Here is a 50,545-nt window from a genome sequence, read left to right as displayed (position 1 = left end):
GATGCAAAGACGCCCATCCTCGCACTCAAGGAATGGCAACAAAGACGGCCGGAATTATTCGTTAAGCGGGTTTATGAACAGGCGGGACTTGACACCTACCGACACAAGGATTTTCAATATTCGCGCCGCGTCTGTCACGGCCTCAGCGATTTGCCGGGCAGAGGTTCTGCTATTGCTCGCCGATCTGGCGTGGAGCGTTGCCGATACAACACGGCGGCAGGCCCGCTGGCGCATCGCGCTGTGGTTCTGCCTGTCCATACCGTATTCCCTTAACAAACATAATGGCCGCTCGGGTTGGCGAAATCCGCGCAATAGACGGGCAGTGGAACGGTCGGTTCAAGTGCGCAAGGAGCAGGGGCTAGATAACTTCCTGATGCAGCGGTGTCCGGTTCGCCACATAGTTTGTTGAGAATTGCTGAGAAGACCGGCAGAGGACAATCCGTGGTGGCCGAACTCGACTACAAGGTCCAAAACTGCGAGGAGTGAACAACGTGACAAGTGTTATCTATTCTGTCACGATGCCTAAGAAAAACATTTTTGCGCTACAGGTATTGTCCTACCATCGCCGGGTTGATGTCATATCGACATCGCGAGCCTGACGCATCGCGGCCGGGTTACAGCACATTCTGTTCAGAAATCCCATTATTTTCTTATGGCAAGATATACTTTTCCCATTGCAGAAGCGAGGGAAGAAAAAAATGGGACTGTTCGGAAAACGGCTGAATTTGGATTCACTCAAGAACGCAGCCTCCGCTGCAAAAGACAAGCTGGAGAGTGCCAAGGACACATTGCAGGACTCGGCCAGCGGATGGAATGCCAAGGCCGGTGAAGCCGGTAGCAAGATCGCTCAAATGGCCGCTGAGGTCACCAGCAATGCCGCCGATGCTGTGCGTGAATTCGACTACGAGGGCGCCAGGCAGCATGCCCACTCGGCAGCGTCCGGGCTGAGGGAGAGCGCCGGTGAAATGGTCGGGAAAGCAGCGGATACAGTGCGCAATTTCGATCTCGATGAATCTAGGGAAGCTGCTGTCAGTTTCGCAAAGGAATCGGCAAACAAATTTCATCATTACATTCGCAGTACCTTCGAGGTGGACAAGTCCACTTTCGAGATGGTCAACGACATCCGTAACAAGCTTCCCGTCCCTGCGCAGTCTATGGAAGATATCTACGAGCAATGCCGCAACGAAGCGGTGCGTCGGGCGATAGCGGCGTTCGTGCTGGGGAACATCTTGGACGATAAAAGCCAGGCCAAGTATGACAAGCTTACCGACAGCTACGATACCTTCCGTACATCGCGCCAGGATCTGGTCGGTGACAAGCATGAAAACTATGGCGCCCTGAAACCTAACAGAAATACGCCGGATGGCACCGTTTTCGAAAACGGCTACAACCCAGACGCGCCGCTGGTCTATGAAAAATCCCGCGGTACCAAAGTTTCCGTCGACCATGTCACTTCGAAGAATGAGATCTTCCAGAGCATGCTGTTGAAAGCAGGCCTCACCGATAAGGAACTAGGCGACGTGATGAACGATCCGCGCAACCTGGTGTATGCGAACCGCAATCTGAATAGCCAGAAAAGCAATCTGGACGTCTACGACTGGCTCGATAAATTTGGCAAACCCCATCCTACCGATCCGAACAAGGTGATCGTCACCATCAAAGGATCCGGCGAAGAGCATGTGGTGGATAAACGGGCCATTGATCAGGCCTATGCCGACAGCAAGCAAGCGTATCGCGATGGCCAGATCGAAGCGGTGAAGGGAATTGCGGGCTCAATGGCCGTCACCGGCGCCACCATGGCGGCGCAACAAGTGGTGGGCCTGATCGTGGTGGAGACCATTGATGTCTTCATGGACGAGCTCAAAAAGGTGAAGCTGGTTTCCAGCGCCGGGATGATCGATGAATTCAGGGACAGCAAGGACCGGATTGCAGCCCGCTTGAGCGAGCGCTTCGAGGAGCGCCAGATCTGGGCCAAGGCGAAGGCGCTGGGCATGGAGGCGGGGGTTTCGGGCGCCCTGAGCGTGATTCCGCAGATACTGATCTCTCTGATCCTGAAGATGCCGGCGTTTATCTATTCCATCATCCGCGAAAGCACGCTCAGCATTGTGCGCTGTGTCCGTGTATTGGCCAGTGACGAACCTGACAAGCTCGCCGCTTTGCAAGTGATCATGCTTGGAACCGCATCGGCGGTCGCAGGGGTCTATGTGCAGCGCGTGATCAGTCAAGGAATCGCGTCAGTGCCCCTGCTCAATAAATTCAATCCGCAAGTCTCCGCAATTCTTTCGGGCATGTTCATCACGGCCATCCCTTTGGCTGCCATCTATACCTTTGAGCAAAACAAACATCTTCTGGTTCTCAAACTAAAGGGTGCGCAAAGAGAGGAGATGCCACAGGCTGTATAGCACAAATTTTCCTCTTATTAATTTTAGCGTGTTTTAAAATGGCATTGAAAAGTCGACGAAATCCTTAAAAAGTCGTTCCAGAGCATTTTTCACTCTGTACTCCCAGGAGGGATCAGGCGGCGCATAGGTCGTGCGCATTATGAAACAATTAACAAACTGTAATAATTTAAATCGAAAGAGTGAAATGGAAGTTTGGATCAAGTCGCTTGAAGTAGCGATGCAGGTAAAGCAAAAGGGGATCGAGCTGGAGGTTCGGAGTAAGGATGGCACGACCCAGCTGGGAGATTGCTACGCCACAATGACCGGTTTGGTTTGGTGCAACGGCAAGAAAAAGAAAGAGAATGGAGTGAAGGTGAAGTGGGAAGATTTTATTGCAGTGTGTGCGTCTGAAGAAGCACTCAAAGCTGCTGTGAAGGCGGCGAAGGCGGTCACGCCCTGAATGGCGTAACACTCCATTCGCAATTCGCTTGAATCGTCATGCCGCACGGAGTTGCGCACGGATCCGGAAATGGACCGGACACGCTGACGTTTAGTCGCAGATGCAAAAACGCCAACCTGCATGGGTTGGCGTTCTAAGAAATTCTTGGTGGCCCGGGGCGGAATCGAACCACCGACACAAGGATTTTCAATCCTCTGCTCTACCAACTGAGCTACCAGGCCAAGAGGCCGCAATTATAGCAGCGTTTGCGGCGGATAAACAATCCCGCGCCGCCTCACCCTTTGGGCGAGATCCGCTGCGCGTGGTCGCGTTCCAGCGCCAGGCGCGACTCGCGCCGGCCCTTGGCTTCCTCGAAGCGGCGCAGTTCATCCGGCGTCGACGGTTCCAGCGGCGGGATCGGCGCCGGCTTCTTGTCGTCGCCCACCGCCACCATCGTGAAGAAACAGCTGTTCACATGGCGCACCACCTTGCTGCGGATGTCCTCGGCGATCACCTTGATCCCGATTTCCATCGAGCTGCGGCCGGTGTAGTTCACGGCGGCCAGGAAGGTCACCAGCTCGCCCACGTGGATCGGCTGGCGAAAGGTCACCTGGTCGACGCTCATCGTGACCACGTAGCGGCCGGCGTAACGGCTGGCGCAGGCATAGGCGACCTGGTCGAGCAGTTTCAGGATGGTGCCGCCGTGCACGTTGCCGGAAAAGTTGGCCGTGTCGGGCGTCATCAGCACCGTCATGCTGAGCTGGTGGGAGGGCAGGTTCATGGTCGTGTCATTACAAAAGAAAATCAGTGCTGGATGTTGCCTTAGAAACTGCCGCACGGCAAGTTCTGCCGTTGGCGGGGACTGTTTTCGAGCCGGTCAAAGCAGACATATCGACATACCAATAAAATCATAGTCATTGAAAAACGAATCGTATAGGCTCGGCGAATGAACAGCGAATTTTTCCATCAAGGCGGATCGGTGCAGTGGCACCTCGGACCCGTCATCGAGGCACTGCGCACTTCGCGCGAATCCACCCACAATATCCGGCACCAGGGCAGGGTACGTGAACTGCCGTCACGCGAAGTCGTGCGCCAGATCGTGGACGGCATTTCCGCGGCGCTGTTCCCGACCCATTACGGCCGCCCCGACCTGAACGACGAAAGCATCGACTACTTCGTCGCCGACACGCTCAACGTGGCGCTTGACCGCCTGGCCGAGCAGGTGCGGCGCGCGCTGCGCTTTTCGCCCGCGCATTCGCCTGATTCGTCCTTCGAGCACGACCAGACCGAGGACGCCGTGCTGGCCGAGCGCGCCCGCGCCATCACGCGCGAGTTCGCCGCCAGCCTGCCCGCCATCCGCGCGCTGCTGGTGTCCGACGTGCAGGCCGCGCTGGCCGGCGACCCGGCCGCGACCTCGGTGGCCGAGATCATGCTGTGCTATCCGGGCACCATCGCCATCCTCTACCACCGCATCGCGCATTGCCTCACCCGCCTCGGCGTGCCGTTCCTGGCGCGGGTGACGGCCGACATCGGTCATTCGCTGACCGGCATCGACATCCACCCCGGCGCGCAGATCGGCGGCAGCTTCTTCATCGACCACGGCACCGGCGTCGTCATCGGCGAAACCGCCGTCCTCGGCGAGCGCGTGCGCCTGTACCAGGCCGTCACGCTCGGCGCCAAGCGCTTCCCGGTCGACGACAGCGGCGCCCTGGTCAAGGGCACGCCGCGCCACCCGATCGTCGAGGACGACGTCGTCATCTATGCCGGCGCCACCATCCTGGGCCGCATCACGATCGGCGCCGGTTCGACCATCGGCGGCAACGTCTGGCTGACCCAGAGCGTCCCGCCGGGCAGCAATGTGTCGCAGGCGCAGATGCGCAATACCTGAGTCAGCCGATAGCGGCGCGGAAGCGGGCCACCACGCCCCAGGAAGGCGGCCCGACGGGCGGCCCGGCGCGCCCGTCATCGCGCTTTGCTATGATGGCGCGATGACTATCCTGCTGGTTCCCGGCTACATGCTCGACGAGACGCTGTGGGACGGCATGCGCGACCGGTTGGCCCCCTTCGGCCCGCTGGCGCATGCCGACCTGCGTCACGATTCCACCATCGAGGACCTGGCGCGCCGTGCATTGGCCGAGGCGCCGCCGTCCTTCATCCTGATCGGCTTTTCGATGGGCGGCTACGTCGCGCGCGAGATGGTGCGCCAGGCGCCCGGGCGCGTGCGCGCGCTGGTGCTGATCGCCACCTCGACCCGGCCCGATGCCGACGCCGTCCGTCAGGGCAAGCGCACGGTGGCGCGGGCGGCGCCGTCGGTCTCGTTCGCGGGGCTCAGCCGCACCGCGATCGCCAGCTCGCTGCATCCGCGCGAAGCGGATAACGAGGCGCTGGTCGAGCGCGTGCGCATGATGGGCGTGCGCCTGGGCGGCGCGGCGTTTCGCAACCAGTCGATGGTCGAGCGGCCGGGCGACCTGCACCTGCTGGGCGAGATCCGCTGTCCGACGCTGGTGGTGGCGGCCGGGCACGACCGCCTGCGCAGCCTGGAAGAAGCGCGCGAGCTGCATGCGGGCATCGCGGGGGCGCAGTTCGCGCTGGTCGAGGATAGCGGCCACATGATCCCGCTCGAGGCGCCGCAGGCATTGTGCGACGTGATCGTGCCGTGGCTGGCGCAACTGCCGGACAGCTGAATCAGGCCGGCGTGAACCTTGAACACCAGCCATCGAGGCCGCGGATCGCCTCTTCCTTGAGCTTGGCCTCGATCTCGATATATGGCGCGGCGAGGTAGGACGAGGGCATCGTCGCGATCAGGTCGGAATGCTGGCGGTCGTTGAAGCCCTCGCGGCCGTTCGAGATATGCACCAGCTGGTGGGCCGGGTCGGGCCAGGTGGCGCGCGCCCTGGCCACCATCTCGGCCACGCTCGGATGCTCGTAGCTGTCCAGCTTTTCGTGGACGATGTGGTGGTGGGCGTCGAACACCATCGGCACGCCGGCGCGCACGCACACGGCGTGGATCTCGTCGGCGCTGTAGGCGTATTCGTCGTTCTCCAGGCCGATGCGGCGGCGGATCGCGTCCGGCAGTTCTGCAATGCGCGCGACCAGATTGTCTTCGCGGTCGGCCTTGCCGCCGTGGATTTCCAGCAGCGCCCAGGGCGAACACGGCTGGTCCAGCAAATCCATGATGTCGGCGTGCATCTGCAAGATCTTGATGCTATTGGCGACCACGTCTTCCGAGTCCGAACTGAGCACCACGAACTGGTCGGGGTGCATCACCAGGCGGATGCCGCGCTCGCGCGCGCGCCGGCCCGAGCGGCCCAGGGTTTCCTTGAACTGTTGCAGGATGTGCAGCCCGAACGGCGTATCGGCAAACGGGAAGATCGACGAGGGCATGCGGTAGAGGGCGATGCCTTCGCGCTCGCAGTAGCGCAGCGCATTGTCCAGGGTCTGGATATTGTCGCGGTAGATATCTTCCAGCAAGCGGCGCTGGCCCTCTTCAGAATGTTCGAGCAGGCGCTTGCGCGTGAGCGCGCGGTAGCGCACGTCCTTGGAAACGGTGATGCAGACGAGGCCGAGTCGTGGTTGCGGGGCTGGCTGGGTCATGTGTTCCGGGCCGGCGCGGCGGGACGCGCACGGGAGGTTGATGTTGAGGGAAGTCTATCCGAAGCAGCTGTCGGGAGAGGTTCAGCGCGGGACGCAATCCGGGTCGAAGGCGGGGCAGGCACGGCGGCGGCCCCTTGACGGCCCTCGTTCGGGCTCAGCGCGGCGTGCCGAACACCTGGGTCCAGTAGATGATGCCGGCCTGCCGCTGCGGCGTGACGCCATAGGCGGCGCCCATCTCGGTGAAATCGCGGTTCATGATGTTGGCGCAATGTCCGGGGCTGTCGAGCCAGCCTTCGACGACTTCGCGCGGCGAACGCTGGCCGAAGGCGATGTTTTCGCCCACCCGGCGCCAGCTGTAGCCGGCGCGCAGGACGCGGTCGGCAGCCTGGCTGCCATCCCTGGCGCGGTGGCTGAAATAGCGGCGCGCGGCCATGTCGCGGCTATGGGCCAGTGCGGCATCGCCCAGCGCGCCGTTCCAGCTCAGGGGCGGCGCCGCCGGGAACGCTTGCTCGCCGCAGGAGCGGGCGCTGGCGCGCGCGGCATTGACTTCATCCAGGATCGCGCGGCCGGCTTCGCGCCAGTCGGGATAGGTGGCCGAGGGCAGCGGTGGCGCCGGAAGCGCCAGCACGACGGTCCAGGTCGCGCCCTCGCGGTAGCTGCCCACCGCCGAGAAACGGTCGCTCAGCAATACCTTGCAGTATTTTTGCGCCAGCACCGTCATGGCGGCCTGGGCGTCCTCGGGGCCGGTGACGTAGACCGCCTGCGCCTGCGCGGCGGCATAACCGGCGCGTTCGAGCGCGGATTCGATGAAGGTGCCGGCGCCGATGCGCACCTGGGCCAGGGCGGGGTGCGGATCGAGCGCGGCGGCCGGCGCGGCGGGACGGCCGTCGCAGGCGCCGGGATCGGCGCGGTAGGCATTGACCAGCGTCGCCAGCGGATCGTCGCTGCTGGCGGGCGCGGAGACGGGAGCAATGGAGGCGGCGGCCAGGGCGGCATGCGGCGCCAGCAGCGTAGCCACCGCGGCCGAGGTCGACAGGATAAGACGGAACGCGGGAGAGAAAATCGGACCGGGCATCGAACTCTTCAAGGACTGCAGGGCAGCCGGCGGGGCCGGCGCACGGTGTTGGCTGGGGATATTACCTATGCGGAAAGAATTACGGACGGCGAAACACCGACCGGATCTCGGCGCCGTGTGCGAATCCCGCTGAAATTGAAGATGGGGACGCCTGCCTGGATTTCCAGGCCTGCTGGGTCGTTCGTCGGCGCTGACGGCAAGGACCGGCGGGCGCCGCCGACGTCCGTTAGGCTGCCAGAACCTATCGCCCGGGCTGTTGCAACTGGGTTTGCGAAGTGCGCACCAGCCTGGACACATCCAGTCCCTGGGCCGCAAGGCGGGTGAGCAGGGCGTCGTAGTCGGCTGGGTCGACTTGTGGCGTGCGCGACAGGATCCACAGGTATTCGCGTTTGGGTTCGCTGACCGCGGACAACTGGTATTTCTCGTCGAGGTCGATGACCCAGTAATCCCCCCACACCATCGGGATGAAGGACAGGATCGCCGGCGCGAAACGCACCTTGAGCTTGGGCGAGGTGGCGCCGCCGAGCTGGCGCGCGACGCCATCGGCCACGTCAAACTTACCTTCGGCAGTGCGGCAGCGGTTGACGACTTGCACACGTCCATCCTTGCCCAGGTTGTAGCTTGCGGTGGTGTCTCCGACGCATTTTTTCTGGAAATCGTTGGGGAATTTCGCGATCTCGTACCAGACGCCCATGTAGCGCGGCACCACCAGCGATTCGATCGGCTGCAGCGGCCGTGCGCTGTCCGCTGCCAGCGCCGGAACGGCGCACAGGGTGGACAGGACCAGGGCGGCGCACGACGCGAAGAACGAAGGCTTGGCGTTCATCGAAACCTCTTGTCAATATTCGGGCTCCTAGCATAAATGACAATGGCATTGCTGTGTCGCATGACTTGCATGCGCGCCGCATGACGGCGGCCTGCCTGCACCATGGCGGATGCGGAAGATGCGACACAGATGAGGACGGCCGGGCGCGCAACGCCCGGCAAGGCCCGATCACGCCGCGTCAAGATGCGTCCAGGGTCTAGAGTGCAGACAGGGCCGGCCCGTCCGGCTTGCCAAGCCAGGTGGTCGCAAACTGCTTTTGCACGGCCGCCAGCGCGGCTTCGTCACCACGCTTGCGGTACACCTCCATCAAGCCGCGCAACGCCCAGCCATTGCTCGGGGTGCGCGCCAGCGAATCACGGAAGACTTTTTCGGCTGCGTCCGGCTGTCCGCTGCGCAGGAGCGCCACGCCGAGCGACTGGCGCACCGGGTAATACCAGTAGGGCGGCTCCATGTAGGGCAGTGCGTCCTGCACCGCGATCGCCTGGCGGTAGGCGTTGATCGCGCGCGGCAAGTCGCCCCGGGCGTCGGCGATCCGGGCCTGGGCCACCAGGCGGGCGGTCTGGACGATCTCGCGGCCGGGAATGTTCCATTCGTTCACCGGCTTGAAGTCGCCCTTTTTCTCGATCTTGTCGAGCGCGGCGACTTCACGCGCGGCCGCATCGAATTCGCCCTTGCGCGCATGGCCGACGGCGCGCGCGTAATGCCACATCGCCCGAACGAGCACGAACCGCGGGCCCGGGTCGGGCAGCGCGAGCAGGGTGTCCGCATCGCTGAACTGGACGTGCGCGAAGTAGGGCGCCGACTTGACCGGCTGCAGCGCGCCGATGGCTGTCAGGAGGTCGGGCGTGATCACCTTGTCGAGCTTGCCTGCGGCGTCGAGTGCGGTAGCGCCGTCGCCGCCCATCAGGGCCGACACCATCACGAAGTGGATATTGTGCGGGTAATAGGCGCCCCGGTAGACGGGATCGCTGGCCGCGTCGGCAAAGTAGCGTTCGTCGACGGCGACCGCCTGGACATTCGCGCGCAGTGCTTCGCGGTACATGCCCAGCCGGTAATAGATATGCGAGGGCATGTGCACGATGTGGCCGGCGCCGGGAATCTGGCTCGCCAGCACGCGCGCGGCGGGCAAGGCTTTTTCGGGCCGGGCCGAGGCTTCCATCGCATGGATGTAGTAGTGGGCGGCCCCGGCATGGGTCGGGTTGCGCGCCAGGACCTTCTCGAGCGCGGCGACCAGTTCGGCCGTGCGGTTCTTGGGCCGGGCGCCGCCGTTCGCCCAGTAGTCCCAGGGCGACAGGTCCATCAGCGATTCGGCGAACAGCACCTGGATGGTGTCGTGGGTCGGGAAGTCACGCGCCGCCTCGGCCATGGCGTCGGCGTAGGCCTTGTCGAGCGCGGCGCGGTCGGCGCCGGGATCGGCGCTGTAGCGGCGCGCCACGGCGCGGATCAGGGCCTGCTCGTCGGGCCGGGTGCGCGGCGCCAGGCGCTCGGCCTCGGCCGCGGCGGCCACCGCCGGCGCCACGGCCTCGGGGAACATGGGGGCGTTGATGTTCGGGCCCAGCACCAGCGCCTCGCCCCAGTAGCACATGGCGCAGTTCGGGTCGGCGTCCTGCGCGGCGCGGAAGGCGCGCGCCGCTTCGGCGTGGTTGAAGGCGAAGGTCAGGCGGATGCCCTGGTCGAAATAGGCCTGGGCGCGCTTGCTGGCGGTGGTGACCGGCACGTGCAGCGTGCCCAGGTTGTCGTACAGGGGCGGCGGCGCGGCCTGGCCCGGCTTGTCCGCGGCCTTGGCGTCCGGCCTGGCCGGCGCCTGCTGGCCCGGGGCGAAGGGACGGGTCTCGGTCTGGGCCTGCGCCCGCACCAGGTGGGCCAGCAGGGGCGGCGCGCCGGCGCGCGCCGGCGCGCAAGCGCCGCCGGCCGCGCCTGCGAACAGCGGGTCGAAACCGGTATTGGCCGTGCCGCGTCCCGACCAGAGCGACGGCATGGCGGCGAGCGCTACTGCGCCGATCACGACAAAGGCAAGGACGACGATTGCGGCAACGGCGGCGACGCCACGCGATGCAAGGCGCGATGAAAAGAGGCGCGGTTTTTTCATGACTCCCTCCCGGTGCGGCGCGGTGCCTGCAGTGTCAGTGTCATTGGAGTCACATCGGCGGACCGATTTCCCACTTCGGGATTGAGAAGGCACAAGGCACGGTGCCGAACCACGGGTGGCGTGGCCAGTCATATCGACAACATGCCTGCTCAAGGAGGACGATCATGACCCAGCCCGCCCACCCCGCGCCGTCGTCCCAGCCGGCGTCGGCCGCTCCCGGTCCCGATCTCGCGGCGATCAAGCAGCGCCAGCAGGCCACCTGGGCCAGCGGCGACTTCGCCGTCGTCGGCGTCACGCTGCAGATCGTCGGCGAACTGCTGGCCGAGGCCGTCGACGTGCGTGCCGGCGAGCGCGTGATCGACGTCGCGGCCGGCAATGGCAACGCCACGCTGGCCGCGGCGCGCCGCTTCGCCCGCGTCACCTCCACCGACTACGTGCCGGCGCTGCTCGAGAAGGGGCGGGCGCGCGCCGCCGCCGAGGGCCTGGCGGTCGACTTCCGCGAGGCGGACGCCGAGGCGCTGCCGTTCCCTGACGCCAGTTTTGACGTGGCATTGTCCACCTTCGGCGTGATGTTCGCGCCCGACCAGGCGCGCGCCGCCGCCGAGATACGGCGCGTGGTGCGACCAGGCGGACGCATCGGCATGGCGAACTGGACGCCCGAAGGCTTCATCGGCCAGCTGTTCAAGGTGGTCGGCAAGCACGTTTCGCCGCCGGTCGGGCTGGCGTCGCCGCTATTGTGGGGAAATGAAGACTATGTGCGCCAGCTGTTCGGCGCCGACGCGCGCCAGGTGCGCATCACACCCAGGATGTTCAACTTCCGTTACGCGTCGCCCACGCACTGGCTGCATGTGTTCCGCGATTACTACGGACCGCTGAACCGGGCGTTCGCCTCCCTGTCGCCGTCTGCCGCCGACGCGCTCGAACAAGACCTGCTGGCCCTGGTCGACCGTTTCAATACGGCCGGGCCGGATTCGGTGGTGGCGCCGGCCGAATACCTCGAGATCGTGCTGACCCGCGAGGCGGCAGGCTCGCTGCACTGAGAGCCCATCCCGGTAGGTGGAGTCGTCCCTGCCGCGCCTGGCGCGCGTGCCGGCGGCAGAAGGCTGAAGGCCCCTGCACAGGGGGCGCTCATACCTTGCGCACGAATTCCGTCTTGAGGCTCATGGCGCCGAAGCCATCGATCTTGCAGTCGATGTCGTGGTCGGCGTCAACCAGGCGGATGTTCTTGACCTTGGTGCCTTGCTTGATCACGCTGCCCGAACCCTTCGGCTTGAGATCCTTGATCACGGTGACGGTGTCGCCATCCTGGAGGACATTGCCTGACGCGTCTTTGTAGACACGCACGCTATCGGCGGCGGCCGCGGCCGCCTCGGCCGGCCACTCATGGGCGCATTCAGGGCACACATACTGGCCGCCGCCATCTTCATAGGTATAGGCGGATTGGCAGTGGGGGCAGGGAGGAAGGGTGTGCATGTGAACCTTGAAAATCATCGGCGGCGCTCGAGGGCCGCAATCGGGAAGCAGATGGGCAAACGCCGCTCGGCAGCGGCTGCGCGCCATCGGACGGGCGCCGCATGTCCGGATCGCATGCCAGCCGCACGCACGGCTGCAACGAACTCCGGCCCGGCGCCGATCCCCATCAGTTGCCGTGCATAATACATCAGTGCTTCCCCGGTCAGCCCGGCCACCCCCGACATCGCGTCATCCCGCGTGCCTGCTTTGCGTGGCGCCGGGCCTGTCATACAATCCATTCTCCCTTCGGAGCTCAACGAAATGGATGTATGGCGAAAGCAAGGCAGGACCGTGATGGACAACACGCGGCGCAAGGCCGTCTTCAGATGGCCGACATCGCCAGGCTGGCTGGCGTGTCGACCGCCACCGTGTCGCGCGCACTGAACCATAGCCCGCTGGTCAATGAAGAAACGCGTGGGCGCATCCTCGAGCTGGCCTCGTCGCTCAACTATTCGATCAACATCGGCGCCCAGAACCTGCGCCTCAAGCAGAACCGGACGATCAGCGTCCAGATTCCGGTCGATCGCGATACGCACCAGAACCTGACCGACCCCTTCCTGCTGACCATGCTGGGCAGCCTGGCCGATGCCCTGACGGAACGCGGTTTCGACATGCTGTTCTCGCGCGTTGGTACGGACGAGATCGGCAAGGCGGCGGCGCCTTACGATTCCGGGCGCGTGGTCGGCATCATCATGGTCGGCCAATGGGGGCGCCACCGGGAACTCAACGAGTTGGCGGCGCGCAAGGTGCCGCTCGCCGTATGGGGTGCGCAGTTGCCGCAGCAACTGTACTGCTGCATCGGCAGCGACAACGTCGGCGGGGGCAGGCTGGCCACCGCCCACCTGCTTGCGCAAGGCCGCAGGCGCATCGCCTTCTTCGGCGATCTCGCGCTGCCCGAGCCGGCGCAGCGTTACCGCGGCTATTGCGCAGCGCTGGAAAGCCATGGGATCCCGGTCGATCCGCGCTTGCAGGTGTCGGGTTCCTTCCTGCCGGGCGGCGGCAAGGAGGCGGTCGATGCGCTGGTGGCGCGCGGCGTCGATTACGATGCCGTCTTCGCGTGCAGCGACCTGCTGGCAATGACCGCCATCGACAGCCTGCGCGCGCATGGCCGGCGCGTTCCGGACGATGTGGCCGTCGTCGGCTACGACGACATCGACCAGTCGGCCTATTTCCACCCCCGCTTGACAACGATCCGCCAACCGATCGGCGCCGCCGGTCGCGCCCTGGTCGAAGCCTTGCTGGCCCAGATCGACGGCAGGCCGGCCGCGTCGATGGAGTTGCCGACCGAGCTGGTGGTGCGCGCCAGCGCTGGCGAAATCCCGAACTGAAGGGCATGCGGCGCCGCCCGCGCGCATGCCCGACTGAGTCGGTTGCAAACGATTACAGTTAATTGCAAGCACCCCTTCGACTTTCTCTCAACTCCCGTCTGCGAATCCCGGTATATGCCCTACGTTGGCAAGATGTCTCCAAACAGCCACATGCGGAATTTCGATTGCAATCGATTGTAATGCTTTAAAAAAGTGGTGATAATGAAGTCACAGGCGAGCGCTACGGCGTCAGACAAGCCGTAGCGCAGCATGCTGTGTAATAAATACAACGGAGGAGACTATGAAATTCCCATGCACCCGATTGGGGGCGGCGGTATCGCTCGCCCTGTTACAAATGAGCGGCGTCCATGCCCAGGAAACGCCGGCGCCGTCCCTGCAGACCGAGGACGGCCTGCAGCTGGAGCGCGTGGTGGTTACCGGCAGCGCCGTCGGCACCTCGAAAATGAAGTCCAGCGTATCGATCAGTACCCTCGATGCCGACACCATCACCCAGACCGTTCCGACCAGCGCCGCCGACGTGCTGCGTTCGGTGCCGGGCGTGCGCTCCGAATCCTCCGGCGGCGAGGGCAATGCCAACATGACGGTGCGCGGCGTGCCGATTTCGGCAGGCGGCGCGCGCTATGTCCAGATCCAGGAAGACGGCTTGCCGGTACTGCAGTCGGGCGACTTCAACTTCATCACCCCGGACGCCTACGTGCGTATCGACGGTTCGCTGTCGCACCTGGAAGTGGTGCGCGGCGGCTCGGCATCGACGCTGGCGACCAATGCCCCGGGCGGCATCATCAATTTCATCGGCAAGACCGGCGAGGAAGAGGGCGGCAGCATCAGCCTCACCTCGGGGCTCGACTACGATGCGAACCGCGTCGACGCCGACATCGGCGGCAGGCTGGGAGCCAGGACGCGTTTCTTCGTGGGCGGCCATTACCGCACCGGCGAAGGCGTGCGCAAGACGGGCGTGACGAGCGAACAGGGCGGCCAACTGCGCGCCAACCTGACCCATGAATTCGACGGAGGCTATGTGCGGGTCTCGTACAAGCACCTCGACGACCGCAGCCCGACGGCGCTGCCGGTACCGGTGCGCGTCACCAACGGCCGCATTTCCACGATCGAAGGCATCGACCCGCGCACCGTCACTTTCTACTCGCCCTACTGGGTGCCGGACGTCGCGCTCGACAGGAACAACAGCCTGGTCGCCCACGACGTCAACGATGGCATGCGCGTGCGCAGCGACGCCTTCGGTCTCGAAGCGGAGCTGGCGCTCGGCCAGGGCTGGACCCTAACCGAACGCCTGCGCAAGTCGCGCAACGAGGGCCGCTTCCTGGGCGTCTTCGCCGCCAACAATGGCACCGTCGGCAACTACACCTTCGCCACCGGCCCGCGCGCCGGGCAGCCCTACGCGGGCCGGGCCTTCTCCGCAGTCGTGTTCAACACCTCTATCGACGACGCCGGTTCGACCATGAGCGACACCAAGCTGGCCAAGGATTTTCAACTGTCCGGCGGCGCCCGCCTGAGCCTGACGGGCGGGCTGTATGCATCGGTCCAGGACCTGGGCCTGACCTGGAACTTCAACGAATACCTGATGCAGGCCAGCGGCGACAAGCCGGCACTGTTGCAAACCGGGAACGCGACGCCCGGACTGGTCGGCCCGGCGTTCGGAGGCTGCTGCTCGCGCGTGGTCGACATGGAATACCGCTACTTGTCGCCCTATGTGAACATCGGTGTCGAAAAGGGCCCGCTGAACGTCGACGCCAGCGTGCGCCACGACCGCCAGAGCGCCCGGGGCAGCGCCAACATCGCCACCGCGGCGCAGCGCTACGAACCGTCGACCGTGCAAGCGGTGGATTACGACCTGAGCCACAATTCGTACTCGCTGGGCGCGAACTACCGCGTGACGAAAGCGCTCGCCGTGTTCGCCCGCGCCAGCGAAGGCGTCGCCTTCAATGCCGACCGCATCCTGTTCGGCAACCCGCTCGACGGCAGCACGCCGGTCAGCATCAACACCGTGCGCCAGCTCGAGGGCGGCGTGAAATGGCGCAATGGCCCGCTGAGCACCTTCATTACGGCCTTCCACGCCAAGACGCGCGAGAGCAACTATGAAGTGACCACCCGGACCACCACCGCCAACAGCTACGAAGCGAAGGGCGTGGAAATCGAGACGGCCTGGCGCCGTGGCGCGTTCCAGCTCAACGGCGGCCTGACGCTGACCGACGCCGAGATCGTCGGCACGGCGCCGGGCGACGAAGCGGTCATCGGCAATACGCCGCGGCGCCAGGCGCGCGCGGTGTACCAGCTGGCCACGAGCTACGAGGTCGGGCCGGCGCTGTTCGGCGCCAGCCTGGTCGGCACCGGCAAGTCGTGGGCCGACGACCAGCAAACGATCCGGATGCCGGCCTACCGGACCGTCAGCGCCTTCGTCAACTATGCCGTCACCCAGCGCGTCATGCTGTCCGTGTCGGCCAATAACCTGTTCGACGAGATCGGCTATACCGAAGTCGAGGGCAGCGGCCATGCCGCGCGCTCGATCAGCGGGCGCTCGGTCAAGGCGACGGTCAAGTATTCCTTCTGATGTATTCCTTCTGATGGCCAGCCGGCGCCCGCATGGGCGCCGGCTTCTTATCCTGCTTCGACGATGACCGATTTTCCTTCGCCAGAACCGCTGCTGGCAGCGCTTCCGGCCGCACGCCGGGACGAAGTGGCGCGCCGCTACGCCGTCCTTGGCCCGCTCCTGTACCGGCGCCTGGCGAGCGTCTACGGGGACCTGGCCGACTTCGACCGCTGGTATGGCGGCCTGCTGGCCGCACTGGGCGCACTGCACGCGGCGCGGCCGGACGAGCTGCTGGCGCTGGATGCGCGCCGCGAGCAGGATCCCGGCTGGCTCACCCGCCAGGACATGCTGGGCTACAGCGCCTATACCGGCCATTTCGCCGGCAACCTGCGCGGTGTGGAGGAACGGATCGGCCACCTGAGCGCGCTCGGCGTGACCTACCTGCACCTGCTGCCGTTCCTGCGCGCGCGCGCCGGCGAGAACGACGGCGGCTTCGCCGTGGCCAGCTTCGACGAGATCGAGCCCGCGCTCGGCACCATGGATGACCTCGAGCACCTGTGCGCGCAACTGCGCCAGTCCGGCATCAGCCTGTGCGCCGACTTCGTGCTGAACCACGTCGCCGACGACCATCCCTGGGCCCGGGAAGCGGCCGCCGGCGACCCGGCCCGGCGCGATTTCTTCCATGTCTTCCCGGATCGCGCGCTGCCCGAGCGCTACGAGGCGACGCTGGCGCAGGTCTTCCCGGAGGCGGCGCCAGGCAACTTCAGTTTCGTGCCGAACCTGGGCTGGGTCTGGACCACCTTCTATCCTTTCCAGTGGGACCTGAACTATGCCAACCCGCTGGTGCTGACGGAGATCGTGGGCGCGCTGCTGCGCCTGGCCAACCGCGGCGTCGAGGCCTTCCGGCTCGATTCCACGGCCTTCCTGTGGAAGCGCGAAGGCACCGGCTGCATGAACCAGCCCGAGGTGCACGCCCTGCTGCAGGCATTGCGCGCGATGGTCGCGATCGTGGCGCCCGGTGTCCTGCTCAAGGCCGAGGCCATCGTGCCCACGCGCGAGCTGCCGGCCTACCTCGGCGCGCCGGACGCGCCCGAATGCCACCTGGCCTACCACAGCACCCTGATGGCCGCCAGCTGGGCCGCGCTGGCCGAGCAGGACGCGGGCCTGCTGCGCAGCGTCATCGAAGGCACGCCCGCGCTGCCCGCGGGGGCTTCCTGGCTGACCTATGTGCGCTGCCACGACGACATCGGCTGGAAGATCCTGGCCGACGAGGCCGGGTCGACCGACCGGCTGGCAGCGATCGCGGACTTCTTCCATGGCGCACCCGGCAGCTTCGCGGCCGGGGTGCCGTTCCAGGCGGGATCGAAGGCGGCAGTGCATGCCACCAATGGCATGGCCGCCGCGCTTGCCGGGTTCGATACGGCGCAGGGCCCGGTCGCGCGCGAACTGGCGCTGCGCCGCCTGCTGCTGGTCTACGGCGTGGCGCTGGTCTTCGGCGGCATGCCGCTGGTGTACATGGGCGACGAGTTGGGCATGGGCAACGATCACGCTTACCGGGACGACCCCGAGCGCGCCCACGATACGCGCTGGGTACAGCGTCCCCGGCTCGATGCCGGCATCCTGGCGCGCCGCGACGAGCCCGATGCCTGGGCCGGACAGGCATTCGCGGCATTGTGCGCGCTGTCTGCGGAGCGCCGCCGCACTCCGGCGCTGGCGGCGTCGGCGCCACGTGCGCTGCTCGACGCCGGCGACCCCGCGGTGCTGGCCCTGGCCCGCGGCGAACGCTTTCTCGGCCTGTTCAATTTTTCCGGACGCAGCGTGGAGGCGGCGCCGCCGGCCGGCCTGGACTGGCCGGAGCGGGTCGTGCTGGAACCGTGGGGCATGCGCTGGCTGCAGCGCTAGCCCTGCGCCGACCAACAAAGCATCCATAAAACAGAAAACATATCTATGAGACAGGATAGCCAAAACGTCGCCGTATTCGGCGAAGCATTGGTCGATGAATTCGCGGACGGCCCGGTGGTTGGCGGCGCACCGTTCAACGTCGCGCGCCACCTGGCGGCCTTCGGCGCTTCGCCCCAGCTGTTCACGCGGATTGGCCAGGACGCCAACGGCGCGCTGGTGCGCGCGCAGTTCGGGCGCTTCGGTCTGCGCGAAGACGGGTTGCAGATCGATCCGGCCCGGCCCACCGGCCGGGTGGTGGTCGAGCAGCACGGCGGCGAGCACCGTTTCGTGATCCTTCCCGACCAGGCCTGGGACTACATCGCGGCGCCGGCCCTGCTGCATGCGCTCGGCCATGCCACGCCCGCCCTGGTGTATTTCGGCACCCTGGCCCAGCGCGCACCGGCATCGGGCGCGGCGCTGGCCGGGCTGCTGGAAGCGACCGCCGCACCGCGCGCACCGCGTTTCCTCGACGTCAACCTGCGCGCCGATCAGGTGGGAGACGATTGCGTGCTGGCCTCGTTGCGCCAGGCGACTATCGCCAAGCTCAATGAAGAAGAATTGCAGCGGGTGCATGCGATGCTGAGCGACGTTCCTCCCCTGGGTGAGGACATCTTCGGCGCGGCGGCCGCCGCCGCTTGCGCCGGCCTGATCGCGGCGTTTGGCCTGCGCGGCCTGGTGGTCACGCTCGGCGAACGCGGGGCATTGTGGTTCGGCGCCGACGGCACGCGCCTGCATGCGGCGGCGGCGCCGGTCGACGCCCTGTGCGACACGGTCGGCGCGGGCGACGCGTTTTCCGCCGTGTTCGTCCTGGGAAGCGTGCTCGAGTGGCCGATGCAGACGATACTGGACCGGGCCGTGGCGTTTGCCGGCGCCATCTGCGAGGTACGCGGCGCCGTGCCGTCCGACCCTTCCTTCCATGCACCCTGGCGTGCGCGGTGGTTTGCCAGCCCTACCTGAAAGAGGACGCGATGCAACATCAACCCCATATGTCGTTCTGGCAGATCGTGAACATGAACGTCGGCTTTTTCGGCATCCAGTTCAGCTTCGGTCTCCAGCAGAGCAACATGAGTCCGATCTACAAGTACCTCGGGGCGGACGAAGCGACGCTGCCCCTGCTGTGGCTGGCGGGGCCCGTCACCGGGCTGATCGTGCAGCCGATCGTCGGCGCCATGAGCGACCGCACCGTCACCCGCTGGGGCCGGCGCACCCCGTATTTCCTGATCGGCGCGATCTTTTGCAGCCTGGGCCTGCTGTTCATGCCCTTCAGCCCGACCTTGTGGATGGCGGCCAGCCTCCTGTGGATCCTCGACGCCGCCAACAATGTGACGATGGAGCCGTACCGCGCCTTCGTCAGCGACAAGCTGGCGCCACCCCAGCATTCGCTTGGCTTCCTGACCCAGAGCGCGTTCACCGGCCTGGGACAGACACTGGCCTATCTGACGCCATCGCTGCTGGTCTTCTTCGGCATGGACCGGGACGCCACCAACGACAGCAACATCCCGCAAGTCGTGGTGGCGGCGTTCATGATCGGGGCCGTGGTGTCGATCACGAGCGTGCTGTGGTCGCTCAAGACCACTCCCGAGCTGCCGCTCGCGCCGGAGCAGGTGGAACGCTTGCGCGCGCACCGCATCGGCATCAAGACCGTGGCGGCCGATATCTGGCAGGCCCTGCGCGAGATGCCGCCCACGATGCGCCAGCTGGTGGTGGTCAATCTGTTCCAGTGGTATGCACTGTTCTGCTATTGGCAGTACATCATGCTGTCGCTGTCGACCACGCTGTTCGGCACCACCGATCCGGCGAGCGCGGGTTTCCGCGAGGCCGGCCTGCTGAACGGCCAGATCGGCGCCTTCTATAACTTCGTCGCCTTCCTTGCCGCTTTCGCGCTGGTGCCGTTCACCCGCCGCTTCGGCGCCAAGCACATGCACTGTTTCTGCCTGGCGGTCGCCGGCGCGAGCATGCTGTCGATCCCGCTGATTCGCGAGAGCGCAATGCTATTCATCCCGATGGTGGGGATCGGCCTGGCATGGGCCAGCATCATGGGCAATCCGTATGTCATGCTGGCCGGCTGCATCCCGCCGGATCGGACCGGTGTCTACATGGGCATCTTCAACATGTTCATCGTGATTCCGATGATCATCCAGATCTTCACGCTGCCGCTGTTCTACCGCAGCGCCCTGGGCGGCAATCCGGAAAACGTGATCCGCCTGGCAGGGGCCCTGATGCTGTGCGCGGCGGTGGCGGTGTTGTGGGTGAAGATCCGGCCCGCGCAGCCGGTCCCCGGGGCCGACGGCGCAGGCAAGGGCAGCGCACTGCGCCCGTCATGAGAACCGGGCCGGGAGCCCCCGGCCCCGGCGCGTAATGGCAGTCATCCGGAATGCAGGGTGACCCTGCCTTCGAACGCGCTCATCAAGGACTGAACTTCCTCAGGCAGGTCTGCGCCGTCGTTGGCGACAAGGCGGCGCCAGCAATGCCTGGCATGCTTTCACGACCAAAGCGCGTCGTGGAAAGCGCGTGCGGCTCAGCCGCCATCCGGTCGAACGAGCGACCACACCGTCACGTGTCGTCGGTCGCTGCCGCCTAATCCAGATCATCAGACTAGCGTCGACCTGGGACTTCGCAGAAATATCGTCCTGTCTGTTCTGGTGCACGTGCTGGTGCGCTCTGGCGCAGCAATGCACCCGAATGGCGCATTCGTGCCATCAAGTAAGCGGTGTTTCCACTGTTCAATATTGGCACGCATTGTGCTTACCTGATGGGCACCACATGGACACCGCACCGCGCGGTACCGTGGGTGAACTTACATGCATATGCCTTTCGCCTCGCGTGAGCGCATATAAATTCCATATCGGCAACCCTTTCATGCCGCAGCTCGCTTGCCATCGGGCCACCAGAAGGCCCCACGATCTCGAGCACTTCCTCTTCCGTCGACAAATGAACCTCAAAGACTTCCGCATCGCTACCCGCCTCGGTATGGCTTTTATCGCCATGCTGCTCCTGAACTTCGCCCTGATGGCGGTAGCCGTGATGCGCCTGCAGGAGGTAGGTGTCGCCACGGCCGAGATGGAGGAGGCCAAGCACAAGGCCGACCTTGCCGCGCTCTGGTATTCGGGTAACCTGATCAACGATGCGATGACCGAGGCCCGGTTGCGCGCCGACGATGCGCAGGACACGAAGCTGGTCGACGACAAGATGAAAGCCAGGAGCGCCGACATCACCCGGATCAAGGACCAGCTGACCGCGACCGTCATGGGCGACGAAGGCAAGCGCATTGTCGAGCAAATCGCCGCCGCCCGCACTGTCTACATGGACGTGCGCAATCAGGTGTTCGCCCTGCGCGACAGCGGCCAGAGCATGCAGCAGGTGAGCGAGCTCATCGAGCAAAAAATGCGGCCGACGCTGGTCTCCTACGACGCCACGGTCGCCAGCCTCGCCGCGCACCAGCAGCGCCTGTTCGACGAGACCAAGGACAGGGTCGACCAGACCGTGGCCTCGAGCCGGACGATCCTGGTCGCCGTCGGCAGTGCGGCGCTGGTGCTCGGCGCCTTGCTCGCGTACCTCCTGAGCCGCAGCATTACCGTTCCCCTGCGCAAGGCGGTCGAGGTGGCGCGCTCGGTGGCCGCGGGCGACCTGTCGCGCAAGGACGAGGTGTACTCGCGCGACGAAACCGGCCAGCTGATGGACGCGCTCTCGAGCATGACCGACAACCTCAACCGGATCGTGGCCGGCGTTCGCGCCGGCACCGACACCATCGCCACCGGATCTGCCGAGATCGCGGCAGGCAACCAGGACCTGTCCGCGCGCACCGAGCAGCAGGCCGGCGCGCTGGAAGAGACCGCCTCGTCGATGGAAGAACTGACCAGCACCGTGCAACAGAACGCTGAAAACGCGCACCAGGGCAACGAGCTGGCCGCGCGCGCGTCCAAGATCGCGATCGAGGGCGGCAGCGTGGTCTCGCAGGTGGTGGAAACCATGGGCGCGATCAACGATTCGGCGCACAAGATCGAAGACATCATCTCCGTCATCGACGGCATTGCCTTCCAGACCAACATCCTGGCCCTGAATGCGGCGGTCGAGGCTGCGCGCGCCGGCGAGCAGGGCCGTGGTTTCGCGGTGGTGGCGTCCGAGGTGCGCAGCCTTGCGCAGCGTTCGGCGGCGGCGGCCAAAGAGATCAAGACCCTGATCGACGATTCGGTGGAGAAGGTGAACGTCGGCAACCGCCTCGTGACCCAGGCCGGCGCGACCATCCAGGAGGTGGTGGGGAGCGTCCAGCGCGTGAGCGGCATCATGTCGCAAATCGCGTCCGCCTCGAAAGAGCAAAGCGACGGCATCGAGCAGGTGAACCAGGCCATCGGCCAGATGGACCGGGTGACGCAGCAGAATGCGGCGCTGGTCGAGGAGGCGGCTGCCGCGGCCGCGTCGATGCGCGAACAAGCGGCCAGCCTGGCCGAAGCAGTGAGCATCTTCAAGATCGACGGCCCGGCCGCGCCGGCGCTGGCGGCCCCGGTCCGGCCGCAGCTGGAGCGGGCGCAACGGCCGCAAGGCAAGCCGGTACGCCCGGTGCCTGCCATGGCGGGTGGAGACCGCTGAGAACGATTCTGATCAGGAGCATCCGGGCGCGAGCCGGGCATGCGCCGGATGGACCGGGGGAGCCCGTGCCATGCCGGGCACTGGCTTTGTCGGGCAAAAAGCCCAAAGCTCCGGCTGGGGCTTTGGGATTTGACTGTTCGACCATTAATTACAAAAATATATGCCTGTGATGCCAGTTAACACGATTTTCCGAAAACGGGATTCTGATTAACTATCCGATGGCGTGCGATCTGTACAGCAGAGGAAAATTACGAATTAAGTAAATTGTCGAGGTCAACATGCGAGAACGGCAGTGTCGGTGAGGCGAGTTGACGAAGGATGGTCAAATGCACATCCAGGTTGAGCTTGGTGAGGTTTTCTAGACGCATCTTCCCGCCGAGCACGAGTGCAGGTTCGAAGCCATATAATTCGTCCGGCTCAAGTGGACCTAGTTTAGCCAAAGCGCGTTCAAAAAGTGGCTGCCCCGATTCATCCTTAAGGTCGCAGTGATCGGGTGACTTATTGCTGAAGAACACTCGTGCATCGAAATCCGGATCGTCCATTTCTTGCTTTAGGTTACTGCTAAACGCAATTATTGAGTTAATACTACATGCGACAGTTACGCTATCGCCCGTTTTCTCTCCCCACAGGTACAGGCACCCAAATGCGGTTCGAGCAATTGCATGAAAGCTATCAAGTTGCTCAAGTGGCGTGTCAGCAAGCCATTCATCTACTAGATCTTCATAGTCATCCGGATTAACTGTCCAGAACAAGCCGTTTGCATAGCCGCACCAACCTTCTGCCTGCCAATACTTTAATAATTGGTCCGGAAGCTTACCGCGCCATTTCTGGATAGCTTCCATTGGAACATCCGTCCGGCTGGTCGCTTCGCCAAACTCGTCTATAAAAAGTTCGAAGTCTTCGTCTCTCATCTCAGTCCCCTGCCGCGGCACGGCTCCAGTTTAACATTCATTTTTTGGTCTACTCTACCGCCTTCGATTGCCCTGTTTGCTTCCCGATCCATTCCGGAAATCCTATCGCTTTGATTCCAGCCACCGCCTATCGACGAGTTCACGTCTGCACGTCCCATCCCCGTGGAATTTGGGTGCATCCACCCGCCGGCCACCATGTCTGGATCGTGCAATGCCGCCAATTTGCTCATCACGTCTTTAGCACGAGCAGCAGCTTCTTGTTTTGCCTTTAGCGCTCCCATGCCCCCCTTTTGCAGACTTTTCTTGATATTTCCTGCAACTCTCTCTTCGAATAATTTACGCGCTGATTCCTGTGCCGAAGCCGCAGCTGGATTGCGATTCATCGCTCCAAATGCATCCCTTGCCGCTTTGTATTCGGTAACAGTCAGGCTATTGATTGCATCCTCTTGGCGTTTGAGTTGCGCGGCCATCTCCTTCAAATAGGCTTTCTGATCGGCTTTGCTCATCTGCATGAACTTCTTCTTGTCGAACGGATGGAAGCAGGGCACTTTATGCGCGCGCGCCTTGACCGTCACCTCTTTTTTCGGCTTCTTTGTGCCCGAAGCTGCTTCCCGCGCCTTCTCCGCTGCCTCTTGCGCTTCCCTGGCTTCCCTGGCTGCCTTGGCCTCTTTCGCAATCCTGGCCGTCTCTTCCGCTTTCCTGGCCGCCTGTAGCACTTCTTCCGCTTCGTGCGCCCCCTTGACGACCCGCGCTGCTGTTCCCGTTCCTTTCGCCATTCCGACTGCGCCCTTGGCGACCTTGCCGACGGTCGTGACCACCTTGCCGCCGGGGATCATGCTTGCCAATGCAAGGCCTGCCTCGACCGCCTCGCCTTCAGCCGCGTAGATGGCCGCATCCACCGCGCCTGTCACGACCGATAAGCCTGGAACGAAACTGGCCACGCCCAGCAAACCATGCACCCACGGGCTAGCCTTCTGCCACATGGTTTGTTCGGCTTCGGTTTCCGGCATGAGCGGCGGATTGGCGCCGCCGCCGTCCGGATCGATGTGCGTTGTCGAGGGCTTCGCCTGTTCGAGAATCACACCTTTGGTGGTCATGCTCAGCTCGCCAGATTCATGTCGCACTCGTCGCCATGCCGCACGACGTATTTTTTCTCCACCCGCACGGATTTGGCGCTGGCTGTCGCACGCACCTTGCCTCTGTTGACGCCGGACTTCATGCCGCCGCCCGTTCCGGCCTCGTTGCCGGTCACGGTGGCGACAACGCTGTCGTTGAGCAGGAAGACGGGATCGCCATTGAAACGGACCGACTTCGCTACTTCCACGCTGTTGCTCAGGTCCGCAACGATGGGGTAGGGAACCGGGACCATGTTCGGCCCCATCGGCGTCTTGCACACGTCAGGGAGCAGGCTGACGGCCAGGAAGATACTGTTCTTGCGGGCAGCAGTCGGCATGGATTCCTCTTAGACGGTTGGCGGCGATTCCTGGCTGGGCACGACTGTCAGGCGCGGGGGCGATGGGGGCTTGACGTCCTGCCCCCGAGCGCGCAGCGCCGCGACGTCGGCATGGGTCAGCATGCGTGCCTCGAGCACCCGCACACTGGGGGCGGTGGCGACTGTGGCGCGCCAGACGCACACGACGGATATCCTCTTTTCCGGGTCGCTGGCGTCCGGGGCTGCATCGATGATGAGCGTGTCGAGCTTCGCCGCCAGTTCGCCGATTCGTCCATCCTGGAACCGCACCAGCACAAACGGCAAATGCCCCGGCAGGGAGAAAGACAGGCAGGTATTGCCGGAGGCGTCGCGCTTGGTTGCCGCGCCCTCGGGGCACAGGTTGAACAGCGAGATTTGCTCGTCGCCGCCCAAGTGGGGTGTCACTTGCTGATCGACGGGCGCGCCATTCCAGTACCCAAAATCGAAGTCGGCGGGCAAATTCGGGTGACGTTCATCCTGCCATTGCTGGTCATAGGTCCCTGCCAGCCCTAAGCGCGGTCGCCAGCCGCGTCCAACGACGCCAAAGCCCTGCGGCGTGTATTGCTTGCCGAAGCGCCCTATGGGCTGGCTGGGCGCCTCTATCTGCGGCGCCGGCACGCATGCGAGCCTGGCCGCGTGCAGATACCAGCGCTCGGCGAAGCCACGACCAACCGGATTTTGTTCGTACACGCTGTGGGCGATTGCTTCATGCAAATCGCCCGCGCCGGCGTTGCCGGGTTGCGGCACGCGACCGGGCAAGCGATATTTTTTGTCCACCCGACTGGCCGCCTGCTCGGTGGCGAGAATCTTGTTTTCGCCGCCATAGGCGTATTCGTAGCGCAGGGGGAGGGTGGTGACAGGTATCGGCGCTGTCAGCTTCCAGCGCGGCAGCGTAAACAGGCTCAGCGCCCGCGTCACCGTGGGGCGTTTGCGCCATTCGCGCCCGCCTCTGATCAGCAGGACTTTGCGCAACACGAGAGGGCCTTCCAGCGCATGTGCCGTCAACCGGGCACACTCTTCCCGCCACTCGGCCATGCGTTCGGGTGAGGCGCGATACGTCGGATTAAGGCCGTGCGGCTCGGGCGGCAAATCCGGCGCGGTCGGCGCACTGTTGATCTTGAGGGCGACGCCGAACAGTTTGCTGGGTTTGCCCTGCGGGGCGCAGGCGTCGGCGATGACGATCACGTCCGTGTGCGGTTTGTAGGGCGCCAGGTCGGACTCTTGCCTGACGCTGGACTGGTTTGCTTCGCCGTGGAATTCGTCGGTCATCGCCAACGGCGTCTGTACGGGGGCCAGGGTGAGCTTGCCGTCGTCCCCTACCTCGAAAGTCAGGCGCATGACCACGCTGTGGAAGCGCTGGTCGTGCTGGTCCAGGCTATCGAACGCTATCGCGGGAAAAGGCGTAAGGTTGCGAAATTCCATGCGCGGGGGCCGGTCAGTTGACGTCCACGTCGTTGCCGGAAATTTGCACCGGTCCGCTGGTCTCGATGCCGATTTGCGAACCGTTGATGAATACCTTGCCGTCCGCCGTCATTTTCAGTCGCGCCAGGCCGACGGTGATCGACAGCTCTTCGCCCGCCGTGATCGATACCGCCTTGCCGACCTTGGTGATCTGGCTGATACCGACCACGGTGGCCATGATCGTTCCGACGTTGAGGTTGTAGGCAAGGCCGACGTTCTCCATGCGGCCCAGGCCAACGTTCTGCATGTAAGCCATGCCGACCGTCTCCGTCTTCATGCGGGCAACGTGGGTGGACCAGTTCCTGCCGATGTCGTCCTTGCGGTTCCTGCCGATCGTCTTGACGCGGTTGCCACCGATGCCGATGGTTTCGTTCTTGTCGACCTGCTCGGTGCGGTCGTTGTGGACGGTAATGGTCTCGTCGTGGTCGACGGTTTCCTTGCGGTCGTGCTTGATATGCGAGGTCTCGTCGCGGTCGATGGTCTTGCGGCGGTCGTTGCCGACCCATTTATCTTCGTCGTGCTCGACCTCGGTAAGCTGGTCGCGTTCGGCATGCAGCCACAGTTGTTCCTGGCCCTGCTTGTCCTCGAAGCGCAGCGCGTTGGCATTGCCGTATGTGCCCTTCGGTGTCGAGCGGGACAGGATGCCGCTCTGGGTCTTGTTTGCGGGAAGATCCCACGGCGGCATGTTGTGCGCGTTCGGCACCATGCCGGTGACGAATCCACGATCGGGATTCCCGTCAAGGAACTGCACGATGACTTCGGCGCCGATGCGCGGGATCGATGTCATGCCGAAGTTGGGACCGGCCCACGCCGTCGCCACGCGCAGCCATGCCGAACTGCGTTCGTCCAGCTCTCCTGCGCGGTCCCAATGGAACTGGACTTTGACACGCCCATACTCATCGGTGTGGATTTCCTCGCCCGGGGGGCCGACCACGATCGCCGTCTGCAGGCCGTACATTTTCGGCTCGACGCTGTTGAAGCCCCGGCCGGGGCGCCATGGGATGGACTTGCGGATGCAGGACAGGCGGTTCTCGTAATGCGGTGGACTGGCGTCGTTCACGTGGTAATTGTTGCTGGCGCTGTGGTGCACCTCGATGATCAGAAATTCCTGGCCCTGGTTACTGCCGCCGTAGAAGTGGCCGGTGAGGCGGAACCAGCGCCCGGGAACCACGTTGCGGTTGGTGCTTGCGCCCTCGAATAGTTCTCCTGCGTGCTCGATCTCTTCGATGCGCAGCGTCGCCCGGCGTTCGCCGTCGCGACTATCCTTGAACCCATAGGCGCCCGCATATTCGTAGACCTCCTTGCGCAGCACCTTGCCCTGCTCGATGATCGTCGGCCTCTCGACGTTGACCGGCCTGGGCGACTTGAAATTGAAGGAGGACAGCGCCGTGCTGGCGGACACGATGCGACGGGTCGCCGACCACTCGCCAATGCCGTTATCCTCATATGAGCCGCAATCGCGCTGGAACGCGATTTCCGTGCCGTCTATCGGTTCCGCGCAAGTCGAATCGTCACTCAGGATGAGCGTGTGGCCCTTTGCCGTATGGTCGTAGGTGTAGTGCCAGCCTGCCGCCTCCCAGCGTCTGCTCAGGTAGTTGTAATCGGATTCGTTGAACTGGCAGGCATCGGTCATCGCCGGATCGTCGCCGTGGCGGCGAAATTCCCATTCCGGATGCGCGAGGTAGTCGCGGAAGATGCTGGTCGTTTGCTCGTACAGGGTGGCGTTATGGAATAGAAAGCAGTCCTTGCGCAGAGAAAGGTATTTCAGCCACGGCCCGAGCCTGGCTTCGTAGAACGCGACACCGCCATCTGTCCTGACAAGGCGAAAACTGAAGACGTAGCCGGTGAAATAGCGCAAGGCGCCGTCGTGGCGCACCAATTCCACGCACAGCAACTTGCCCTGCATGTCTTTCAGGTCGAGCAAGGCGTTGTCCGACAGCAGCTCGACAGCAAATTCGAAATCGCGCGACAGCCCCTCGGTGGCATCGAGTTTGTTGACCAGCAGCTCGGATGTTGGCGCGTCATCAAAGGGGAACGCCAGACGCAGGATACGGGCGGTCTGGCGTTCTTGGAGGATTTCTTTCAGGCTACAAGGGAAGTTGCCCATGCGGTTTTCCTGTGCTCACTGCGAATTGATCGCCGTACAAACGGTAGAGACTTGTCATATCCCCGTTGCTGAGCTTACCTTGGAGAGGGCGGTGTTTTATTGTGTAGTGTCAGTAGCTTAGGACTGCCGCAAGCGCCCAGTCGTCCATGCAGGAATGCGGACGTCTGGAGGGCGCCTGGACGAGATGGTCGCTCGTTTCGGTGGTTTATTCGGAGGGGCGCGTGCGCATTCTGCGCACCGGACAGGACAATAGTGCCGCAGAAACGAAAAACGCCCACTTGCATGAGTGGGCGTTTCGTGAGGCATGTTCTTGGTGGCCCGGGGCGGAATCGAACCACCGACACAAGGATTTTCAATCCTCTGCTCTACCAACTGAGCTACCAGGCCAAGAGAGGCATGATTATAGCCAGCGATTTTCAGTTGCGCAAGTGCTTGTTGATGCATTGTCAGCATGTAGCGCTGGCGCGCCCCCCCGGCCCACCCTGCGTGCGGGATGGGCATATCGCTATAATGAGCACTATGACCACGCCCACGACCTCCACCACCCGGACCGATGTTTGCATCGTCGGCAATGGCGCCATCGCCAAGACCACCGCGCTCGGCTTTGCCCAGGCCGGACACAGCGTGACCCTGTTGGCGCCGCCCGCGCGTCCCGGGGCCGAGGCGCAGGGCGGCTCGACGGCCTCGGCCGCGGACCGTCCATGGGACGTGCGCGTCTATGCGCTCAACCATACGGCCCACGACCTGCTGGCTTCGCTCAAGGTCTGGGGCGCCCTCGACCTGGCGCGCGTCGCCGCGGTCGATGCCATGGACGTGCATGGCGACGGCGAGGGCGGCGGCAAACTCGGTTTCGACGCCTTCGGGGCCCGGGTCGGCACCCTGGCCTGGATCGTCGAAGACCATAACCTGAACGGGGCGCTCGATGCCGCGCTCAAGTTCTCCCACAACGTGCAACGCGTCGAGGGCCGGGCCTGCGAGCTCACCTGCAGCGGCGAAGGCGCCGCGCTGCGCCTGGAAGACGGCCGCCGGATCGAGTGCGAGCTGCTGGTTGGGGCCGACGGCCGCGAATCCTGGGTCCGTGGGCAGTGCGACATCGGCGTCGACTACCGCATGTACCACCAGCGCGCCATCGTCACCAACTTCGCCTGCGACAAGCCGCACCATGGCGTGGCCCATCAGTGGTTCACCTGCGCCGACGGCATCATCGCGTTGCTGCCGCTGCCGGGCAACCGCGTCTCGCTGGTGTGGTCGGCGCCCGAGACCCTGGCCGACACCCTGATGGACGAGTCGCTGGGCGAACTGGCGATCCGGCTCGGCGAATATGCCGACGACAAGCTGGGCGCCCTGCGTCCCCTGCAACCCGAGGCCGTGGCGGCGGTGCCGCTGGCGCTGGTCAAGCCGCATGCGATCGTGGCGCCGCACGTGGCGCTGGTGGGCGACGCCGCCCACGCCGTGCATCCGCTGGCCGGGCATGGCATGAACCTGGGCTTCGGCGACGTGGTCGACCTGCTCGCCACCGTGCGCGAGCGCGAGGAGCGGCGCGCGATCGGCGACGAACGGGTGCTGGCGCGCTACGCCCGCAAGCGCAAGGAAGACGTGCTCATGATGCAGCTGGCCACCGATGGCCTGGAGCGTCTGTTCGGGGCAAATCTGGAGCCCGTGCGCGTCGTGCGCAATCTTGGACTCAACTTGCTTGATAAAATGCCTGCTTTGAAGCGGCGCCTGATGGCGCATGCGATGGGCAAGTCATCAATCTGAGGAACCAAGCATGATCAAAATGAAGCTCGCCGTCCTGCTGGCGACGGCGCTGCTCGCATCGTGCGTCGATGCGCAGAACACGGTCGAGGCAAACATCAAGAAGGCGCTCGAACCGCATCTGGGCGGCGCCAAGATCGAGTCGGTCAAGGAAACGCCGTATGGCGGCCTGTACGAGGTGCGGGTCGCGGGCGACATCCTGTACACCGACAAAAAGGGCGAGTTCCTCGTGATCGGCCAGGTATATGACGTCAAGAGTTCGCGCAACCTGACGCGCGAACGCATCGACGAGGTCAACAAGATCAAGTTCAGCGACCTGCCGCTCGAGATGGCGCTCAAGCAGGTCAAGGGCAACGGCAAGCGCGTGATCGCGGTGTTCGAGGATCCGAACTGCGGCTACTGCAAGCGCCTGCGCCAGACGACGCTCAACGAGATCGATAACGTCACCATCTATACCTTCATGTACAACATCCTGTCCCAGGATTCGTTCACAAAGTCGAAGAACATCTGGTGCGCGCCGAACCGCAACAAGGCCTGGGATGACTGGATGATCAACGGCAAGGTGCCGCCGGCGACGCCGGCTGCCTGCGAATCGCCGAACGACAAGGTGCTGGCGCTCGGCCAGAAGCTGCGCATCACCGGCACGCCGGCGATCTTCTTCAGCGACGGCACCCGCATTCCGGGTGCGATCGACCTGAAGTCGCTCGAAGCCAAGCTCGATTCGCTGGAAGCGAAGCCGGCGCGGTAGGGTCGGCGGGTATCCCGCCGACGCGGTGATGGTTGGCGGCGAAATCATCCGGCTCGACATCGAAGCGGATGACAATCGCCGCGTCGGCAGCAACGCTGCCAACCCTACCTTGGGGGCCATGCATGCTCACATTGAACATCAACGGAAGAGACCTGCAAGTCGACGCCGACCCCGCCACGCCCGTGCTGTGGGCGTTGCGCGACAATCTGAACCTGACCGGCACCAAGTTCGGCTGCGGCGCGGCCCTGTGCGGCGCCTGCACCGTGCACCTGGACGGCGCCCCGATCCGCGCCTGCGTCACCCCGATCGGGGCGGTCGCGGGCCAGGCCATCACCACCATCGAGGCGATGCAGGACGATCCGGTCGGCAGGGCGGTCCAGGATGCCTGGGTGCGCCACGACGTGCCGCAATGCGGCTACTGCCAGAGCGGCCAGGTGATGAGCGCCGTCGCGCTGCTGCGCGCCAACCGGCGTCCGCTGGATGCCGACATCGACAACGCCATGAGCGGCAATCTGTGCCGCTGCGGCACCTATCAGCGGATCCGCGCGGCCATCAAGGACGCCGCCGCGGCACTGGAGGCATGAAACCATGGCGCTGACCGGCATCCTGCTGGCCGCGGGGCGGGGCCGCCGCTTCGACCCGGCCGGCAAGAACAACAAGCTGTTGCAGCGCCTGCCCGGCGGCGAGCTGGTGGTCGCCGCCAGCGCGCGCACGCTGCTGGCCGTGTTCGCGCGCGTGGTGGCGGTGGTGCCGCCGGATGACGGCGGGGTGGGGGACGTGCTGCGCCAACTGGGCTGCGAGGTGACGGTATGCCCGCAGGCCGACGGCGGCATGGGCCTGTCGCTGGCGCACGCGATCCGCCATTGCCTGCATGCTCGATCGGATGCTCAGTTGGGTGCTCAATCGGGCGACCAGGCGCGCGGCGAAGGCTGGCTGGTAGCGCTGGGCGACATGCCCTTCGTCGCCCCATCCACCCTGCGTGCGCTGGAGGCCGCGGTCAAGGAGGGCGCCGCCATCGCCGCGCCCCTGTTCGCGGGCCGGCGCGGCAATCCGGTCGCCTTCGGCGCGCAGCACCGCGACGACCTGCTGGCGCTGGACGGCGACCAGGGCGCGCGGCGCCTGCTTGCCAGCAGCCCGGTCGCCGCGATCGAGGTGCCTGATCCCGGCGTCCTGCGCGACATCGATTCCCCCTCCGATCTGCCGGCCTAGCCGGCGCGCCGCCATCCACCCTGCATGGCGGGCGTTTCGCCCGATGGATTACACTATGCCCATTCGGCGCGTCCCGAGAGACCATTCAAGAAGATCATGAAAAAGCCATCGCAGAAAAAGCAGCACGCCATCCACTACACCATCGTTCCCAAGGACCTGGCCGGTCACCTCTTCAACGTCACCGTCACGGTCGCCAATCCCGATCCCGACGGCCAGACGTTCGCGCTGCCGGCCTGGATCCCGGGCAGCTACATGATCCGCGAATTCGCGCGCAATATCGTGCGCATCCGCGCCGACAGCGGCGGCCAGGAGGTCGCGCTCATCAAGCTGGACAAACACTCCTGGCGCGCCGCCCCCAGCGCCGGCCCCCTGACCCTGCACTACGAGGTGTATGCCTGGGACCTGTCGGTGCGCGCCGCCCACCTCGACCAGACCCACGGCTTCTTCAACGGCACCAGCGTGTTCCTGCGCGTGGTGGGGCAGGAGTCGCTGGTCCACCAGGTCGACATCCAGCGCCCCTTCGATCCGGCCGCCAAGACCTGGCGCGTGGCCACAGCGATGCCAGAGGCGGGCGCCAGGCGCTACGGCTTCGGCACTTACGCCTGCGCCGACTACGACGAACTGATCGACCATCCGGTCGAGATGGGCGACTTCGAGCTGGCCACCTTCAAGGCCCATGGCATCCCGCACGACATCGTGATCACCGGCCGCGTGCCCAACCTCGACATGGCGCGCCTGCAGGCCGACTTGAAGGCGATCTGCGAGACCCAGATCGCCTTCTTCGAGCCGAAGACGAAGCGCGCGCCGCTCGAGCGCTACGTGTTCATGACCATGGCCGTGGGCGATGGCTATGGCGGCCTCGAACACCGCGCCTCGACCGCCCTGATCTGCGCGCGCGCCGACCTGCCAAGCCTGGCCACGCCCAAGGCGGCCGAGCCGGGCGAAGGCTATCTGCGCTTCCTGGGCCTGTGCAGCCACGAGTATTTCCACACCTGGAACGTCAAGCGCATCAAGCCGGCCGCCTTCGCTCCCTACGACCTGCAGGCCGAGAACTATACGCCGCTCCTGTGGCTGTTCGAAGGCTTCACCAGCTATTACGACGACCTGATGCTGGTGCGCGCCGGGATCATCGGCGAAGCCACTTATTTCAAGTTGCTGGCCAAGACCATCGGCGGCGTGCTGCGCGGCAGCGGGCGCCTCAAGCAGAGCGTGGCCGATTCGAGCTTCGACGCCTGGAGCAAGTACTACCGCCAGGACGAGAATTCGCCGAACGCGATCATCAGCTACTACACCAAGGGGTCGCTGATCGCGCTGGCCTTCGACCTGACCATCCGCGCCAGGACCGGCGGCGCGAAATCGCTGGACGACGTCATGCTGGCGCTGTGGGAGCGCTATGGACGCGACTTCTACCACGGCGCCGGCCGCGGCGTGACGGAACAGGAAGTCGAAGCGCTGTTCGACGAGATAAGCGGCCTCAAGCTCAAGAACATGTTCGAGCGCTACGTGCGCGGCCTTGACGACCTGCCGCTGGCCAAGCTGTTCGCGCCGCTGGGCGTGAAGCTGGTCGACGAGCGCAAGGGCGGCAGGGCCACGCTGGACGCCGGCATCGGTCGCGACCCGCTCGGCGCCAGGCTCACCCAGGTGCACGAGGGCGGCGCCGCCCACCAGGCCGGCCTGTCGGCGCTGGACGTCGTGATCGCGATCGACGGCCTGCGCGTCAACGGCAATCCGCCCAACGTCGACGCGCTGCTGGCGCGCTACCGCGTGGGCGAGCGCGTCACCGTGCACGCCTTCCGCCGCGACGAGCTGATGGCCTTCGACGTCACCCTGCAGGGCGACCGCGTGCCGGGCATCAGCCTGGCGCCGGCCGTGGCGGGCCGCAAGTCGACCGCGATCAAGCGCCCCAGCGCAGTCTGATTTTCACGCATTGACCATAACGACAAGCATCCCATGACCTTCACCCGACTCGCCGCGGCCGCCGCGGTTTCCGCCGCCCTTGCACTGTCCGCAAACTTCGCCTACGCCCAGCAGGCCGCGCCCCTCAAGAACGACGTCGTCGCCAGGGTCGACGCCATGTATCCGTGGCTCGACGCTGTCTATAAAGACCTGCATGCCCATCCCGAGATCGCCTTCCAGGAAGTGCGCACCGCCGGCAAGCTGGCGACCGAGATGCGCAAGCTCGGCTTCACCGTCACCGAGAAGGTCGGCAAGACCGGCATCGTCGCGGTGCTCAAGAACGGGGCCGGCCCGACGGTCCTGGTGCGCACCGACATGGACGGCCTGCCGATGGAAGAGCGCACCGGCCTGCCGTACGCCAGCCGCGCCCGCGCCACCAGCGAAGGCCGCGACACCTTCGTGATGCACAGCTGCGGCCACGACGTCCACATGGCCAGCTGGCTGGGCACGGCGCGTACCCTGGTCGAACTGAAATCGCAGTGGAAAGGCACGCTGGTCTTCATCGGCCAGCCGGCCGAGGAAATCGTCGCCGGCGCCAAGGCCATGCTGGACGACGGCCTGTTCAAGCGCTTCCCGAAGCCGGACTACGCATTCGCCCTGCATTCCTGGCCGCTGGCGCATGGCACGGTGGGCTTCAACGACGGCCCGGTGTCGTCCAACTCGGACTGGCTCGAGATCACCTTCAAGGGCCGTGGCGGCCACGGCTCGGCGCCGGACAAGACCATCGACCCGGTGGCGATCGCGGCGCGCTTCGTGGTCGACGTCCAGACCGTGGTCAGCCGCGAGAAGGATCCGAAGGAATTCGGCGTGGTGACGGTCGGTTCGATCCAGGGCGGCACGGTCGGCAACATCATCCCGGACAGCGTGCAGGTGCGCGGCACCATCCGCTCGTACAGCCCGCTGGTGCGCGCCAAGCTGCTCGAAGGGGTGCGCCGCGTGGCCGAAGGGTCGGCGGCGATGGCCGGGGCGCCGAAGCCGGACATGCTGATCGGCGGCGGCGGCCAGGCGATCGTCAACAGCACCGAGCTGGTGAACAAGACCGAGGTGGTGTTCCAGGAAGCGTTCGGGCGCGACAAGGCCAAGCGCATGCCGGCCATGACCGCCAGCGAAGACTTCTCGCTGTACGCCAACGAAGGCGTGCCGTCGATGTTCTTCTTCACCGGCGTCTACGATCCGAAGGTGGTGGCCGAGGCCGAGCGCGAGGGCGGCAAGCCGATCGCCTTCAACCACTCGCCGTTCTACGCGCCGGTGCCGGAACCGTCGATCAAGACCGGCGCCCAGGCGATGACCCTGGCCGTGCTGAACGTGCTCGGTAAATAAGGCGTAGGGTCGGCGGCTGTGCCGCCGACGCGGTGATTGTTAACGCTGATAATGTCGCGCCAAATGATTTGGCAGCCAACTAGCGCCGCGTCGGCGGCTCAGCCGCCGACCCTACCAGGCAGTCGGCGCAGCGGCCGTACAGGGTCAGCTCGTGACTTTCGACGCTGAAGCCCTTCGGCGCCATGTGCTCGATGTCGCCCGGGCAGGCGTGCACGTCGAACACGCGCTGGCAGACGGTGCACTGGAAGTGGTGGTGATGGTGTTCGGCGGCGCTGGTCGATTCGTAGCGCGCGCCTTCGCCCGGCAAAGTGACGACCTTGAGCGCGCCGTCGTCCACCAGCGACTTCAGGTTGCGGTACACGGTCGCCATGCCCAGCTGGCTGACCTCGCGGCTGGCTTCGTCCAGGATCTCTTGCGGCGACAGCGGACGCTGCGCATGCTCGATCGCATGCAGGATGGCGGATTTTTGACGTGTGTTGCGTTGCATAGGCGGAAGGATACCTCAAAGCGTGCAGTAAAACCAAAACGCGCCAAAAAGCGGTTGAATGCTTAATGATAATGGCTTATCATTTCATTGCTAATGATAACGGATTATCGTTATCGGACTCATCGTCATCTTGCCGCTCCATTTATTTCGAGGAAACACCATGTCCGACTTCACTTGCAAGCGCACACCGCTGACCCTGGCGCTGATGCTGGCCTTTGGCGCGCCCCTGGCCGTCCATGCCCAGACGACGAGCCGGGCGGCGTCGGATCCGGACAGCGTGCCGACCGTGGTCGTCTCCGCCAGCGCCCTGGGCGTGGTGCACGACGACATGATCACGCCGGTGACCTCGCTCGGCGGCAGTGAACTGGTGCGCGCCCGCGAATCGACGCTGGGCGAAACCCTGGCCCACCAGCCCGGCATCACCTCGAGCCACTTCGGCGCCGGCGCCAGCCGTCCGGTGATCCGCGGCATGGACGGTCCGCGCGTGAAGATCCTGTCCGACGGTTCCGAGATCCAGGACGCCTCGACCATCAGCCCCGACCATGCTGTCGCTTTTGAACCTGTGCTGGCCGAGCGCATCGAAGTGCTGCGCGGCCCGTCGGCCCTGGCCTATGGCGGCGGCGCGGTGGGCGGCGTGGTGAACATCCTCGACCGCAAGATTCCGACCGTGATGCCCGAGAAGGGCCTGGAAGGCAGCGCGGAAGTGCGCGCCAATTCCGCGGCGCGCGAAAAGACCGGCGCCTTCGAATTCACGACCGCCGCCGGCAGCAACCTGGCCCTGCACCTGGAAGGCGTCAAGCGCGACACCGACGATTACCGCGTCGGCAAGGACTGGAGCGAAGGCCGCCACGTCCAGGGCAGCTACAAGGAAACCGAGACCGGCACCGTCGGCCTGTCGTGGATCGGCAAGAACGGCTACATCGGCGCCGCCTTCACCAAGGAGCGCACCGAGTACGGCATCCCGGGGCACAGCGAAGAATTCGGAGACTGCCACCCGCACGACGGCCACCTGGACTGCGGCGGCCATGGTCATGAAGAAGAAGGCCTCGACCATGAAGAGGAAGGCCACGAGCATGAGCACGCGCACGGCGTGCCGATCGTGAAGCTCGACAGCGAGCGCTGGGACATCCGCGGCGAGTACCGCAACCCGGTGGCCGGCATCGAGCGCGTGCGCATGCGCGCATCGATCACCGACTACGTCCACGACGAGCTGGAAGAGAACGTCGTCTCGACGTCGTTCCGCAGCAAGGGGCACGACGTCCGCCTGGAAGCGGTGCATGCGCCGCTGGCCGGCTGGCGCGGCGTATTCGGCGTGCAGACCACGCGCCGCGACTTCGCGGCCATCGGCGACGAAGCCTATGTGCCGCCGACCCTCACCAAGAAGCATGCCGCTTTCCTGACCGAGGAATACAAGCTCGAACACTGGCGCTTCGAGGCCGGCCTGCGCCACGAATGGCAGGATATCGAGGTCGATGCGCCGGGCCTGCGGGACACCGACGCGCGCGGCACCTCGGCCTCGGTCGGCGCCGTGTGGAGGTTCGCGCCGCAGTACTCGCTGCGCGCTTCGCTGTCGCGCAGCCACCGCCTGCCGACCGCCGAAGAACTGTATGCCGACGGCGTGCACCTGGCCACCGCCACCTATGAAGTCGGCAACCAGGACCTGGACAAGGAAACCTCGAACAACATCGACCTCACCCTGCGCAAGTTCGAGGGCGACACCACCTTCTCGGTCAGCGCCTTCCACAACCGCGTCGACAACTACATCTATGCGCACACGCTGGACAACCACGAAGGCTTCCAGCTGGTGGAATACGCCCAGCGCGACGCCACCTTCACCGGCCTGGAAGGCGAGATCCGCCGGAAGCTGACCCCAACGATCAGCGCGACCCTGTTCGGCGACTACGTGCGCGCCCGTTTCGACGAGGGCGCGGGCAGCCGCAACCTGCCGCGCATCCCGGCCTCGCGCCTCGGCGTCAAGCTCGACGGCGACTGGAACCAGTGGCACGGCATGGTCGAGTTCTACCGCGTGGGCAAGCAGGACAAGCTGGCCGAGTACGAGACCGAGACCGCCGGCTACAATATGCTCAACATCGGCGCCCACTACTCGACCCGCATTGGCGGCGTGCCGACCCAGTTCTATGCGCGCCTGAACAACCTGACCGACGAACTGGCCTATAGCCACACCTCGTTCATCAAGAACGCGGCGCCGCTGACCGGTCGTAACTTGACGGCGGGCATTCGCGTCATCTTCTAAGACCGGGTTTCGACGATCATCGGCCGTCGCAGGGCAATGTGGTCCTGCGCCTGTAATGACGTTAAGTGAAGGCGAAATTCTTCTTGAGTTAGCGTAAAAACGTCGTCCCCACGAAGGTGGGGACCCAATCTTGCAAGCGTTTCGACGACGTTTGCAGAACTTGGGTCCCCGCCTGCGCGGGGACGACGTATTTGACGGCTAGCTCAGCAGCTTAACTTAACGGCATCAGCCCCACGCCGGTGTTTAATTGCGACGCTCAGTTGCAACACTGCGTTGCTGCACTGTCTTGCCGCACTGCGTCACTGCACTGCATTGAATCCTTAACGATAATGAGTTATCATTAGGTTTCGCTGATGGAGCATCATTGCCACCAGGGCGCATTCGACGACCAAGGATTCCCATGACTGACTTCACCGGCAGGCGCACGCCGTTCGCACTGGCTTGCGTACTGGTCCTTGGCGGCCCGCTGGCCGCCCACGCGCAATCGACCGCTGCGCCTGCGACCGTCGTCGTGTCCGCCAGCGGGCTCGGCGTGGCCAGCGACGACATGGTCACGCCGGTAACGTCGATCGGCGGCAACGAGCTGGTACGTACCCGCCAGTCGACCCTGGGCGAGACCTTGTCGAGCATGCCGGGCATTACCTCGAGCCATTTCGGCGCCGGCGCCAGCCGTCCGATCATCCGCGGCATGGATGGCCCGCGCGTGAAGATCCTGTCCGACGGTTCCGAGATCCAGGACGCCTCCACCATCAGCCCCGACCACGCCGTCGCTGTCGAATCCGTCCTGGCCGAGCGCATCGAAGTCTTGCGCGGCCCGTCGGCCCTGGCCTATGGCGGCGGCGCCGTCGGCGGCGTGGTGAACATCATCGACCGCAAGGTGGCCACACCTCGTTCATCAAGGACTATGCGCCGCTGACCGGCCGTAACCTCACGGCCGGCCTGCGCGTACTGTTCTGACCGGACCCAATCCACCGGCGCGGCGAACGGTTTTCGCGGCGCCGGTTTCAAAGAAAGGAACAAGGGTTCATGAAATCCCTGATCAAATACGGCGATGTCGCCGGCATGGCGGCATCGATCCTCTGCCTGCTGCACTGCATGGCGATGCCGCTCGTGATCCTGGCGTTTCCGATGCTCGGGCTGGCTCACGTGCACGACACCTTCCACGACACGCTGATCGCGGCAATCACCGTGCCGGTCTTGCTGGCGCTGGTGCCCGGCTACCTGAAGCACCGCGACAAGACCACCCTGCTGGTCGGCTGCGCCGGCCTGGCGATCTTTCTCGGCGCCGTGTTCGTCGCCAGCCCGCTGTTCGGCGAAACCGCCGAAGCGGTACTCGCCGTCATCAGCGGCTTCATGCTGCTGTATGCGCACCTGCGCAACCGCCGGCATTGCAAGCGTTGCGGCGCTCGCGCACAGGACGCCGCCGCCCATTCCGCGCCGGCATCCTGCCATCCTCACTGATTGCTACAAGCCCGAGCGTTGCGGTCCCGCCAGTGTTCGGATCTGGAAGAGGTAGCGCTCGCCGAACAGGAAGGTCTCGGAAAACGTCATCAGGTCGGCGTGTTCCGGCCCCAGGCCATCGGGTGGCGGTAGCGGACCGCTGCGGCGCAGCGACGCCAGCGCGACCTCGGAGGCGCCCTGGTCGCGCGAGCGCTGCACCTGGACGTCGGCGAGCTGGCCCGCGCGGTCGACCGTGATGTTCAGCACCACCACCGCCGGCAACATGGGCGGCAATTCTCCCTCGAACACTCTTTCTGGATTGTGCTGCATGACGTGACGCGCGACGTCGGCTTTATAGGCGTCGAGCGTGCGTGTTGGGGGAGGGGCGGGGATCGGCGTCAGGGGAATGGTCACCGCCCGGGCCTGGGGCGCTGGCGCCCGGGTCGACGTGCCGCATGCGGCCAGGGCCGCGAGCACGATCAGTGCGAAGAAGACGAACAGGCTGCGATGAGGGTTCTTCATGGCGGATGCAGGATGGTCGCAGGTCGCGCCGGGATTGGCGTACCAGTTCGACCCATCCGTGCATCCGGAGTTCCTCTACCGTTCCGTTACTTCAGCCGAACAGGCGCTGCAGTTCCTGGCCGGGATGTTCCGCGCGCATGAAGGCTTCGCCGACCAGGAAGGCGTGGACGTCGGCCTCGCGCATGCGCTGCACGTCGCCCGTTCCCAGGATGCCCGATTCGGTCACCACCAGGCGGTCCTTCGGGATGCGCGGCAGCAGGCCGAGCGTGGTGTCGAGGGTGACGTCGAAGGTGCGCAGGTTGCGGTTGTTGATGCCCAGCAGCGGTGTCTTGAGCTTGAGCGCGGCATCGAGTTCCGCGCCGTCGTGCACCTCCACCAGCACGTCCATGCCGAGGTCCATGGCGCAGGCCTCCAGTTCCGCCATCAGGCCGTGGTCGAGCGCGGCCACGATCAGGAGGATCGCATCGGCGCCCATCGCGCGCGCTTCATAGACCTGGTAGGGGTCGACCATGAAGTCCTTGCGCAGCACCGGCAGCGCGCAGGCCGCGCGCGCCTGCTGCAGGTATTCGCTCGAGCCCTGGAAGAACTGGACGTCGGTCAGCACCGACAGGCAGGCCGCGCCGTGTTCGGCATAGCTGCGCGCGATCGCGGCCGGCTGGAAGTCGGGACGCAGCACCCCTTTCGACGGCGAGGCTTTCTTGACTTCGGCGATCACGCCGGCCTGGCCGCCCGCGATTTTCGCGCGCAGGCTCGATTCGAAGCCGCGCAGGGTGGCGCGCGCTTCACGGTCGCTTTCCACGTCGCTGCGCAGGCTGGCCAGGTCGCGGTGCTTGCGGGCCGCGGCCACTTCGTCAGCCTTCACGGCCAGGATCTTGTTCAGGATGTCGGACATCGATGTTCTCGCAGGTGGAATTAATTGGCCGCGCCGAGCTGGCGCGTGACCTGGACGAACTGCTCCAGCTTGGCGATGGCGGCGCCGGAGGCGATCGCCTCGCGCGCCTTGTGTAGGCCGGCTTCGATCGAGCCGGTCACGCCGGCCGCGTACAGCGCGGTGCCGGCATTCAGGGCCACGATGTCGTGCGCCGGACCCGGCTCGCCGCGCAGCGCTTCGAGCACGCGCGCCTTCGACTCTTCGGCGTTGCTGACCTTGAGGTTGCGGCTCGAGATCATCGAGAGGCCGAAGTCTTCCGGATGGATCTCGTATTCGCGAATCTCGCCGTTCACCAGCTCGCCGACCATGGTGCCGGCGCCGAGCGAGACTTCGTCCATGTTGTCGCGGCCCCAGACCACCACCGCATGCTCGGCGCCGAGGCGCTGCAGCACGCGCACCTGGATGCCGACCAGGTCGGGGTGGAACACGCCCATCAGGATATTGGGCGCGCCGGCCGGATTGGTCAGCGGCCCGAGGATGTTGAAGATGCTGCGCACGCCCAGTTCGCGCCGCACCGGGGCCACGTGCTTCATCGCCGCATGGTGGTTGGGCGCGAACATGAAGCCGATGCCGGTCTGGGCGATCGACTGGGCGATCTGCTCGGGCGTGAGGTCGATGTGGGCGCCGAAGGCCTCGATCACGTCGGCGCTGCCGGACGCGGAAGAGACGCTGCGCCCGCCGTGCTTGGCCACGCGCGCGCCGGCGGCTGCGGCCACGAACATCGAGGCGCTCGAGATGTTGAAGGTATTGGCGCCGTCGCCGCCGGTGCCGACGATGTCGAGCAGGTGGGAGGTGTCGGCCATCGGCACCTTGGTCGAGAACTCGCGCATCACCTGGGCGGCGGCGGTGATCTCGCCGATGGTTTCCTTCTTGACGCGCAGGCCCATGGTCAGGGCCGCGACCATGGTCGGCGACATTTCGCCGGCCATGATCTGGCGGAACAGTGACAGCATCTCGTCGTGGAAGATCTCGCGATGTTCGATACAGCGCAGCAGCGCTTCTTGTGGGGTGATCGGCATGATGGTTCCAGTTCGTCTAGACGTAATGAGGGCGTGGCGCCGCGAGCGTGGCGCGCACGCATGGACGCATCAGCGCGTCAGGAAATTCTTGAACAGGGCGTGACCGTGCTCGGACAGGATCGATTCGGGGTGGAACTGCACGCCCTCGATGTCGTAGTCCTTGTGGCGCACGCCCATGATCTCGCCGTCGTCGGTCCACGCCGTCACTTCGAGGCAGGACGGCAGCGAAGCGCGTTCGATCGCCAGCGAGTGGTAGCGGATCACGGTGAACGGGCTGGGCAGGTCGGTGAACACGCCTTCGCCGATGTGGGCGATGCTCGAGGTCTTGCCGTGCATGACCTGCTTGGCGCGGATCACCTTGCCCCCGAAGGCTTCGCCGATCGCCTGGTGGCCCAGGCACACGCCCAGGATCGGCAGCTTGCCCTTGAATTCGCGCAGGATGTCGAGCGAGATGCCGGCATCCTGCGGCGCCTTCGGGCCCGGCGAGATGCAGATGCGGTCCGGCTTCATCTCGGCGATCTGTTCAAGCGTGATCTCGTCGTTGCGCACGGTGCGGACAGTCTCGCCCAGCTCGCCGAAGTACTGGACGATGTTGAAGGTGAACGAATCGTAGTTGTCGATCATTAGCAGCATGTCAGAACTCCCCATCCAGGCCGTCTTGCACTTGCTCGGCGGCGCGCAGCACGGCGCGCGCTTTCTTTTCGGTCTCTTGCCATTCCATCTCGGGGATCGAATCGGCCACGATGCCGGCCGCGGCCTGCACGTACAGGTTGCCGTCCTTGATCACGCCGGTGCGGATCGCAATCGCCACGTCCATCTCGCCGCCGAAGCTCAGGTAGCCGCAGGCGCCGCCATAGATGCCGCGCTTGACGGGCTCGAGTTCGTCAATCACTTCCATCGCCCGCACCTTCGGCGCGCCGGTGAGCGTCCCCGCCGGGAAGGTGGCGCGCAGCACGTCGAGGTTCGACATGCCGTCTTTCAGCTTGCCTTCGACGTTGGAGACGATGTGCTGCACGTGCGAGTATTTTTCGATCACCATGCGGTCGGTGACCTTGACGCTGCCGGTGTCGGCGATGCGGCCGATGTCGTTGCGCGCCAGGTCGATCAGCATCACGTGCTCGGCGACTTCCTTCGGGTCGTTGAGCAGCTCTTCGGCCAGCGCCGCATCCTGCTCGGGCGTCGCGCCGCGGCCCCGGGTGCCGGCGATCGGGCGCAGGGTGACCTTGCGGCCGCCCTCGGGCGACTGCTCGTTGCGCACCAGGATCTCGGGCGAGGCGCCGACGATCTGCATGTCGCCGAAGTTGTAGTAGTACATGTACGGCGACGGGTTCAGCGAGCGCAGCGAGCGGTACAGCGACAGCGGCGAATCGACATAGGGCTTGCGGATGCGCTGGCCGATCTGCACCTGCATCAGGTCGCCGGCCATCACGTATTCATGGGCTTTCGCGACGGCCTTGAGGTAGTCTTCCTTGCTGAAGTCGCGCACGGCCTCGGTGCGTACCGAGCTCGAGGTGACCGGGGCGTCGACGCTCCGGCGCAGCATCATGCGCAGGTCTTTCAGGCGCTGGCGGCCGCGCGCGTAACTCTCTGGCTGGCCCGGGTCGGCGTACACGATCAGGTACAGCTTGCCGGACAGGTTGTCGATCACGGCCAGTTCTTCGGTCACCATCAGCTGGATGTCGGGCAGGCCCAGTTCGTCGCGCGGGCAGGTATCGGCCAGCTTGCGCTCGATGTGGCGCACCGTGTCGTAGCCGAAGTAGCCGGCCAGGCCGCCGCAGAAGCGCGGCAGGCCGGGACGCAGGGCCACCTTGAAGCGCGCCTGGAATTGCTCGATGAAGTCGAGCGGGTTGCCCTCGTGCGTTTCGATCACTTCGCCGTTCTTGACGATCTCGGTGAGGTTGCCCGTGGTGCGCAGCAGCGTGTGGGCCGGCAGGCCGATGAAGGAATAGCGGCCGAAGCGCTCGCCGCCCACCACCGACTCCAGCAGGAAGGTGTTCTTGCCGGTGTGCTGGGACTGGGCCAGCTTGAGGTAGAGCGTGAGCGGGGTTTCGAGGTCGGCGAAGGCTTCCGCGATCAGTGGAATGCGGTTGTAGCCCTGGTTGGCCAGCGACTTGAATTCGAGTTCGGTCATGTTTTCTCCGGACCGCCCGGCAAGGTGGGGCGGTGGTGTGCTTCAAAAAACCTGCCGGTTTGGTATCGCGGACACTATCGCGGATACAAGCGCCGGCAGCAATCGGTACGGCTCAGTTAGCCCAGGATTGCCAGCGTCGCCACAGCCAGGCCTCAAGGGCGCGGGTCTGGTTGACAGTGTGTTTTTTGGTGAAAAACATGATTAGATGACTTAGTTTGCGGTGCGATTGTGTGCAGCGATCAGGGCCGCTGCTTCGAGCAGCGAATCAACTATACCATCGGATTGAATTTCTTGCACAGGGCGTCCGTGGTTGTAACCGTATGGAACGGTCAACACGAAGCAGCCCGCGCCACGGGCGCTTTCGGCATCGTTGGACGAGTCGCCGATCGCCACCACGCGGCCCGGCGGCAGGTCGAGCGCGGCGCAGGCGCCGAGCATGGGCATCGGATCCGGTTTCTTCTTTGCGAACGAATCGCCGCCGAACACCTGCTCGAAGTAGGGCGCCAGGCCTTTCTGGTCGAGCAGAGGCAGGGTAAAGGCAACAGGCTTGTTGGTCACGCAGACCAGGCGCAGGCCGAGGTCGCGCATGGCTTGCAGGCCCTCGAGCACACCGTCGAACAGGGTGCTGCGCTGGCCATTGATGGCGAGGTAGTGACGCTGGTAGCCGGCCATCGCTTCTGCATGCGCCGCTTCCACGCGCGCCGCGTCCCAGTCGAGCAGGAGTGCGTCGCGCACCAGCTTCTCGGAGCCCTTGCCGACCAGCGGCTTGATCACCGCCTGGGTGATGGGCCCCAGGCCGAGGTCAGCGCGCATGCCGTTCAGGGCCGCCTCGAAATCGGGCACCGTGTCGAGCATGGTGCCGTCCAGGTCGACGATGGCGGCCTGGATGCTTGCAGCGCCGGCCCGCATTACTTACCCACCGTCGCCAGTTCGGCGCGCATGGCGTCGATCACGGCCTTGTAGTCCGGCTTGCCGAAGATGGCCGAGCCGGCGACGAAGGTGTCGGCGCCGGCGGCGGCGGCGGCGGCGATGTTCTCGGCCTTGATGCCGCCATCGACTTCGAGCATGATGTCGCGGCCCGATTCATCGATCATGCGGCGCGCGATCGCGATCTTCTTGAGCGCTTCGGGGATGAAGGACTGGCCGCCGAAGCCGGGGTTGACCGACATGATCAGGATCATGTCGATCTTGTCCATCACGTGTTCCAGGTGGTGCATCGGCGTACCCGGGTTGAACACCAGGCCGGCCTTGCAGCCGTGGTCGCGGATCAGTTGCAGGGTGCGGTCGATGTGTTCCGACGCCTCCGGGTGGAAGGTGATGATGTTGGCGCCGGCCTTGGCGAAATCGGGGATGATGCGGTCCACCGGCTTGACCATCAGGTGCACGTCGATCGGCACGTCCACGTGGGGACGGATCGCCTGGCACACCAGCGGGCCGATGGTCAGGTTCGGGACGTAGTGGTTGTCCATCACGTCGAAGTGGATGATGTCGGCGCCGGCGGCGACGACTTTGCGCACTTCCTCGCCCAGGCGGGCGAAATCGGCGGACAGGATGCTGGGAGCGATGCGGTAGGTGGTCATGGACGATGGAGCGGGATTGAATGAAGCCGCTATTCTACGCCGGTCCGGGACCGGCTTGCAGTGCCCTGGCCCCGGGCCGCGCCGGGATTGGGCCGCAGGCGGTATCATGTTGTTGTTTGCGCCATACGGCGCGCCGGCCGCCGCGAAGAGCGCAGCGGCCTTGTCCACGATCATCCAAGGAAACCCGATGCCCGCCTACGATTTCACTGTCACCGTCAGAACGCAATACCTGCCGGAGCAGTCCGACCCTGACCGGAACCAGTTCGTGTTCAGCTACACCATCACGATCAAGAACACCGGCAGCATCGCGGCCCAGCTCATCTCACGCCATTGGGTGATCCTTGACGCCAACAACCAGATGCAAGAGGTACGCGGACTGGGCGTGGTCGGCCACCAGCCCCTGCTGCAGCCGGGCGAACAGTTCGAATACTCCAGCGGCACCCAGCTCGGCACCGCCCAGGGCTCGATGCGCGGCGAGTACTTCTGCGTGGCCGAAGATGGCCACCGCTTCGAGACCCCGATCCCCGAATTCGTGCTGTCGCCGCCGCGTTCGCTGCACTGATCAGGGCCGGGTGTCGTCGCGTTCGTCGACCCTGCGGTCGACGTCCTTGCGGTCGACGTCCTTGCGGCCGGCGAACATGGTCCACCAGACGATAAATACGAGCAGGAACAGCGCCACGCCGGCTTCCACCATCAGGATCCACATTTTCGTCTCCATGCCTTCTATTGATACGACACGCCGCAGTGTACCCTCCCTGGTCGCCCTCGTCTGCCTGCTGAGCGCCTGCTCGACCACGCCGCAGCCATCCCAGCCGCCCATCACGATGCCGCCGCCGCTGGGGCCGGTGGTGGTGCCGCCTACGCCGCCCACCGAACAGCCGGCGCCGACGCCCGCGCCTTCGCCCCAACCTCCGCCCGCGCCGACGCCGCCCTTGACGCCAGTGAGTTTCGAGGCGCTGCCCGGCTGGCGGCAGGACGACGTGCGCCAGGCATGGCCGGCTTTCCAGCAGTCGTGCGGCGTGCTGGCCGCGCGCGCGGCCGAGTGGAAGGCGCCATGCGCGGCGGCGCGCTCGGTCGACGCCGGCGACGCGGCGGCGGTGCGCCGCTTCTTCGAGACGTATTTCACGCCCAACCAGGTGCGCAATCCCGACGGCACCGACACCGGCATGATCACCGGCTACTACGAAGCGATGCTGTACGGCGCGCGCAAGCGCGGCGGCGCTTACCAGACCCCGTTGTACCGGGTGCCGGACGATCTGGTCACGGTCGACCTGGGCGGCATTTATCCCGACCTGCAGAACCGGCGCCTGCGCGGGCGGTTGTCCGGCAAGACGCTGGTGCCCTATTACAGCCGCGCCGAGATCGACCGGGCGCCGCTGAAGGGCAGGGAACTGCTGTGGGTGAACGATCCGGTGGAGGCCTTCTTCCTCGAGGTGCAGGGCTCGGGCCGCGTGCAGCTCGATAGCGGCGAAACGGTGCGCGTCGGCTATGCCGACCAGAATGGCCATCCGTACAAGGCGATCGGCCGCTGGTTCGTGGAGCAGGGGATATTGACCCCAGAGCAGGTGTCGGCGCAGTCGATCCGCGCCTGGCTGGCGGCCAACCCGGCGCGCCGCCAGGAAGTGCTGAACGTGAACGCCAGCTATATCTTCTTTGCCGAGCAAAAGGTGACGGACCCGAACGCCGGCCCGCGCGGCGCGCTGAACGTGCCGCTCACGCCGGGCCGCTCGATCGCGATCGACCGCAGCATCCTGCCGCTGGGCGCGCCGGTCTGGCTGTCGACCACCATGCCCAAGGATGGCGCGCCGTTGCAGCGCCTGGTGATGGGGCAGGACGTGGGCGGCGCCATCCGCGGCGCGGTGCGGGCCGACTTTTTCTTCGGCTTCGGGCCCGAGGCCACCGAGAATGCGGGGCTGATGAAGCAGCAGGGGTCGCTGTGGGTGTTGCTGCCCAGGACCGTGGCGCCGGACGCCGTCCCATAAGGCCGCGTCCGCCAGTTAATCTGCAGCGTATCCTTTCTGACGCAAGAACCTGCTCGACTTGACGCGTACGTAAAGCGCTAGAATCGCAGAGTCGTGATTAACCAATGAAGGGTGTGATATGGACTATGCTGACCTGTTGATCGAGAACCATGGCAAGGTTGCCGTGGTGCGCCTGAATCGTCCAAAGGCGATGAATGCGCTGAATGACAATATGATGAACGAGCTGGGCGACGCCCTGCGCAAGTTCGACAAGGATCCTGCGATCAATGTAATCGTGCTGACGGGCAGCGAGAAGGCGTTCGCGGCGGGCGCCGACATTGCCGCCATGGCCAATTACGATTACCAGGAAACCTACGGCAATAACTACATCGGCCGCAACTGGGAGCACATCCTCGACGTGCGCAAGCCGGTGATCGGCGTGGTGTCGGGTTATTGCCTGGGTGGCGGCTGCGAGCTGGCGATGATGTGCGACTTCCTGATCGCCGCCGACAGCGCCAAATTCGGCCAGCCCGAGATCAAGGTCGGCGTCACCCCGGGCGCCGGCGGCACCCAGCGCCTGCCGCGCGCGATCTCCAAGTCGAAGGCAATGGACATGCTGCTCACCGCGCGCATGATCGATGCGCTCGAGGCCGAGCGCAGCGGCCTGGTGTCGCGCGTGTATCCGGCGGCCGAGGTGATGAATGAGGCGATCAAGATCGCCCAGGACATCGCCGAGATGCCGGTGTCGGTGGCGATGCAGATCAAGGACAGCGTCAACCAGGCGTACGAGACGACCCTGAGCCAGGGCGTGGCCTACGAGCGGCGCTATTTCCACGCCGGTTTCGGCACGCCTGCCCAGAAAGAAGGCATGTCGGCCTTCCTCGAGAAACGCAAGCCGGATTTCGACGGGCTGTAATCGATGGGCCCGCGCCGGGGATGGCTGGTGCTGCCGGGGGCGCTGCTGGCGCTGTCCCTGGCGCTGACGAGTTGCTCGTCGTTGCCGCCGCTGGACGGCAGGGTGGCGAGCACGGCGATCGCCGACACCGACGATACCCGTCTCGGCAAGGCGCTCACGCCCCTGACGATGGCCGATCCCGGCCTGGCAGGCATCCATGCCCTTGCGGACGGGCGCGACGCCTTCGCCGCGCGGGCCCTGCTGGCGCAGGCTGCCGACCGCAGTCTGGACGTCCAATACTATATCTGGCGCAATGACACCACCGGCCGGCTGATGTTCGACGCGCTCAGGCGTGCGGCCGAGCGCGGAGTGCGTGTGCGCCTATTGCTCGACGATAATAATACGGCCGGGCTGGATGAATCGCTGGCCGCGCTCGACGCCCATCCGATGATCGAGGTGCGCCTTTTCAACCCCAACGGCATCCGCTCCCTGCGGGCGGTCGGCATGGTCGCCGATTTCATGCGCCTGAACCGGCGCATGCACAATAAATCGTTCACCGCCGATAACCAGCTCACGATCATTGGCGGGCGCAATGTGGGCAACGAATATTTCGGCGCGGCGGGTGAAATCTCGTTTGCCGATCTCGACGTCATTGTCGCGGGCCCGGTCGTGCGCGCCGTGTCGGACGATTTCGACCTGTACTGGAATAGTCCGTCGGCCTACCCCGTGGAGCTGCTGGCGCCGGATGCCGCCGCCACGCCCGCCTGGAAGCCCGATGCCGAGGCGCAAGTCTATATGGAAGCCATCAGGCGCTCCGCATTTCTCGAGCAACTGGTGGAAGGAAGCTTGCCGCTGGAATGGGCACGCGCCAGGTTCGTCAGCGACGATCCGGCCAAAGTGATGGGGACGGCGGTGCCGGAAGCGAATGTCGCCTTCAAGTTGCGGGACATCCTGGGCGAGCCGCGACGCAGCCTGGATCTCGTTTCACCTTATTTCGTTCCCGGCCACGAAGGAACGGCCGCTTTCGTCAACCTGGCCAAAAAGGGCATCCGGACCAGGATTTTGACCAATTCGCTGGAAGCGACCGACGTCGCGGCGGTACATGCCGGCTACGCCAAGTGGCGCAAACCCTTGCTCGAATCAGGGGCGACCTTGTACGAACTGCGCCGGGACGCCACCGACGAGCCGACCCGGGACCAGCGCGGCGCCGGCAGCGGCGCCGGGAGCAGGATAGGCAGTTCGGACGCCAGCCTGCATGCCAAGACCTTCGGCGTGGACGGGAATCGGGTCTTCGTCGGCTCATTCAACTTCGACCAGCGCTCCATTCACCTCAATACCGAGATGGGGATGGTGATCGACAGCCCGGCGCTGGCGACGCGCCTGACCGAAACGCTGGACCGAACCTTGCCGACGCACGCCTATGAAGTGAAGCTCGATGATCGCGGTTCGGTGATCTGGCTGGAGCGGCGCGGCGACCAGGTAATCCGGCATGAAACGGAACCTGGCACGAGCTGGTTCAAGCGGGCCGCGGTGAAGGCGCTATCGTGGCTGCCAATCGACTGGCTGTTGTAGTCGCCACACTTTCTCTCGCGCCCTCTTGCGGACCCTGCGTTTGATTTGTTATAGTTCGCCTCCGCTTCGGAACTGACTGAAAAACGCGAGCCAAATCAAACGGTTAGCGCAATGAGGTCAGCAGTGAAAACTGCGGCGAAGCGAAACGAAGGGGGTTGACGAGGTTTTAGGAATACAGCATAATCTCTCTCCTCTGCTGCTGACGAACAAAACGATTCGCAGATGCAGCAAGGCAGTACCGAATTCTGATCTTTAAAAATTAACAGTCGATAAGTGTGGGCGTTTGATGAAGGTGCCAAGAACCTCGGTTCTTGCATACTTAAATTATCAAATGTTCGCACAAAGTATTAAACGTTGTCTCAGCAATGAGATGACGGTCAGTATTTTGAGTGAGCGACTCGGCTAGCAATAGCCGATGACTCGAAAGAGTCAACAAACAGAGATTGAACTGAAGAGTTTGATCCTGGCTCAGATTGAACGCTGGCGGCATGCTTTACA

44 protein-coding genes, 2 tRNA genes and 1 pseudogene are annotated in these 50,545 nt (G+C 64.8%); 25 read left to right on the top strand and 22 right to left on the bottom strand.

The genetic code is table 11. The features are described from left to right. The 3 genes from ABIB38_RS22260 to ABIB38_RS22250 all read left to right on the top strand — a co-directional run. A partial coding sequence (locus ABIB38_RS22260; protein ID WP_429206880.1) for a hypothetical protein occupies nt 1-273 on the top strand: 273 nt, incomplete at its 5' end. Nucleotides 274-698: 425 nt separating this feature from the next. After that, entirely contained in the window at nt 699-2,402 is a 1,704-nt protein-coding gene (locus tag ABIB38_RS22255) for a hypothetical protein (RefSeq protein ID WP_429206878.1), read from the top strand. A 184-nt stretch (nt 2,403-2,586) separates the two neighbouring features. Then, nucleotides 2,587-2,841, top strand: a complete 255-nt coding sequence (locus tag ABIB38_RS22250) for a hypothetical protein (protein WP_429206877.1) — start codon at nt 2,587-2,589, stop codon at nt 2,839-2,841. Nucleotides 2,842-2,986: 145 nt separating this feature from the next. Here the strand turns inward: ABIB38_RS22250 and ABIB38_RS22245 are convergent. Both ABIB38_RS22245 and ABIB38_RS22240 read right to left on the bottom strand, forming a co-directional pair. Next, nucleotides 2,987-3,062 (bottom strand) — tRNA-Phe (locus ABIB38_RS22245). A 53-nt stretch (nt 3,063-3,115) separates the two neighbouring features. Further along, entirely contained in the window at nt 3,116-3,601 is a 486-nt protein-coding gene (locus ABIB38_RS22240) for an acyl-CoA thioesterase (RefSeq protein ID WP_429206876.1), read from the bottom strand. Nucleotides 3,602-3,766: 165 nt separating this feature from the next. Between ABIB38_RS22240 and epsC the strand changes: the two genes are divergently transcribed. Together epsC and ABIB38_RS22230 are read left to right on the top strand one after the other, a co-directional pair. Further along, a complete protein-coding gene (gene epsC, locus ABIB38_RS22235) occupies nt 3,767-4,708 on the top strand; it encodes a serine O-acetyltransferase EpsC (RefSeq protein WP_429206875.1) in 942 nt (313 codons plus the stop codon). 100 nt (nt 4,709-4,808) lie between these two features. Continuing rightward, nucleotides 4,809-5,504 (top strand): alpha/beta fold hydrolase, encoded by a 696-nt coding sequence (locus ABIB38_RS22230; RefSeq protein WP_429206874.1) that lies wholly within the window; start codon nt 4,809-4,811, stop codon nt 5,502-5,504. A 1-nt stretch (nt 5,505) separates the two neighbouring features. Here ABIB38_RS22230 and uvsE read toward each other — a convergent pair whose 3' ends face one another. The 4 genes from uvsE to ABIB38_RS22210 form a co-directional block, all read right to left on the bottom strand. Next, nucleotides 5,506-6,414, bottom strand: coding sequence for a UV DNA damage repair endonuclease UvsE (gene uvsE / locus ABIB38_RS22225; protein ID WP_429206873.1), 909 nt, complete (start codon nt 6,412-6,414; stop codon nt 5,506-5,508). 154 nt (nt 6,415-6,568) lie between these two features. After that, nucleotides 6,569-7,489 (bottom strand): CAP domain-containing protein, encoded by a 921-nt coding sequence (locus ABIB38_RS22220; protein ID WP_429206872.1) that lies wholly within the window; start codon nt 7,487-7,489, stop codon nt 6,569-6,571. 241 nt (nt 7,490-7,730) lie between these two features. Beyond that, nucleotides 7,731-8,315 carry a lipocalin family protein gene (locus tag ABIB38_RS22215; protein ID WP_429206871.1) on the bottom strand — a complete coding sequence of 195 codons (585 nt, stop codon included), beginning with the start codon at nt 8,313-8,315 and terminating at the stop codon, nt 7,731-7,733. Between the two features lie 196 nt (nt 8,316-8,511). After that, nucleotides 8,512-10,404, bottom strand: a complete 1,893-nt coding sequence (locus tag ABIB38_RS22210; RefSeq protein WP_429206870.1) for a tetratricopeptide repeat protein — start codon at nt 10,402-10,404, stop codon at nt 8,512-8,514. Nucleotides 10,405-10,568: 164 nt separating this feature from the next. Here ABIB38_RS22210 and ABIB38_RS22205 point away from each other — a divergent pair, with 164 nt between their 5' ends. Next, nucleotides 10,569-11,444: a class I SAM-dependent methyltransferase gene (locus ABIB38_RS22205; RefSeq protein ID WP_429206869.1), complete on the top strand. Its 876-nt coding sequence runs from the start codon at nt 10,569-10,571 to the stop codon at nt 11,442-11,444. An 88-nt stretch (nt 11,445-11,532) separates the two neighbouring features. Here ABIB38_RS22205 and ABIB38_RS22200 read toward each other — a convergent pair whose 3' ends face one another. Then, complete coding sequence (locus tag ABIB38_RS22200) at nt 11,533-11,877, bottom strand: zinc ribbon domain-containing protein YjdM (protein ID WP_429206868.1); 345 nt, start codon at nt 11,875-11,877, stop codon at nt 11,533-11,535. Between the two features lie 308 nt (nt 11,878-12,185). On the opposite strand from ABIB38_RS22200, the gene ABIB38_RS22195 reads away from it, so the two are divergent. The 6 genes from ABIB38_RS22195 to ABIB38_RS22170 all read left to right on the top strand — a co-directional run bounded on the left by ABIB38_RS22195 (nt 12,186) and on the right by ABIB38_RS22170 (nt 22,317). Further along, complete coding sequence (locus ABIB38_RS22195; RefSeq protein WP_429206867.1) at nt 12,186-13,244, top strand: LacI family DNA-binding transcriptional regulator; 1,059 nt, start codon at nt 12,186-12,188, stop codon at nt 13,242-13,244. Nucleotides 13,245-13,524: 280 nt separating this feature from the next. Continuing rightward, nucleotides 13,525-15,810, top strand: a complete 2,286-nt coding sequence (locus tag ABIB38_RS22190) for a TonB-dependent siderophore receptor (protein WP_429206866.1) — start codon at nt 13,525-13,527, stop codon at nt 15,808-15,810. Between the two features lie 63 nt (nt 15,811-15,873). After that, nucleotides 15,874-17,691, top strand: coding sequence for an alpha-amylase family glycosyl hydrolase (locus ABIB38_RS22185; RefSeq protein WP_429206865.1), 1,818 nt, complete (start codon nt 15,874-15,876; stop codon nt 17,689-17,691). Between the two features lie 45 nt (nt 17,692-17,736). Then, on the top strand, nt 17,737-18,687 hold the full coding sequence (locus ABIB38_RS22180) for a PfkB family carbohydrate kinase (RefSeq protein ID WP_429206864.1): 951 nt from the start codon (nt 17,737-17,739) through the stop codon (nt 18,685-18,687). Nucleotides 18,688-18,698: 11 nt separating this feature from the next. Then, nucleotides 18,699-20,054, top strand: coding sequence for an MFS transporter (locus tag ABIB38_RS22175; protein ID WP_429206863.1), 1,356 nt, complete (start codon nt 18,699-18,701; stop codon nt 20,052-20,054). Nucleotides 20,055-20,661: 607 nt separating this feature from the next. After that, nucleotides 20,662-22,317 carry a methyl-accepting chemotaxis protein gene (locus ABIB38_RS22170; RefSeq protein WP_429206862.1) on the top strand — a complete coding sequence of 552 codons (1,656 nt, stop codon included), beginning with the start codon at nt 20,662-20,664 and terminating at the stop codon, nt 22,315-22,317. 248 nt (nt 22,318-22,565) lie between these two features. Here the strand turns inward: ABIB38_RS22170 and ABIB38_RS22165 are convergent, their stop codons facing one another. The 6 genes from ABIB38_RS22165 to ABIB38_RS22140 all read right to left on the bottom strand — a co-directional run bounded on the left by ABIB38_RS22165 (nt 22,566) and on the right by ABIB38_RS22140 (nt 28,654). Continuing rightward, a complete protein-coding gene (locus ABIB38_RS22165) occupies nt 22,566-23,228 on the bottom strand; it encodes a GAD-like domain-containing protein (protein WP_429206861.1) in 663 nt (220 codons plus the stop codon). Beyond that, nucleotides 23,225-24,325: a polymorphic toxin type 15 domain-containing protein gene (locus ABIB38_RS22160; RefSeq protein ID WP_429206860.1), complete on the bottom strand. Its 1,101-nt coding sequence runs from the start codon at nt 24,323-24,325 to the stop codon at nt 23,225-23,227. The genes ABIB38_RS22165 and ABIB38_RS22160 overlap by 4 nt, the downstream gene beginning before the upstream one ends. Nucleotides 24,326-24,327: 2 nt before the next feature. Continuing rightward, nucleotides 24,328-24,681, bottom strand: coding sequence for a DUF4150 domain-containing protein (locus ABIB38_RS22155; RefSeq protein ID WP_429206859.1), 354 nt, complete (start codon nt 24,679-24,681; stop codon nt 24,328-24,330). 9 nt (nt 24,682-24,690) lie between these two features. After that, on the bottom strand, nt 24,691-26,121 hold the full coding sequence (locus tag ABIB38_RS22150; protein WP_429206858.1) for a DUF2169 family type VI secretion system accessory protein: 1,431 nt from the start codon (nt 26,119-26,121) through the stop codon (nt 24,691-24,693). 13 nt (nt 26,122-26,134) lie between these two features. Continuing rightward, on the bottom strand, nt 26,135-28,267 hold the full coding sequence (locus tag ABIB38_RS22145) for a type VI secretion system Vgr family protein (RefSeq protein ID WP_429206857.1): 2,133 nt from the start codon (nt 28,265-28,267) through the stop codon (nt 26,135-26,137). A gap of 311 nt (nt 28,268-28,578) precedes the next feature. Continuing rightward, a tRNA-Phe gene (locus tag ABIB38_RS22140) sits at nt 28,579-28,654 on the bottom strand. A 132-nt stretch (nt 28,655-28,786) separates the two neighbouring features. On the opposite strand from ABIB38_RS22140, the gene ABIB38_RS22135 reads away from it, so the two are divergent. From ABIB38_RS22135 to ABIB38_RS22110, 6 genes are all read left to right on the top strand, one after another. After that, a complete protein-coding gene (locus ABIB38_RS22135) occupies nt 28,787-30,025 on the top strand; it encodes an FAD-dependent monooxygenase (protein WP_429206856.1) in 1,239 nt (412 codons plus the stop codon). Between the two features lie 10 nt (nt 30,026-30,035). Further along, complete coding sequence (locus tag ABIB38_RS22130) at nt 30,036-30,770, top strand: DsbC family protein (RefSeq protein ID WP_429206855.1); 735 nt, start codon at nt 30,036-30,038, stop codon at nt 30,768-30,770. A 122-nt stretch (nt 30,771-30,892) separates the two neighbouring features. Further along, nucleotides 30,893-31,354: a (2Fe-2S)-binding protein gene (locus ABIB38_RS22125; RefSeq protein ID WP_429206854.1), complete on the top strand. Its 462-nt coding sequence runs from the start codon at nt 30,893-30,895 to the stop codon at nt 31,352-31,354. A 4-nt stretch (nt 31,355-31,358) separates the two neighbouring features. Then, complete coding sequence (locus tag ABIB38_RS22120) at nt 31,359-31,979, top strand: nucleotidyltransferase family protein (protein WP_429206853.1); 621 nt, start codon at nt 31,359-31,361, stop codon at nt 31,977-31,979. 96 nt (nt 31,980-32,075) lie between these two features. Then, a complete protein-coding gene (locus ABIB38_RS22115) occupies nt 32,076-33,896 on the top strand; it encodes a M61 family metallopeptidase (RefSeq protein ID WP_429206852.1) in 1,821 nt (606 codons plus the stop codon). A gap of 33 nt (nt 33,897-33,929) precedes the next feature. Next, nucleotides 33,930-35,255 carry an amidohydrolase gene (locus ABIB38_RS22110; RefSeq protein WP_429206851.1) on the top strand — a complete coding sequence of 442 codons (1,326 nt, stop codon included), beginning with the start codon at nt 33,930-33,932 and terminating at the stop codon, nt 35,253-35,255. A gap of 79 nt (nt 35,256-35,334) precedes the next feature. Here the strand turns inward: ABIB38_RS22110 and ABIB38_RS22105 are convergent, their stop codons facing one another. Further along, nucleotides 35,335-35,742 (bottom strand): Fur family transcriptional regulator, encoded by a 408-nt coding sequence (locus ABIB38_RS22105; RefSeq protein ID WP_429206850.1) that lies wholly within the window; start codon nt 35,740-35,742, stop codon nt 35,335-35,337. Between the two features lie 160 nt (nt 35,743-35,902). Between ABIB38_RS22105 and ABIB38_RS22100 the strand changes: the two genes are divergently transcribed. The 3 genes and pseudogenes from ABIB38_RS22100 (at nt 35,903) to ABIB38_RS22090 (ending at nt 39,457) form a co-directional block, all read left to right on the top strand. Beyond that, on the top strand, nt 35,903-37,996 hold the full coding sequence (locus tag ABIB38_RS22100) for a TonB-dependent receptor domain-containing protein (RefSeq protein ID WP_429206849.1): 2,094 nt from the start codon (nt 35,903-35,905) through the stop codon (nt 37,994-37,996). A 400-nt stretch (nt 37,997-38,396) separates the two neighbouring features. Continuing rightward, a pseudogene (locus tag ABIB38_RS22095) lies at nt 38,397-38,882 on the top strand (TonB-dependent receptor plug domain-containing protein); the annotation flags it as partial. Between the two features lie 140 nt (nt 38,883-39,022). Next, nucleotides 39,023-39,457 carry a MerC domain-containing protein gene (locus ABIB38_RS22090; protein WP_429206848.1) on the top strand — a complete coding sequence of 145 codons (435 nt, stop codon included), beginning with the start codon at nt 39,023-39,025 and terminating at the stop codon, nt 39,455-39,457. 3 nt (nt 39,458-39,460) lie between these two features. Here the strand turns inward: ABIB38_RS22090 and ABIB38_RS22085 are convergent, their stop codons facing one another. The 7 genes from ABIB38_RS22085 to rpe all read right to left on the bottom strand — a co-directional run bounded on the left by ABIB38_RS22085 (nt 39,461) and on the right by rpe (nt 45,619). Next, nucleotides 39,461-39,958: a TonB C-terminal domain-containing protein gene (locus tag ABIB38_RS22085; RefSeq protein WP_429206847.1), complete on the bottom strand. Its 498-nt coding sequence runs from the start codon at nt 39,956-39,958 to the stop codon at nt 39,461-39,463. A 91-nt stretch (nt 39,959-40,049) separates the two neighbouring features. Continuing rightward, a complete protein-coding gene (gene trpC / locus ABIB38_RS22080) occupies nt 40,050-40,850 on the bottom strand; it encodes an indole-3-glycerol phosphate synthase TrpC (RefSeq protein WP_429206846.1) in 801 nt (266 codons plus the stop codon). Between the two features lie 20 nt (nt 40,851-40,870). After that, entirely contained in the window at nt 40,871-41,908 is a 1,038-nt protein-coding gene (gene trpD / locus ABIB38_RS22075) for an anthranilate phosphoribosyltransferase (RefSeq protein ID WP_429206845.1), read from the bottom strand. A gap of 69 nt (nt 41,909-41,977) precedes the next feature. Next, entirely contained in the window at nt 41,978-42,541 is a 564-nt protein-coding gene (locus ABIB38_RS22070; protein ID WP_429206844.1) for an anthranilate synthase component II, read from the bottom strand. Between the two features lies 1 nt (nt 42,542). Next, the gene (gene trpE / locus ABIB38_RS22065) at nt 42,543-44,039 is read right to left on the bottom strand and encodes an anthranilate synthase component I (protein WP_429206843.1); all 1,497 of its coding nucleotides are present in this window, start codon (nt 44,037-44,039) and stop codon (nt 42,543-42,545) included. A gap of 210 nt (nt 44,040-44,249) precedes the next feature. After that, entirely contained in the window at nt 44,250-44,948 is a 699-nt protein-coding gene (gph, locus tag ABIB38_RS22060) for a phosphoglycolate phosphatase (RefSeq protein ID WP_429206842.1), read from the bottom strand. Next, on the bottom strand, nt 44,948-45,619 hold the full coding sequence (gene rpe / locus ABIB38_RS22055; protein WP_429206841.1) for a ribulose-phosphate 3-epimerase: 672 nt from the start codon (nt 45,617-45,619) through the stop codon (nt 44,948-44,950). The genes gph and rpe overlap by 1 nt, the downstream gene beginning before the upstream one ends. Nucleotides 45,620-45,806: 187 nt before the next feature. Between rpe and apaG the strand changes: the two genes are divergently transcribed. Further along, complete coding sequence (apaG, locus tag ABIB38_RS22050) at nt 45,807-46,181, top strand: Co2+/Mg2+ efflux protein ApaG (RefSeq protein WP_429206840.1); 375 nt, start codon at nt 45,807-45,809, stop codon at nt 46,179-46,181. Here the strand turns inward: apaG and ABIB38_RS22045 are convergent, their stop codons facing one another. Then, nucleotides 46,182-46,337: a hypothetical protein gene (locus tag ABIB38_RS22045; RefSeq protein ID WP_429206879.1), complete on the bottom strand. Its 156-nt coding sequence runs from the start codon at nt 46,335-46,337 to the stop codon at nt 46,182-46,184. Here ABIB38_RS22045 and mltA point away from each other — a divergent pair. The 3 genes from mltA (at nt 46,336) to ABIB38_RS22030 (ending at nt 50,047) form a co-directional block, all read left to right on the top strand. Further along, nucleotides 46,336-47,601, top strand: a complete 1,266-nt coding sequence (gene mltA / locus ABIB38_RS22040; protein WP_429206839.1) for a murein transglycosylase A — start codon at nt 46,336-46,338, stop codon at nt 47,599-47,601. The two genes, ABIB38_RS22045 and mltA, sit on opposite strands and share 2 nt — an antisense overlap. Before the next feature lie 118 nt (nt 47,602-47,719). Continuing rightward, nucleotides 47,720-48,496, top strand: a complete 777-nt coding sequence (locus tag ABIB38_RS22035) for an enoyl-CoA hydratase (RefSeq protein ID WP_429206838.1) — start codon at nt 47,720-47,722, stop codon at nt 48,494-48,496. Nucleotides 48,497-48,499: 3 nt separating this feature from the next. Continuing rightward, the gene (locus tag ABIB38_RS22030) at nt 48,500-50,047 is read left to right on the top strand and encodes a phospholipase D family protein (RefSeq protein ID WP_429206837.1); all 1,548 of its coding nucleotides are present in this window, start codon (nt 48,500-48,502) and stop codon (nt 50,045-50,047) included. The last annotated feature ends 498 nt before the right edge of the window (nt 50,048-50,545 follow it).

The organism is Massilia sp. UYP11, assembly GCF_050434805.1.
In the GTDB taxonomy this organism is placed as follows: Bacteria; Pseudomonadota; Gammaproteobacteria; order Burkholderiales; family Burkholderiaceae_D; genus Telluria.
This window is presented reverse-complemented; position numbering and strand designations above follow the sequence as displayed.

What these genes read in the sequence shown, in the direction of transcription:
- ABIB38_RS22130 (WP_429206855.1), top strand. Translation starts at nt 30,036, where the DNA reads ATGATCAAAATGAAGCTCGCCGTCCTGCTGGCGACGGCGCTGCTCGCA.
- epsC (WP_429206875.1), top strand. Translation starts at nt 3,767, where the DNA reads ATGAACAGCGAATTTTTCCATCAAGGCGGATCGGTGCAGTGGCACCTC.
- ABIB38_RS22085 (WP_429206847.1), bottom strand. Translation starts at nt 39,958, where the DNA reads ATGAAGAACCCTCATCGCAGCCTGTTCGTCTTCTTCGCACTGATCGTG.
- ABIB38_RS22180 (WP_429206864.1), top strand. Translation starts at nt 17,737, where the DNA reads ATGAGACAGGATAGCCAAAACGTCGCCGTATTCGGCGAAGCATTGGTC.
- ABIB38_RS22030 (WP_429206837.1), top strand. Translation starts at nt 48,500, where the DNA reads ATGGGCCCGCGCCGGGGATGGCTGGTGCTGCCGGGGGCGCTGCTGGCG.
- ABIB38_RS22210 (WP_429206870.1), bottom strand. Translation starts at nt 10,404, where the DNA reads ATGAAAAAACCGCGCCTCTTTTCATCGCGCCTTGCATCGCGTGGCGTC.
- ABIB38_RS22135 (WP_429206856.1), top strand. Translation starts at nt 28,787, where the DNA reads ATGACCACGCCCACGACCTCCACCACCCGGACCGATGTTTGCATCGTC.
- ABIB38_RS22035 (WP_429206838.1), top strand. Translation starts at nt 47,720, where the DNA reads ATGGACTATGCTGACCTGTTGATCGAGAACCATGGCAAGGTTGCCGTG.
- ABIB38_RS22195 (WP_429206867.1), top strand. Translation starts at nt 12,186, where the DNA reads ATGGCGAAAGCAAGGCAGGACCGTGATGGACAACACGCGGCGCAAGGC.
- trpC (WP_429206846.1), bottom strand. Translation starts at nt 40,850, where the DNA reads ATGTCCGACATCCTGAACAAGATCCTGGCCGTGAAGGCTGACGAAGTG.
- ABIB38_RS22150 (WP_429206858.1), bottom strand. Translation starts at nt 26,121, where the DNA reads ATGGAATTTCGCAACCTTACGCCTTTTCCCGCGATAGCGTTCGATAGC.
- ABIB38_RS22100 (WP_429206849.1), top strand. Translation starts at nt 35,903, where the DNA reads ATGTCCGACTTCACTTGCAAGCGCACACCGCTGACCCTGGCGCTGATG.
- mltA (WP_429206839.1), top strand. Translation starts at nt 46,336, where the DNA reads ATGCCTTCTATTGATACGACACGCCGCAGTGTACCCTCCCTGGTCGCC.
- ABIB38_RS22230 (WP_429206874.1), top strand. Translation starts at nt 4,809, where the DNA reads ATGACTATCCTGCTGGTTCCCGGCTACATGCTCGACGAGACGCTGTGG.
- ABIB38_RS22250 (WP_429206877.1), top strand. Translation starts at nt 2,587, where the DNA reads ATGGAAGTTTGGATCAAGTCGCTTGAAGTAGCGATGCAGGTAAAGCAA.
- ABIB38_RS22115 (WP_429206852.1), top strand. Translation starts at nt 32,076, where the DNA reads ATGAAAAAGCCATCGCAGAAAAAGCAGCACGCCATCCACTACACCATC.
- ABIB38_RS22160 (WP_429206860.1), bottom strand. Translation starts at nt 24,325, where the DNA reads ATGACCACCAAAGGTGTGATTCTCGAACAGGCGAAGCCCTCGACAACG.
- ABIB38_RS22215 (WP_429206871.1), bottom strand. Translation starts at nt 8,315, where the DNA reads ATGAACGCCAAGCCTTCGTTCTTCGCGTCGTGCGCCGCCCTGGTCCTG.
- ABIB38_RS22155 (WP_429206859.1), bottom strand. Translation starts at nt 24,681, where the DNA reads ATGCCGACTGCTGCCCGCAAGAACAGTATCTTCCTGGCCGTCAGCCTG.
- rpe (WP_429206841.1), bottom strand. Translation starts at nt 45,619, where the DNA reads ATGACCACCTACCGCATCGCTCCCAGCATCCTGTCCGCCGATTTCGCC.
- ABIB38_RS22170 (WP_429206862.1), top strand. Translation starts at nt 20,662, where the DNA reads ATGAACCTCAAAGACTTCCGCATCGCTACCCGCCTCGGTATGGCTTTT.
- ABIB38_RS22125 (WP_429206854.1), top strand. Translation starts at nt 30,893, where the DNA reads ATGCTCACATTGAACATCAACGGAAGAGACCTGCAAGTCGACGCCGAC.
- ABIB38_RS22165 (WP_429206861.1), bottom strand. Translation starts at nt 23,228, where the DNA reads ATGAGAGACGAAGACTTCGAACTTTTTATAGACGAGTTTGGCGAAGCG.
- ABIB38_RS22240 (WP_429206876.1), bottom strand. Translation starts at nt 3,601, where the DNA reads ATGAACCTGCCCTCCCACCAGCTCAGCATGACGGTGCTGATGACGCCC.
- ABIB38_RS22220 (WP_429206872.1), bottom strand. Translation starts at nt 7,489, where the DNA reads ATGCCCGGTCCGATTTTCTCTCCCGCGTTCCGTCTTATCCTGTCGACC.
- ABIB38_RS22200 (WP_429206868.1), bottom strand. Translation starts at nt 11,877, where the DNA reads ATGCACACCCTTCCTCCCTGCCCCCACTGCCAATCCGCCTATACCTAT.
- ABIB38_RS22045 (WP_429206879.1), bottom strand. Translation starts at nt 46,337, where the DNA reads ATGGAGACGAAAATGTGGATCCTGATGGTGGAAGCCGGCGTGGCGCTG.
- ABIB38_RS22185 (WP_429206865.1), top strand. Translation starts at nt 15,874, where the DNA reads ATGACCGATTTTCCTTCGCCAGAACCGCTGCTGGCAGCGCTTCCGGCC.
- uvsE (WP_429206873.1), bottom strand. Translation starts at nt 6,414, where the DNA reads ATGACCCAGCCAGCCCCGCAACCACGACTCGGCCTCGTCTGCATCACC.
- ABIB38_RS22205 (WP_429206869.1), top strand. Translation starts at nt 10,569, where the DNA reads ATGACCCAGCCCGCCCACCCCGCGCCGTCGTCCCAGCCGGCGTCGGCC.
- apaG (WP_429206840.1), top strand. Translation starts at nt 45,807, where the DNA reads ATGCCCGCCTACGATTTCACTGTCACCGTCAGAACGCAATACCTGCCG.
- ABIB38_RS22090 (WP_429206848.1), top strand. Translation starts at nt 39,023, where the DNA reads ATGAAATCCCTGATCAAATACGGCGATGTCGCCGGCATGGCGGCATCG.
- ABIB38_RS22070 (WP_429206844.1), bottom strand. Translation starts at nt 42,541, where the DNA reads ATGCTGCTAATGATCGACAACTACGATTCGTTCACCTTCAACATCGTC.
- trpE (WP_429206843.1), bottom strand. Translation starts at nt 44,039, where the DNA reads ATGACCGAACTCGAATTCAAGTCGCTGGCCAACCAGGGCTACAACCGC.
- ABIB38_RS22105 (WP_429206850.1), bottom strand. Translation starts at nt 35,742, where the DNA reads ATGCAACGCAACACACGTCAAAAATCCGCCATCCTGCATGCGATCGAG.
- trpD (WP_429206845.1), bottom strand. Translation starts at nt 41,908, where the DNA reads ATGCCGATCACCCCACAAGAAGCGCTGCTGCGCTGTATCGAACATCGC.
- ABIB38_RS22120 (WP_429206853.1), top strand. Translation starts at nt 31,359, where the DNA reads ATGGCGCTGACCGGCATCCTGCTGGCCGCGGGGCGGGGCCGCCGCTTC.
- ABIB38_RS22175 (WP_429206863.1), top strand. Translation starts at nt 18,699, where the DNA reads ATGCAACATCAACCCCATATGTCGTTCTGGCAGATCGTGAACATGAAC.
- ABIB38_RS22145 (WP_429206857.1), bottom strand. Translation starts at nt 28,267, where the DNA reads ATGGGCAACTTCCCTTGTAGCCTGAAAGAAATCCTCCAAGAACGCCAG.
- ABIB38_RS22110 (WP_429206851.1), top strand. Translation starts at nt 33,930, where the DNA reads ATGACCTTCACCCGACTCGCCGCGGCCGCCGCGGTTTCCGCCGCCCTT.
- ABIB38_RS22255 (WP_429206878.1), top strand. Translation starts at nt 699, where the DNA reads ATGGGACTGTTCGGAAAACGGCTGAATTTGGATTCACTCAAGAACGCA.
- ABIB38_RS22190 (WP_429206866.1), top strand. Translation starts at nt 13,525, where the DNA reads ATGAAATTCCCATGCACCCGATTGGGGGCGGCGGTATCGCTCGCCCTG.
- gph (WP_429206842.1), bottom strand. Translation starts at nt 44,948, where the DNA reads ATGCGGGCCGGCGCTGCAAGCATCCAGGCCGCCATCGTCGACCTGGAC.